This is a genomic window from Roseateles sp. P1_C6 (assembly GCF_056406315.1).
This window is the reverse complement of sequence record NZ_JBFUAK010000006.1, coordinates 331,208-387,741: the sequence shown is the minus strand read 5'-3', so window position 1 is coordinate 387,741 and position 56,534 is coordinate 331,208. Positions and strand designations below refer to the sequence as shown.

Genomic DNA, 56,534 nt, shown 5'->3' with positions numbered 1-56,534 from the left:
GGCCTGCGCGCTCTCCAGCAGCGCGCGGGCTTCGTCCAGCAGCGACTTCTGCACGTCGGGCCCGATCAGCTCGCGCGGCACGCCGGCCATGCTGAGCAGGCCGAAGGTCTTGCCGAAGCCATAGGAGCCGATCATGGACGTGGCCAGCTCCGACGCGCGCTTGAGGTCGTCGGCCGCACCGGACGAGGCATTGCCGAAGGCGATCAACTCGGCCTCGCGGCCGGCCAGCATCATCGCCAGCCGCGAGCGCAGCTCACGCTCGCCGTACAGCGGCTCCTCGTGCGTGCGCGTCACATAGGTCACGCCCAGCGCGGGGCCCCGCGGCTCGATGCTGACGCGCTCCACGCTGCCGGCATCCAACAGATGCGCCACCAGCGCATGGCCCGACTCATGGAAGGCGATGCGGCGCAGCGTCTCGGGCGTGATGATGTCCTTGGTGTTGGTCACCTCGCCGCCCAGCTGATGGGTCTCCAGCGACTGGTAGACGCGCTCCTGGCTGACCAGTGCTTCACCGGCCTCGGCCGCGTAGGCGGCGGCGCGGTTCACGCAGTTGGCGATGTCGGCCGGCGACATGCCGGACGCCGTGCGCGCGATGGACAGCGTGTCCATGCCCGACGCCGCCTTCACCTGGCCCAGGTACAGACCGAACAGCTGCTCGCGCTCGGGCGCCGTCGGCAGCGCAGTGCGCACGACGAGGTCGAAGCGGCCCGGGCGGCGCATGGCCACGTCGATGTTGTCGACATGGTTGGTGGCGCCGACGACGACGACGTTCTCCAGTGAGGAGAAGCCGTCCATCTCCACCAGCAGGCGGTTGATGATGCGGTTCTGCTCCTGCTCCCCGCTTTGCGCGTCCTTGCCGCTGCTGCGCCGGCCGATGCCGTCGATCTCGTCGATGAAGATGATGCAGGGCGCCGCCTCGCGGGCCCGCTTGAACAGCTCCTTGACCTTGCTGATGCCCGCGCCATAGAACATGGAGCTGAAGTAGGAGCCGTCAACGCTGATGAAGCTGGCGCCGCATTCGCCGGCCAGCGCCTTGGCCAGCAGCGTCTTGCCGGTGCCGGGCGGGCCGTCCAGCAGCACGCCGCGCGGCGGCTTGGCGCCGACGGCGGCATATTGCGCCGGGTCTTTCATGAAGGCGGACACGCGGCGCAGCGCCCGCTTGGCCTCGTCGGCGCCGATGACGTCGTCGAAGCGGGTCTTGGGCTTCTCCGCCAGCCGCGTGCGCGGGCTCAGCAGGCCGCGCATCTGCAGGAACATCAGCAGCCCGCCAATCAGCAGCAGCGTCAGCAGCGGCGCCAGCACGGTCATCGCCTTGTCCAGGCCCTGCGACACCCGCTGGCCGGTGGTGCGCGCGTCGACGTCGATGTCGGTCAGCGCAAAGCCCTGCGCCACGCTGAGCTCGCCCAGGCGAGAGCCGATCTCGTTCTTGCAGTTGACGCCGCAATCGATGAGGCGGGCGCTCAAATGATGGCCGCCGCGGTCGGTGTACAGCACCAGGTGGCCATCGACGCCGACGGCCGCGACCTCTCGGGCCTGCAGCGCGCGCTCGAACTCCGAGGCTTCGCGCGGGTGCGACAGCCACTGCTCGGGCGAGCGCTCGAAGGCCAGCGCCGTGGCGTTCTTGCGCGACTGCGCCTCGATGGCGGCGCGCTGCTGCAGCGTGGTCAGGCCGTACAGCGCCAGCAGCACCAGGGCGGCGACGGCGGCAATGATGAGTTTCTGGCGGAATCCGGGCGTGGGCCTGTTGCTGGCGCTGTCCATGGTGTCGGGGCGGCTGGGCAGTTACTACGGCGTCAAGACTACCCAGCCTCGGGTCGGGCGGCGCGTGCGTTGTCGAGGCTTGGCGAGGCTGTTACATCACGCCCGCCGGTGCGCCGCCGAAACGCGAAAAATTGCCGGGAATTTGGAGCCCCACCGCGCTGGCGGCACGCCGTCCCGCTCCGATATGCTTCCCACCAGTTGTACATACAAGTGAGCTTCCATGACCTCCTATGACATCGTCATCGCCGGCGGCGGCGTTTCGGGCCTGTATTGCGCGCTACGCCTGGCCGACGCCGGCCACCGCATCCTTGTGCTGGAAGCCGCGGCCGACCGCTGGGGCGGGCGCATCGAGACCGAGGACATGGACGGCTTCATCGCCGAGTACGGGCCCATGCGCTTCGAGCCGACGCTGCAGCCGCGCTTCGCGGCGCTGTGCGCCGAGCTGGGCGTGGGCCTGGTGGACTTCTCCGGCCCGTCGGCCGACCAGCTCGCCACCGACGACGCCGACCTGCCGGAGGCCGAGCGCGGGCTGAACTCGCTGCAGCTGCTCAAGCGCGGCATCCTGCTCATCATGGGCCGCCCCGGCCCGGAGGCCGACGACCAGGCCTGGATAGACGCGCTGACCGAGGCCGACTACATGCGGCTGCGGAAGCACGCCCAGCTGCACGGCCAGCCGCTGTGGGACATGGGCTTCTGGAACGCGCTGTCGGCGCAAGGGGTGCTGAGCCACCGGGCGCTGGTGAAGCTGCGCGACACCGGCACCTTCTATCACATGATCCCGGAGAACCTGAACGCGGCCGAGTGGATCATCTGGTGGCTGCGCGCGCTCAAGACCGTGGGCCAGCAGCTGGCCAGCATCGAGGGCGGCTCCGCCAGGCTGACCGAGGGGCTGCTGGCGCGGCTGCGCGGCCATGCCAACGTGACGCTGGCCGGCGGCCACAAGCTGATGGGCGTGCGGCCGGTGGAGCTGGGCAAGCCGACGCTGGCACTGGACGTGGCGACGCAGAACGGCGCCGTCACGCTGCGCGCCGAGCGCCTGGTGCTGGCCCTGCCGCGTCTGCCGCTGCTCAAGCTCACGCGTCACCTGCCCGAGCACATCGCCACGCAGCTGGACAGCGTCAACGGCTTCCCGATGCTGAAGGTCTTCTTCGTCTGCAACACGCCGTGGTGGAGCTACGGCCAGGCGCCGCAACAGTACGCCAACTGCATGCCCACGCGCGAGATCCACTACTTCCGCCGCCCGCCCGAGGCCGATGCCGACGGCCACGGCATGGTGCTGCTGTACATGGACCGCCCGTCCACCGAGTTCTGGCGCCACTACGTCATCGACGGCGACCGTCACGACCGCGCCGAGGTGGACCAGAACGCGCGCATCGTCGACGCCTTCGCGCTGTTCGTCGCCCGCGACGTGAAGCGCTCGGCCGAGTCCGGCGCGGGCACGGCGCTGAAGCTGACCGACAACGCGCGGCGCATCTTCGGCGGGCTGAGCCTGGCCGAGACGGCGGGCTACATCCGCAACGCCATCATCACCTACGGCATCCGCGACTGGGCGCGCGCGCCCTATGGTGCCGCCAACCACGGCTGGCAGCCGGGTGTGCGCTCGTGGAAGGTCATGGACGCGTTCAAGGCCTTCGACTTCGGCAGCGGCGCGCGCAACCTGCACATCGTCGGCGAGGCCTACTCGGACTACCAGGGCTTCATCGAAGGCGCGCTGAACAGTGCCGAGCTGGCGCTGGCGACCATACCAGCGCGACCCGAGGACGAGGCCGCACAGGAGCCCAGCCTGGGCCTGTCCTGATACCAGTTCGCAATGGCTATCCTGCCCGCTCCCGACCGGAGCAAAGATGGGCAAGAAGTGGATGGCATGGGTGGTACTGGCGCTGCCATTGAGCGGTGTGCAGGCGGCTGACGAAGGCTCGGCGCCATGGGTGCGCGCGCAGATGAAACCGATGGCCGCAGGCCAGCCCGCCGACCTGACCGACGCCCAGTTGCAGGCCTTTGGTGACGCGGTCGGCAGCGCCCGCGTCGTGGCCCTGGGCGAGCAGACGCACGGCGGCCGCCAGGAGTTCGAGCTGAAGACTCGGCTGCTGCGCTATCTGCATGAGCGCAAGGGCTTCGACGTGCTGCTGCTGGAGAGCGGCGTGTTCGACATCGCGCTGCTGCAGCAGGCCATGCAGCGCGGCGAGAAGCTGGACGCGCTGGCGCCCGGCAATGTCTTCTACATGTATGCCAAGAGCGACGCCGGCCGCACGCTGCTGCGCTACCTGGACGAGCAGCAGGCCGGACCGAAGCCGTTGCTGCTGTCGGGCATAGACAGCCAGCTCAGCGGCGCACTGAGCCGCAGCGAGCTGCTGCCGCGGCTGCGCGCACGGCTGCCGGGCGACGCCCCCGGCTGGCCGGTGTTCGAGCGCCTGGCCGACACCTTGATGCAGATGAACCGCACACGGCCATCAAGCGACGACGAGAAGACCTTCGACGCGGTCGTGGCCCGCCTGCAGCCGGCGCTCTGCGCGGCCGGCGGCGACGAGCTGCTGTGCCGCAGCCTGGCCGGCCTGCAGGCCCAGGCGGCCGGCTTCTGGCACGACGACTATCAGCGCGACCACGCGATGGCCGACAACGTCATGTGGCAGCTGCAGCGCCTGTACCCGGGCCGCAAGGCCGTCATCTGGGCCCACATCGGTCACCTGGCGCGCGGCTTGAAGCTCGATGCGAACCACCGCTATGCCGGCGACATCCTGGGCGAGCGGCTGGGTCGCGACTACTACGTGCTGAACCTGAGCGCGCTGCAGGGCCGCTTCATGGAGTTCGCATCGGGCCAGGTGCAGGCCGTCCCGCCGGCCCGGCCAGGCAGCCTCGAATCCGTCTTCGCCAGCCTGAACACCGACTTCGCCTTCCTGAACGCGCCGCCGCGGCCCGCGGGCGACGCTGGAGCGCAGTGGGACGGCGTGTTCTACATCCGCGACATGGCACCGGTGACGATGGAGCGCTAGACCGCCCCCATCCACAACCGCTGGAACAGCGGCGAGCGGCAGGACAGCCGGCCGTTGACATGGGCCATGCCGAAGCGCTCGGCCAGCGTCGCCTCGCGCACGCCGGTCAGCAGCGACACCCCCAGGCCCAGCCGGTGTGGCTGCGGCGCCCAGCGCAGGCCCATGGCCTCGGCCAGCGTGGGCAGGATGTCGACATGCGTGAACTCGCGCCGCTGGTCGTCCGCAGGCAACGCGCGGCCCTGCACGTCGTAGCGGGCCAGCGCGTGGAAGACGGCACGGCCGTGCGTGTCGGGCACCAGGTCGCCGTTCAGCAGCGGCTCGGGGTTGAGGTGGTCGCCCATGATCCAGACCACCTTGGGCCGGCCGTCGCGCTGCGCGACGAAGCGCTCGACGAGGCGGGCCACGACGCGGTCGGTGCAGCGCAGCGCGCCGCGCATGACTTCAGCGGGTTCGTCGTCATCATCCTCGTCGGCCAGCGTCTCGTCCGCGCGGCAGCCATGGTCCCGCGCGCCCGAGGGGCCGTGGGTGTCGACCGTCAGCAGCAGGCTCATGCGCGGCTCGTCGGCGCGGCGCGGGCGCTGCATGTCGGCCCAGGCCTGCTCGACGAGGTCGCTGTCCGGCAGGCCCCAGCCGGCGGCCGGCACGGGGATGCCGCGCTGCTGCCACTGCTCGGCGCCAAAGCGGCGCGCGACGCCATGGTCCTCCAGGAAGCGGCCCTTGCCGGCGAACTTCAGCGACGCGCCGCCGTAGAAGCTGATGTCCCAGCCCTGCGCCGCGAGCAGGTCGGTCAGGCAGCGGCCGCCCTCGAAGAAGCGCCGGCTGTACTCCAGCGAGTTGTGGCTCATCAGCCCCACGGGCTGCAGCGGCACGCCGCACAGCGCGCTGAACATGCCGCCCACGGTCCAGCTCGCGCCGCTGAGGTTGCGCAGCTCACCCAGCGTCTGGAAGTCGTCCTGCAGCCGCGTGAGCCGAGGCAGCAGCGCCGCGCCCGGCGTGCGCGGGTGGGTGTAGTCCTCGTCCAGCGACTCGACGAAGACGACCAGCGCATCGGGCCGTTCGGCCGGCGCCTGCAGCGTCACGCGGCCGGGGTCCACGTAATGGCGGGCCAGGTAGTCGCCGCCGTCGGGCTCGGGCTGGCAGGGGTCGGACACCGTGGCGTTCACCGACACGACGGCCCCGGTGCCCAGCAGCGCCAGCAGCGGCAGCCGGTGCCAGCGCTTCATGCGGCGCAGCAGGAAGAGGCTGAGCACCGTCAGGCCGACGACGGCCATCAGGCAGCGGCAGGCCCGCCACAGCATGCGCGGGTCGGCGTAGTCCAGGCCGCCGTTCTGCAGGTGAAAGAGCACCTGGTCGGGCGTCACCAGCCCCAGGTAGGTGCGCAGGAACCAGGTCGCGCCGACGACGGCCCAGAGCAGGAAGACAAACGCCGCCAGGATGGCGGCGCGGGGGGTGGGAAGCGGAGCTCGGAAGCGGTCGGCAGACATCGCTGTCGAGTCTGCCGATGCCGCATTGCCGGGCCGCTAGCGGAAGTTTTCTGAGTGTTGGGGCCAGGCAAAGGACTGTTAGGCCGCCGACTTCGCAGCCGTGCAGGCCTTGGCCGCTGCCAGCCCGCGCAGAAAGCCGCGCCGCACGCCACCGGCCGTGATGGCCGCGCTGACCTGGCGGGCATAGCGCTCCGCGCCGCTGAGCTTGCGCACCCAGCCGCGGAAGGGGATGACGCCTTCCGCCGTGCGCTGCAGCGCACCGGTGGCGGCGTCCTCGCCGCGGTCCAGCAGACCGGGGTTGCCTGACGTGTGCGGCGCGTCCAGGTCGGGGCCCAGGACTTCGTCCAGCGCGCGTATGCCGGCCGCCAGGCCCGGGCAGCTCGCGTCGGCGGGCGTCGCATAGGGCGCCGCCGCGGCGGCCTTCAGCACGTCGGGGATGTCGGCGCGGACGACGTTGAGGTCGCTCAGCGGCGTCGTGGCTGCGCTGGTGACCTTGTCCTGGCTGGAGCTGGCGCAGGCGGACAGCAAGGCGGCAAGGGACAACAGGGCGAGAGTTCTGTGCATGGTGGGGGTTCTGTGGCTCAACGGACGACGGGGATGAAGACGGGAATGTTGATCTGCGTGGCGGCGCCGCCGCCGAAGTTGTCGATGCGCGCGGCGGGGTTGAGCGTCTGCGTGATCGGCACCTCGGCCAGCGCGGGAAAGCTGCTGCGCACGACCGGCAGATCGCGTTCGGTCTGATCCGACATCGTGACCTTGGCGCCGGTGATGAGCCGCACGACGCGCGAAGTCTCGACGAAATGGTAGTTGCCCAGGTAGATGGCCTGGCCGGCCTCGACCTGGAACACCACGCCGGTCGGCGCGGTCGACCTGATGTTGGCGGCGCCGCACGAGACCTGCCAGGCCCTGATTTCGTAGCTGCCGACGGGAAGCGCCACCGCGAAAGGTGAGCCCAGCCGCTTGAGCCCCGGATGAACCGGCTCACCCTTGAAGGCGAGCATGGGGTTCAGGGTCTGGCCGGCACCATGCTCGACGCGAAAGACTTCGCCGGTGGCCTGGGAGACCAGCTCCAGCCGGTAGCCGCCATAAGGCCCCGAGTAGGTGATGGAGCCGGACACGACACCGGTCTTCGTCGCCCCGCGCACATCGTGCTTGTCGTCGATGTTGGGAGCGGCGCAGCCGGCAAGGCCCAAGGCGACGGCACAGGCAAGGGCGGTCAGCAGGCCGCGGCGGCGCAGCCGCTGAGTGGGGACCATGGCGAGGCGAGAAGGCGTCCGGCGGACAAACGGGCGTGAGTCTAGAGCCCACGCCGCCGTGTTGGCGCCGCGCCGCTAACGCAAGCCTGCGTTGATTTTCACCAGCGCCGCGGCACCAGGGCAGAGATCGGCTTCACCGAGGCCGTTCAACGGCTCGGCCGCAGTGCGTTGCGCCGCATGCCAGTCCTTGGCCGCGGGGTCCACGTAAAGCAGCCCGGTCGCGATCTCGCCCGCTGCCGCGCGCAGCTGCATCGCGTTCATCGCCGCGAGGCGGTCGGTGGGGTCGTAGTCGGACGCCATCTTCCTGAGCCGCAGCGTGCTGCCGTCGGACTGGGGCACATCGACGACCTCGGGCGAGTCCTCGACGATCTGTTCGGCGGCGAGGTCGATGAAGTCGATGCGGTTCAGCGCCTCGTTGTGGTCACGCACATGGTCGTAGCTGCGCGTGGAGCCGGCGTGGTTGTTGAACGCCACGCAGGGGCTGATGACGTCGATGAAGGCCGCGCCGCCGTGGCGGATGGCGCCTTCGATCAGCGGCACGAGCTGGGTCTTGTCGCCGGAGAAGCTGCGCGCGACGAAGGTGGCGCCCAGCTGCAGCGCCAGCGCGGCGAGGTCGATGGCCGTGTCGCTGTTGGTCGCGCCCTTCTTGGCGACCGAGCCCTTGTCGGCGGTGGCGCTGAACTGGCCCTTGGTGAGGCCGTAGACACCGTTGTTCTCGACGATGTAGACCATGCGCACGCCACGTCGCATCGCATGGGCGAACTGGCCCAGGCCGATGGAGGCGGAGTCGCCGTCGCCCGACACCCCCAGGTACAGCAGCTCGCGGTTGGCCAGGTAGGCGCCCGTCAGCACGCTGGGCATGCGGCCGTGTACGGTGTTGAAGCCGTGGCTGGCGCCGAGGAAGTAGTCCGGCGTCTTGCTGGAGCAGCCGATGCCGCTGAGCTTGGCGACGCGGTGGGGGGCGATGTCGAGCTGCCAGCAGGCCTGCACGATGGCGCCGGAGATGGAGTCGTGGCCGCAGCCGGCACACAGCGTGGAGACCTTGCCTTCGTAGTCGCGCCGCGTGTAGCCGACGGCGTTCTTCGTGAGACTCGGGTGATGCAGCTTGGGCTTGGCGAGATAGGTCACTTGGAAACCTCCGTGCTGCGCACTGCGGCGCGAGCGCCTTCGGGCGACCGGGCGGCGCTCATGCCGCGCTCCTCGGCGCCGTGGCCAGCGCATGCACGTGGCGCGTGATCACGTCGGTGATGAAGCGGGCCGTGATGGGCGTGCCGTCGAAGTGCAGCACCTTGATCAGCCGGCTGGGCGCCACCTCCAGCTCGTTGACCAGCATGCGGCGCATCTGCGCGTCGCGGTTCTGCTCGACGACGAAGACGGCATCGTGCGCGGCGATGAACTCGGCCACCGACGGCGCAAAGGGGTAGGCGCGCAGGCGCAGCGCGTCGATGTGGATGCCGGCCTCGGCCAACGCGGCCAGCGCTTCGTCCATGGCCGGCGCGGTGGAGCCGAAGTAGAGAACGCCCAGGCTCGTCTTCTGCGCCGCGGCGCGCACCAGCGGCTGCGGTGCCAGCAGCGCGGCGGTCGCGAACTTGGCGCGCAGGCGCTCGACGTTGCGGACGTAGTCGTCACCGCGCTCGGAGTAGATGGCCTTCTCGTTGCGCGTCGTGCCGCGCGTGAAATAGGCGCCCTTGCTCGCATGCGTGCCCGGCAGCGTGCGCCAGGGGATGCCGTCGCCATCGACGTCCTTGTAGCGGGCGAATTCCTTGCCGGCGTCCAGTTGCTCGGCCGTCATGACCTTGCCGCGGTCATAGCGGCGGGCGTCGTCCCACGCCAGCGGTTCGCACAGGCGCTGGTTCATGCCGATGTCCAGGTCGCTCATCAGGAAGACCGGCGTCTGCAGGCGCTCGGCCAGGTCCAGCGCGGTGGCACCAAACTCGAAGCATTCGCGCGGGTCCTCGGGCAGCAGCAGCACATGCTGGGTGTCGCCATGCGAGGCGTAGGCGCTGGAGAGCAGGTCGGCCTGCTGCGTGCGCGTGGGCATGCCGGTGCTGGGGCCACCGCGCTGCACGTCGATGACAACGAACGGGATCTCGGCGAAATAGGCCAGGCCCAGGAACTCGGTCATCAGCGACACGCCCGGCCCCGATGTGCAGGTGAAGGCGCGCGCGCCGTTCCAGCCGGCGCCGGTGATGATGCCGATGGACGCGATCTCGTCCTCGGCCTGCACGATGGCGTAGCGCTTCTCGCCCGTCGCCGCGTCGACGCGGAACTTGCCCGCGTATTTTTCGAAGGCCTCGGCGACCGACGACGACGGCGTGATCGGGTACCAGGCGCAGGCGGTCGCGCCGCCGTAGACGCAGCCCAGCGCCGTCGCCGCATTGCCTTCGATGAAGATCTTGTCGCCCACCGCGTCGGCGCGCTTCACGGCCAGGCCGAAGGGCTGCACGGACAGGTGGTCGCGCGCGAACTCGCGGCCCGCGTGCAGCGCGCGCACGTTGGAGTCCAGCAGCCGCTCCTTGCCCTTGTACTGCTCGGCAAACAGCTTCTCGATGACGCCCGCCTCGATGCCCATCAGCTCGCTGAGCGCCCCCAGCACGAGGATGTTCTTGAACAGCGTGCGCTCGCGCGGCACGTCGTAGGTGGCGTTGCAGATGGCCGTGGCCGGCATGCCGATGACGTGGATGTCGGGGCGGAACGCGTTGGCCGGCAGGGGCTTGGTGCTGTCGTAGAACAGGTAGCCACCGGGCTGGATCTCGGCCAGGTCCTGGTCCCAGGTCTGCGGGTTCATCGCCACCATCAGGTCCACGCCGCCGCGCCGGCCCAGCCAGCCGGCCTCGCAGACGCGCACCTCGTACCAGGTCGGCAGGCCCTGGATGTTGCTCGGGAAGATGTTGCGCGGGCTGACCGGCACGCCCATGCGCAGGATGGCGCGCGCGAACAGCTCGTTGGCGGACGCCGAGCCCGAGCCGTTGACGTTGGCGAACTTGACGACGAAGTCGTTGACGGCTTCGATGCGGCTCATGCGGCCTCCTTGCGCGTGGCATGGTCACGGCAGGCCGCGCCGGCCTTGGCCGTGACGAGCAGGAACTTCTGCATGTCCCACGCCCCCGTCGGACAGCGCTCGGCGCACAGCCCGCAGTGCAGGCAGACATCCTCGTCCTTGGCCATGATGCGGCCGGTCTTCAGGCCGCCCTCGACGTAGACGTCCTGCATCAGGTTCAGCGCCGGCGCCTTCAGCCGCTCGCGCAGGTCGGGGCCGTCCTCGGTGAACGTGATGCAGTCCATCGGGCAGATGTCCACGCAGGCGTCGCACTCGATGCACAGCTTGGGCGCGAACACGGTCTGCACGTCGCAGTTCAGGCAGCGCTGCGCCTCCTTGAATGCCGTGGCGGCGTCGAAGCCCAGTTCGACCTCGACCTTGATGCTGGCCAGCGCGATGTTGGCGGCCGTCCAGGGCACCTTGCTGCGCAAGTCGTTGGTGATCGCGTTGTCGTAGCTCCACTCATGGATGCCCATCTTCTGGGACACGAGGTTGACGTGCGGCGGTGGGCGCTGCGTGACAGGTTCGCCGTGCAGCAGGCGGTCGATGCTGACGGCGGCCTCGTGGCCGTGGGCAACGGCCGTGATGATGTTCTTCGGCCCGAAGGCCGCATCACCGCCGAAGAAGACCTGCGGCAGCGACGACTGGAAGCTCTTCGCATCCAGCACGGGCAGGCCATGCTCGTCGAAGGCGATGCCCGAATCGCGCTCAATCCACGGGAAGCTGTTCTCTTGGCCGACCGCGATCAGCACTTCGTCGCAGGGGATGACGATCTCTTCCCCCGTCTGCGCCTTCTTGAAGCGCATGCCGGTCAGCTTGCCGTCCACATGCTCGAAGGCCAGCGGCACATGGAAGTCCAGGATGGGGATGCCCTCGTGCTCGGCGTCCTCCTTCTCCCAGGGCGAGGCCTTCATCTGCGCATAGCCGCTGCGCACGGTGACCGTGACGGACGAGGCGCCCAGGCGCCGCGCCGAGCGGCAGCAGTCCATCGCCGTGTTGCCGCCACCCAGCACGATGACGCGCGGCGCCACGCTGGTGACGTGGCCGAAGCTGACGCTGGCCAGCCAGTCGATGCCGATGTGGATCTGCCCGGCGGCCTCCTGCCGGCCCGGCAGCGGCAGGTCGCGCCCGCGCGGCGCGCCGCAGCCGACGAAGACGGCGTCCCAGCCCTCGGCCAGCAGCGCCTTCATCGAATCGATGCGCTGGCCGGCGCGCCACTCGACGCCCAGGCCCAGGATGTAGCCGCACTCCTCATCGATGACCCGCTCGGGCAGCCGGAAGCGCGGGATCTGCGTGCGGATGAAGCCGCCGGGCTTGGCCTCGCCGTCGAACACGGTGACCGCATAGCCTTCCAGGGCCAGGTCACGTGCCACGGCCAACGACGCCGGTCCGGCGCCGACGCAGGCCACGCGCTTGTTCTTGCGCGCGGCGGGCTTGGGGATCATGGCGCGGAACTCGTCGGTCTTGTTGTCCGCCGCCACGCGCTTCAAGCGGCAGATGGCCACGGGCTCGGGCTTGGCCGCCTGCTTCTCTTCCACCCGCCCGCGCCGGCAGGCCGGCTCGCAGGGCCGGTCGCAGGTCCGCCCCAGCACGCCGGGGAAGACATTGCTGACCCAGTTGACCCAATACGCCTCGTCATGCCGCCCTTGCGCGATGAGGCGGATGTACTCGGGCACCGGCGTGTGCGCCGGGCAGGCCCATTGGCAATCGACGACCTTGTGGAAATAGGCCGGGTCCGAGATGTCGGTCCGCTGCACGGTGTCTCCTCCGTGGGTGCGTTTTGTGCGGGCAGTCTAGGACGCTCGCCCCCCTGCCGTCTCTGTGGAAACCCTTTGGGGATGTCCGGCAACCTTGGGGATGGCGTGGGCCGCAGGCGCTGACCAGCATCGCAGCGCCCATCCCGGGCGTATGGAGTTCCACATGACTTCTCGATTCACGCGCGCCTGCCGTGGCGCCTTCATCATCCTGAGCCTGGCCAGCGCCGGCCTCGCCCAGGCCGCCAACGACTACTTCCTGAAGATCGACGGCATCGTCGGTGGCTCGACCGACAAGAGCCACAAGGACTGGATAGACATCGACAGCTTTGCCTGGGGTCTGACGCTGACCACCAGCAGCAGCGGCGGCGGCTCGGGCACCGGCAAGGCCTCGTTCTCGGACTTCGCCTGGAGCCAGCCCGTGGACATCTCGACGCCCAAGTGGTTCCTGCAGGTCGCCAACGGCAAGCACGTTCCCACGGCGACGCTGGACGTGGTGAAAGTGGGCGGCAAGGCGACCGACTCCTTCTTCCAGATGATCTTCACCGAGACCCTGGGCACAAGGATGAACATCAACGGCGGTGGTGACACGCTGTACGAGACCGCCGCGATGACCTCGGGCGCCACCGTCAAGCTTCGCTACCGCCCCCAGGACGACAAGGGCGGTTTCGGCAGTTGGGTGGAGGGCAGCTTCAACATCAAGGAGAACTCGACTACCGCGCTGTTCAGCGGTGACGAGAGGGTCTTGATGGGCTTGTTCAGCGCCGGCGGCGCCATCGCCTTCGACGCCGGTGCCGTCACGACCGTGCCCGAGCCGGGCAGCGCCGTGCTGCTGCTGGGCGGCGTCGCCCTGCTGGTGCTCAGGCGGCAGCGAGCCGGCTGACGCGCCAGCGACCGGCCTGGGCGGCGGCCACGGTCACCGCCCAGCAGATCCAGCCCGTCCACATCGTGTGGCTGGGGTAGTGGGCACCGCGCAGCATCTGGCCGACGCCATAGACGACGCCCAGCGCGACGACAGCCGTCACCCAGGCCCGCGCGGCGCGGGGGTAGGCGCGGGCCAGCATCCAGCCGCCGGACAGGAAGGCGAAGGCGGCGCTGGCGTGGCCGGACGGGAAGCAGTGCCCGCCGCCGCCGTCGCGCAGGCCGAAGGCCCAGTGCGACACGTAATGCGCCGTACCGCCGAATTCAGCCAGATCCCAGGGGCAGCTCGTCAGGCTGACGCGCTTGACCATCGACACGACAGCCAGGCACAGCAGCGTGATCAGCAGCCAGCCCAGTCGCTCGCGCCGGTTCAACCGCGGCAGCACCCAGGCCGGCCGCAGGTTGGCGAGCAGGATGAAGCCGACGACGCCCCAGGACAGCAGCCGGCCGCCTTGGTGAATCACCTGCGTGGTAAACCAGGACTCCCGAAACGCAAAGCCGGCGGCGTTGCCGACATGGCGCATCACCCACAGGTCCAGGCCGCTGGCGTCCCACGCCAACAGCGCGGCCAGGCCGAGGCCCAACGCCAACAGGCCGGCCGGCAGGCTGGCGACGCGCGCGGGATGGGTGGACAGGCTGGTCTGCATGACCGCGCATTGTCGAGAGCCACAAGCCCGTCAGGCTTGCATTTGGCTGGCTGTTTACCCCCGTGCTGACCCTAGTGCGGCAGAAGTCACGGTCAGCCCGCCGCGCAGGGCCTTGTCTACACTGGCCGCATGAGTTTTCCTGTCTTTGACGCCGAGCGAGCCATCCGCATGGGCCGCGACGCGCTGGCCGTCGAGGCCCGGGCGCTGACCGAACTGGCCCCCCGCCTGGGCGAGGCCTTCGCCCGCGCCGTGCAGACCGTGCTGGCCTGCCAAGGCCGCGTGGCCGTCATGGGCATGGGCAAGAGCGGCCATGTGGGCCGCAAGATCGCCGCGACGCTGGCGTCCACCGGCACGCCGGCGCTGTTCGTCCACCCCGCCGAAGCCGCCCATGGCGACCTGGGCATGGTCACGACGGGCGACATCGTGCTGGCCCTGTCCAATTCCGGCGAGAGTGACGAGCTGAACGCCATCCTGCCGGTGCTCAAGCGCCTGGGCATCCCGGTCATCGCGATGACCGGCCGGCCCGAATCCAGCCTGGCCGCGCATGCCGACGTCGTGCTGGACAGCGCCGTGTCCGAGGAAGCCTGCCCGCTGCAACTGGCGCCCACCGCCAGCACGACGGCGCAGATGGCGCTGGGCGATGCGCTGGCCGTGGCGCTGCTGGACGCGCGCGGCTTCAAGGCCGAAGACTTCGCCCGCTCCCACCCGGGCGGCGCGCTGGGCCGCAAGCTGCTGACCCATGTGCGTGACCTGATGCGCAGCGGCGACGCGCTGCCCCGCGTGGCGGCGGCGACGCCGTTCACGGAAATGATGCGCGAGATGTCCGCCAAGGCGCTGGGCATCGCCGTCGTCGTCGACGCCGACGACCGCGTGCAGGGCGTCTTCACCGACGGCGATCTGCGCCGCCTGATCGAGCAAGGCCGCGACCTGCGGGCGCTGACCGCCGCCGAAGTGGCCCATCTCAATCCGCGCACCGTCGGCGCCGAAGCGCTGGCCGTGGACGCCGCCGACCTGATGGAGGCGGCGCGCATCACCGTCGTGCTGGTCACCGACACCGAGCGTCGGCTGCTGGGCGCCGTCAGCATCAACGACCTGATGCGGGCCAAGGTGATCTGATGGCCGCACTGAGTTTTCCGCCCGAACTGCTCGTCAAGGCCCAGGGCACGGGCCTGGCCATCAAGCTCGCCATCTTCGACGTCGACGGTGTGCTGACCGACGGCCGCATCTACATCGGCGAGCGCGGCGAAGAGTTCAAGGCCTTCAACACGCTGGACGGCCACGGCCTGAAATCGCTGCAGCAGGTCGGCATCACGCCGGTCATCATCACCGGCCGCGACAGCCCCGCCGTGCGCCGCCGCGTCGCCGACCTGGACCTGCCGCACGCCGTCTACGGCGTCAAGGACAAGCTCGCCGCCGCCGAGCCGCTGCTGCGGCAGCTGGGCGCCAGCTGGGGCGAGGTCGCCGCGATGGGTGACGACTGGCCCGACCTGCCGCTGATGACACGCGCCGGCTTTGCCTGCGCCCCGCCCGGCGCGCACGCCGAGGTGCTGGCCATCGCCCACCATGTCACGCGCGCCGCCGGCGGCCATGGCGCCGCGCGCGAGTACTGCGACATCCTGCTGATGGCCGCCGGCCACTACGAGCGGCTGCTGAACGCGCATCACGACACGCTCGATGGGGGCAAGACCTCGTGAGCCCGGCCACGCTGCCCGTCCCGACGCCGCGCGCACAGAAAGCCAGGCCGCTGCTGTGGCGCGCGCAGAGCCTGCTGTCCAACTACCTGCCGCTGCTGCTGATGGCCGTGCTGGCCAGCGGCACCTGGTGGCTGGTGAAGAACACGCCGCTGCTGGGCGAGCCGGGTGAGCAGGCCGCGCCGCGCCACGAGCCGGACTACCGCATGGCCAACTTCGAGATCCAGCGCATCGGCGCCGATGGCCGGCTCAACGTGCAGATCGCCGGCGCCGAGCTGCGCCACTACCCCGACACCGACACCATCGAGATCGACCAGGCCCGCGTGCGCGCCGTGGCGCCGGACGGCAGCCTCGCCATCGCCGAGGCCAGGCTGGCGATCAGCAACGGCGACGGCAGCGACCTGCAGCTCAAGGGCGGCGTGCACCTGCGCCGCCTGCCGCCCGGCGCGGGCGAGAACGCGACGGCCCAGCTCGACGTGCGCGGCGAGTTCCTGCAGGCCCTGTCCAACGCCGAGATCCTGCGCTCCCACCTGCCGGTCACCATCCGCCAGGGCAGCTCGACGCTGAACGCGCAGAACTTCGAGTACCGGCACCTGACCGGGCAGGTCACCTTCACCGGCAAGGCGCAGGGGCAGATCACGTCCCGCATCCCGCGATGACGGAGCTGGTCTTCATCACCGGCGCATCCAGCGGCATCGGCCAGGCGCTGGCGCTGCGCTACTACCGCGACGGCGCGCGCCTCGCGTTGGTGGCACGCCGCACCGGCGAGGTGGAGCGCTGGGCGGCGGAGCAAAAGCTCGATGCCGCGCGCTTCAAGGTCTACGGCGCCGATGTGTCCGACGAGGGCGCCATGGCCCGCATCGGCCGCGAATGCATCGCGGCCCAGGGCTTGCCCGATGTCGTCATCGCCAACGCCGGCATCAGCATCGGCATGGACACGGCGCACTTCGACGACCTGGACGTGATGCGCCGCACCTTCGCGACCAACAACGTGGGCCTGGCCGCCACCTTCCACCCCTTCGTCACGGCGATGAACGAGCGCGGCTCGGGCACGCTGGTGGGCGTCGCCAGCGTCGCGGCCATCCGCGGCCTGCCAGGGCATGGCGCCTACAGCGCCAGCAAGGCGGCGGTGGTCGCCTACTGCGAAAGCCTCAGAGGCGAATGCCGACCCTTCGGCGTCAAGGTCGTCACGCTGCTGCCGGGCTACATCGACACGCCGCTGACGCGCGGCAACCGCTACTCCATGCCCTTCCTGATGCAGGTAGAGGACTTCGCCGACCAGGCGGTGCGCGCCATCCGCGCCCAGGTCAGCTACCGCGTCATTCCGTGGCAGATGGGCGTGATGGCCAAGCTGCTGCGGCTGCTGCCCAACGGGCTGTACGACCGCGCGCTGGCCAGCCGGCCGCGCAAGAAGCGCGCGAGCGAGTAGCCAGGCCCGCCTGGGCGTCGCTAAACTGCGCGCTCTTCGGACCGAGAGCCGGCCCTGCCAGGGCGGCGAAGGAGGACATCATGGCCAAGGTGCTTCACCCCTGCTAGTGCCCGCGCGCTGAACGCTGCTTCAGCGCCGCCCGCCGGCTGTCGCCCACGTCTACCGCTGACGGCGCCAGCCCACCTGATCCCCGCGGCCGCCGCACGCTCGGTGGCCGACCCCGGACCACGTCATGACATGTCGCCTCCTTGGCCTGGGCCTGCTCGCCCTGGCCCTGCCCGCATGGCCGCACAACGGCCCCATCCATCCCACCGCGCTGCGCCTGACCACCGGCGACACGGCGCCTCGCATCGACGGCCGCCTCGACGATGACGCCTGGCAGCGTGCGCCGGTCTACGAGCGTTTTGCGCAATTCCTGCCCGCCGACAAGCAGCCCGCCAGCTGGCGCACCACCGTGCAGGTGCTGGTCACCGACGACGCGCTGGTCTTCGGCATCCGCGCCTGGGACCCCGAGCCCGGCCGCATCCGCGCGCCGCTGGCCCGGCGCGACCAGGTCAAGTCCGACCAGGACTTCGTCTCCATCTTCATCGACCCCGTCGGCCACCGCCGCACGGCGCAGTACGTGCGTGTCAGCGCGGCCGGCGCCGTCGACGACGGTCTGTTCGCCGCCGAGGAGGACTCGGAAGACCCGGCACCCGACTTCGATGTCGAGGCCGCGGCGACGCTGCTGCCCGATGGCTACAGCCTGGAACTGCGCTGGCCGCTGGCCGCGCTGCGCTTCCCGCACGCGGACGGCGCACCCTGGCGCGTCATGGTCGCGCGCAACATCCCGCGCGAGGACCGCACGCTCAATGTCAGCGCACCGGCGCTGACCAAGGACGCGCTGAGCTTCATCGCCGAGCTGCAGCCGCTAGATGGCCTGGGCGACTTGGCGCTGCAGGTGCGCGAGCGCAGCTTCATCGCCTTCCGCCCGGAGCTGACGCTGCGCTCGACGCAGGACCGCGACGCCGACGGCCTGCGGCGCTCGCAGCGCAAGGCCTCGCTGGGTGCCGAGATCAAATGGCGGCCGCGCGCCGACTGGGTCATCGACGCGACGCTGAACCCCGATTTCTCGCAGGTGGAGCTGGACGCACCGCAGCTGGCCGGCAACACGCGCTTCGCGCTCAGCGTGCCGGAGAAGCGGCCCTTCTTCCTGGAGAGTGCCGACGTCGTCGGCCCGACGCAGCCCGACGAATCGGGCGAGAACCGCAGCCTGGCGGCCTTCTACACACGCGCCATCACCGACCCCGACTGGGGCTTGCGTGCGACCTGGCGTGGCGCCGGCGCCGAGGCCACGGCGCTGAGCCTGCGCGATGCCGGCGGGGGCCAGGTGTTGCGCGCGGGCGCGTTCGCGACGCGCAGCGGTGAGCAGCCGCGCGGCTCGCAGGCCAGCTTCGCGCGCGGCCGCATGCAGTTCGGCAGCCTGGGGCTGGCCGGCCTGGTGTCGCGGCGCGACTTCGGCGAGGGCTTGTCGACGCAAGTCATCGGCAGCGACGGCGTCTGGCGGGCCGGCGACAGCGACCAGTGGCGCGGCCACCTGCTGTTGTCGGCCACGACGCTGGGGCTGGACGCCGACGGCCAGGTGCTGAAGACCGCCCGCGAGCGCGGCCATCGCGCCTGGCTGGGCTGGCGCCACCGCGATGCGGACTGGGTCGCCAACGTCAACGTCGAGGAGATCGGCGCCCGCTTCGCCAACGACAACGGCTTCGTCAGCCAGAGCGGCATCCGTCGCGCATCGGCCTTCGGCTATCTGCGCCTGGGCCCGCACCAGCTGGCCGGTGTGGACATGCACGACAGCGAGGCGCAGCTGAAGGTGCAGGAGACGCGCACGCTGGCCGACCCGCTGCTGGGCGTCGCCGCGGGCCAGGTCGTGGACCGACTGTTCCAGCCCGGCTTCTGGTTCGCCGCGGCGCGCAACACCGGTGTCTGGGGCCACGTGGGGCTGGACAGCCACCGCGCCAGGAGCGGCGGCCGCCTGCACGCGACGCGCACGCTGCTGCTGGGCTTCGAATCCAACCCCGGCGAGCTGTTGAGCTTCGTGAATGGCGAGATCGAATGGGGCCGGCGCCTGGACGTCGACGCTGACCGCGTCGGCCTGGGTGTGCAGGCGCAGGCCGAGGCCAAACTGCGGGCCCCCTTGCCGGGCGGCCTTTGGCTGGAGTTCGAGCAGCGCCTGGGCGTCAGCTGGGTGGACGCGCCCGACGGGCGCCGTGCCTTCACGGACCGCAGCGCGCAAACGCTGGTCGTGCTGCACCTGAGCGCGCGCGACTCGCTGCGCCTGATCGGCCAGCAGACCCATTTCACGCGCCGCGAGGACACCGCCGCGAGCCTGGGCGCGCAGGACGGCCGCGAACGCCAGCTGGCGCTGATGTTCCAGCACCGCGTGGGCCTGTCGCGCATCATCAGCGTGGGCCTGAACCGCGCCAGCGAGCGCCCCGGTCAGGCCCGTCACCGCGAACTGTTCGCCAAGCTGGCATTGGCCTACTGAGGCCCGAAAACAAAAAGGCGCCCGAAGGCGCCTTTTTTTGCTTGGGGAAGCAGGGGATCAGTAGCCGCTGGAGCGACCACCGCCGCCGTAGCCGCCGCCACCGCCGGAACGGCCACCGCCGCCACCGCCGTAGCCGCCACCACCGCCGCCGTAGCCGCCGCCACCGCCGGAGCGGCCACCGCCGCCACCGCCGTAGCCGCCGCCACCGCCGCCGTAGCCACCGCCGCCACCGGAACGGCCACCGCCGCCACCGTAGCCGCCGCCACCACCAAAGCCGCCGCCGCCGGAACGGCCACCGCCGCCGCCGCCGAAGCCGCCCGGGCGCTCTTCACGAGGACGAGCCTCGTTGACGACGATGGCGCGGCCTTCGAGGGCCTGGCCATTCATGCCGTTGATCGCGGCTTGCGCCTCGGCATCGGAGCCCATTTCGACAAAGCCGAAACCTTTGGAGCGACCGGTTTCACGATCCATCATGACCTTTGCAGAGGTCACCGTACCGAACTGACCGAATGCTTCTTGGAGCGATTCGTCACGCACGCTGTAGGCGAGATTGCCCACGTAAAGCTTGTTTCCCATGGGGAAGCCCTTCTCTTCTCAAAACCAAAAAACCATGTGGAGCTTCAACCCATCGTGAACCATTCAAGCGAAGGTGCGGCGTCCAGACACAGGCAATTGATTATGGTGGCCGGGTCAAGCAATGCGAGACGGCCCTCCGGTAAGTGTTGTTTTTACGAGCTAGCACAAACCCTGGCGCCCTAGGGGCATCACGGTGCCGTCATCGATACCATCGCCACCCCTGACCTCGCCGCCCATGACGCCGCCCCTGCTTCCCGCCCTCGCCCGCGTGCTCGCCAGCATCGATGCACCCCGCAATCTGCGCGCCCTGTACGCCCTCTTGGCCGCCTTTTGCATGGCCGGCCTGCTGCTGGCCATGGCGCGCTCGGCGCTTGGGCGTGACCAGAACCTGCTGAGCGCGCTGTGGCTGGGCCTGGGGCTGGCTGTCGCCTTTTTCGGCGTCAATGCCACCGGCCTGATGCTGATGGACCAGGCCCGCGGCCTGCCGGTGCGCGACCCGCAGGATGCGCTGCACGACGCGCTGCGCAGCGCCCACCGCGTGCTGCTGGCGCTGCTGGCCTGCCTGGCCGTGGTCGGCGCGGCCGTGCTGGCCCTGGCCGGGCTGCTGTGGGCCACCCACCTGCCCATGGTCGGCGCGCCGCTGCTGGCCGTCGTGCTGCCGGCCGGCGTGCTGATGCTGGGCGGCATCAGCTTCGTGCTGGTCATCCTCGTCGGGCCGCTGGCCGGACCGGCCGTCTGGGCCGGGCGGCGCAGTGCCGGCGTGCTGGGCTTCCTGCGCGGGCGGCTGCGCCACGGGCTGCCGGAGACGGCGTTGCTGATGGCCACCGTCTACCTGATGGTGGCACTGGCGACGGCGGCGGTGAGCTTCGTCGTCGTCAGCGGCAGCCAGTTGCTGGCCGGGCTGGCCATCCTGGGCGCGGGGGTCGAACTGCCGGCACGCCAGCTGCTTGCCGGCGTCATGGGCCTGGGGCCGCGCGCCTTGAGCGCCAGCGGCGTGCCGCTGGAGGGCGGCTCGCTGGGCCTGGCGGCGCTGATCGGCGGCGGCGTCGTGTTCGCGCTGGCGCTGGTGCTGCCCACGCTGGTCTACCTGCGCGGCTGCTGCGCGGTCTACCTGGCGCTGACCGAGCCGGAATGACCCCCCGCATCGCGTCATTGGTCCCCAGCGCGACGGAAACGCTGGTGGCGCTGGGCCTGGCGCCCTGCCTCGTCGCTCGCACGGGCTTCTGCATCCATCCGGCCGAGGCCGTGCGCGACGTGCCCAAGGTGGGAGGCACCAAGGATGTGAACCTGGCCAAGCTGAAGAAGCTCGCGCCGACGCATGTCGTCGTCAACGTGGACGAGAACCGGCGCGAGACGGCAGACGCGCTGCGCGAGTTCGTGCCCGAAGTCATCGTGACCCACCCCAGCCGGCCCGAGGACAACCTGGCGCTGTTCGAACAGCTGCGCGCCGCGTTCGCCGGCCAGCCGGGCGTCAACGAGCGCGCGGTGGCGCTGTCGGCCGAGTTCTCGGCCGCGCTGGCGCGCTGCCGCGCCCAGGCGTGGCCCGGCGAGAACGTGCTGTACCTGATCTGGCGCGCGCCCTGGATGACGGTGGCGCGCGACACCTACATCTCGACGCTGCTGGCCGAGGCCCGCTGGCGCACCTGGCCGGAGGTACTGGGTGGCGAGCACGGCGCCGGCCGCTACCCGGCCTTGTCGGGAGACGAAGCCTGGCTGGGCCGCATCGACCGCGTGCTGCTCAGCTCCGAGCCCTATCGCTTCGGGCCCGAGCACCTGGCCGAGGCGCAGGCGCTGTGCCCGCAGGCGCGGGTGCAACTGGTCGACGGTGAGCTGCTGAGCTGGTGGGGCTCACGCGGCGCGGCGGGCCTGGACTACCTGCACTCGCTCAGCGCCCCCAGTCGATCCGATCCAGCAGCGCCTTGAGTTTTTGTGCCTTGGCGGCATTGAGCTGTGCCGCCCAGGCGACGCGCCCCTGCAGATGCGCCCGCCAGTCGGCATGGCCGTCGCGGTTCTGGCGGGCCGGGCCGTCGACGACGCAGCGGTGCAGCGTGGCCTTGAGCCGGTCAAACTCAGCGCGCGGCAGGTTGGGATGTGCATTGACGACGATGCCGCAGACCGCCTGGCGCTGCGCCGCGCCGAGATTCCTGGTCTTGCGCGGGTTGACGACAAAACCCTCGTCGGCCGCGATGGCGGCCACCCAGGCCGAGATCGCCCGCGCCGGCAAGTCGGCCGGGCCGGAGATGACGAGGTCGTCGGCATAACGGCTGTAGCGCGCGCCAAAGCGCTCGGCCAGGCCGGTGAGGCGCGCGTCCAGCGCGAAGGCGCAGAGGTTGGCCAGCGCCGGCGACGTCGGCGCGCCCTGCGGCAGATGGGCGTCGCGCAGGCGCTGGCATTGCTGCCAGTCGAGCCGGCCTTGCGCGCGCAGCCAGGCCTCGGGCGTGGCGGTCGTGCACAGCGCCGTCAGCGCGCGGGCCACGGCCGTCGAGTAGCCCAGCGTGCTGAAGAGGGCATGGATGCGCGAGGCGCGCACGGTCGAGAAGAAGTCGCTCAGGTCGAAGCGCAGCACCCGCGCCTGGCCCGCGTGCCGCGCCGCATGCTGCACGACCGAACGGCCGCGCGCGTAGCCGAAGGCGGCGGCGTGGGGCGGCAGCTCGTTCAGCAGCTGGCCCAGCAGGCGGCGCTGCACGGCGCGCAGATGGGGCGCGGGCACCTCCAGCAGCCGCCAGCCCGCGCTGCGCTTGGGGATGAGCTGCTGGCGGTAATGCTGCTGGGCCAACGGGCGGCGGCGCTGCCAGTCGGGCGGCAGCGTCAACCGCCACAGGCCAGCCGGCGTCAGCCCCAAGCCCCGGGCCAGCGCGCCGACGGTGGGCCAGTGCGGGCGCTCCAGGCCCGCAGGCGCCGGGGCCAACGCGTCTGGCGAACGCAGCAGCCAGTGGCGGGCTTGCGGGCGCTGCTCACCGGACCAGGCTTCGGCAAAGCCCGGATGCGCGGCGATGCGTTCGCCCAGCGTCTGCACGTCCAGCCGCCGCCAGACCTCGCCCGGCACACGCGCCATCGCCTGCGCCAGCGCGGCCAGCCAGGGCGGGCGCTCGTCCAGGCAGACGGCCATGCGTGCCGCCAGCCCCTCCTCCCGGTGGGCGCCGGCAAGCATCGCGCGGGCCAGCGCCCGGGCCGTCATCGTGCGGGCTGGATCCACCCGTTGTGCTCCCTGCGAGAAAGGTGCGGCACGCTGCCCGAGCGACGGGTGATGCGTGAGGTGCAGGGCGCAAAGCGCCCCCGGCCTCATGCCCTGCTGGACGAGAGATTCAGAACCCCCGGGGTTGCCCCGGAGTGCTGGCCCGTGAAGGCTGGCAAAGACCTCGGGCAGCGGCCGCGGCGGCATGGTAGCCGCCACAATCGTCGCCCATGGACATCTACAAGCCCCTCGTCGCGCTGCTGGCCATCGTGAATCCGGTCGGCGTGGTGCCTTTCTTCATCCACTTCACGTCGGCCTTCTCGCGCCAGCAGCGGCGCCGCACCATCCTGGTCAGCGCGTGCACGGCCGGCATCGTCATCGCACTGTCCGCGCTGTTCGGGCTGAAGATCATCGAGTTCTTCGGCATCTCGCTGGCCAGCTTCCAGGTCGGCGGCGGCTGCCTGCTGTTGATCAGCTCGTTGCAGATGCTGAACGCGCAGCCGGCCGAAGCGCGCAAGGAGGAGGTCAGCGAAGGCAACACCAAGGCCGACGCCGGCGCCAGCATCGCCGTCGTGCCGCTGGCCATCCCGCTGCTGACCGGCCCGGCCACCATCTCGACCATGGTCATCTACGCGGACAAGACGCGCGTCTGGTGGGAGTTGGCCATCCTGTGCGGCTATGGCGTCGTCGTGGCTCTGGTGACCTTCATCGTGTTCTCGGCGTCCAGCAAGATCGCCAAGGTGCTGGGCCAGACCGGCATCAACATCATGACCCGGCTCATGGGCCTCATCCTCGCCGCGCTGGCGGTGGAACTGCTGGCCGACGGCCTGATCAAACTCTTCCCCGTGCTGACAGCGCGGACTGTGGGGTGACGCGATGAACACGCTGTTTGACCTGCCGCCGATCTGGATGGCCCCGATGGCCGGCGAGGCGTCCAGCGCCGCGCTGGTGGCTGCCGTCAGCGCCGGCGGTGGCCTTGGCCAGCTGGGCGCGGCCTACCTGACGCCGGCGCGCATCGGCGAGATCGCGGCCGACATCCGCGCGCGCACCGACCAGCCCTTCGGCATCAACCTGTTCTGCCCGCAGCGCTGGACGCCGGATGCCGACGGCATGCAAGCCTACCTCGCGCGCCTGGCCGTCTGGCATGCCGAGCAGGGCCTGCCGCCGCCGGTCCAGCCGACGCACTTCGAGGAAGACTTCGAGGCCCAGCTCGCGGCCACCGTGGCCGCGCGGCCGGCCGTCATCAGCTTCGTCATGGGCGACCCGGGCGCGGCACGCGTCGCGGCACTGAAGGCGCAGGGGTTCAAGGTGCTGGCCACGGCGACGCAGATGTCCGAGGGCCTGGCGCTGCAGGCCAGTGGCGTCGACGCCGTCATCGCGCAGGGCTACGAAGGCGGCGGCCATCGCGGCGGCTTCCTCGGCGCCCGCCACGAAGGCGCGCAGATCGGCACGATGGCCCTGGTGCCGCAGATGGTCGACGCGCTGGACATTCCCGTCATCGCCGCTGGCGGCATCGCCGATGCACGCGGCGTGGCGGCGGCGCAGGCGCTGGGCGCCGGCGCGGTGACCGTGGGCACGGCCTTCCTGCTCGTCGACGAATGCCCGCTGTCGCCCGCCTACCGCGCCGCACTGCTGGCCGCGGGCGACGGCGATTCAACGCTGACCCGCGCCTTCTCCGGGCGTCTGGCGCGCGGCGTTGCCAACCGCGTCACGCGCGAGCTGGACGGCATGGCCGTGCCCGCCTTCCCGCAGCCCAACGCCGCCAGCCGGCCGATGCGCCAGGCCGCGGCCAAGGCCGGCAACGCCGACTTCATCAGCCTGTGGGCCGGGCAGGCCTTGCCGCTGAACCGCGCGCCGGGCAGCGCCGCGCAACTCGTCGCGGCGCTGGCGAAGGGCTGGCGCGCTTGAGCATCCTGCTGCTGGAAGACGACCCCGCGATTGCCGACACGGTCGCGTTCGCGTTGCGGCGCGAGGGCTTCGCGGTCGAGCACCTGGCCTGGCTGGCCGAAGCGCGCGAGCGGCTGCGCCGGGCGCCGGCACCCGAGCTGCTGATCCTGGACATCGGCCTGCCCGACGGCCACGGGCTGGACCTGTGCCGCGAAATGCGCGCCGGGCCGCTCGCCCATCTCGCCCACCTGCCCGTCATCGTGCTCAGCGCACGCAGCGAGGAGATGGACCGCGTGCTGGGCCTGGAGCTGGGCGCCGACGACTACCTGGCCAAGCCCTTCAGCCCGCGTGAGCTGGTGGCCCGCGTGCGCGCGCTGCTGCGCCGTGCCCAGGCCGCGCCGGTGCCGGCAAGCGGCTTCGCCGTTGACGGCACGCGGGTGTGCCTGGACGGCGTGCTGCTCCACCTCACCAAGCTGGAGCTGGGCCTGCTGACGCACCTGCTGCGCGCGCCGCAACGCATCCACTCGCGCGACACGCTGCTGGACGCCGTCTGGGGCAGCAGCGCCGAAAGCACCGACCGCACGGTGGACACGCACATCAAGACGCTGCGCGCCAAGCTGCGCGAGGCGGCGCCGGCGCGCGACCCGATCAAGACGCACCGCGGCCTCGGCTACTCACTCGAACCCTGAACATGCGCTTGGGCCTGCGCGTCTTCTTCGGCTTCTTCCTGATCGCGGGCCTCAGTGCCGTGCTGCTGCTGAAGGTCTTTCTGGCCGAGGTGAAGCCCAGCGTGCGCGAGGTCATGGAAGACCTGATGGTGGACACCGCCCACCTGCTGGCCGAGCAGGCGGCCGACGAGTTGGACGCCGGCGGCCTGAGGGCGGACGGCCGCCTCGCCGCCCAGCTGCAGCGCTATGCCCGCCGCGACGTGGACGTGCCGATCTGGGGGCTGCACAAGCGGAGCCTGGACCTGCGCATCTACGTGACCGACGCGGGCGGCCGCGTCGTGCTGGACTCCGGCCAGCCCTCGGCCGTGGGGCAGGACTATTCGCGATGGCGCGACGTGGCCTTGACGCTGCGCGGCGACTACGGCGCGCGCTCGACGCGACTGGAGCGCGGCGACGACCGCAGCACCGTGCTGGTTGTCGCGGCGCCGGTCGTCAAGGATGGCCGCAAGCTCGGCGTCGTCAGCGTCGCCAAGCCGGTGGCCAGCGTGCAGCGCTTCATCGACCGTGCCGAGAAGCGCGTCTTCCTGGCCGGCGCCGCGCTGCTGGCGGCCAGCCTCATCGTCGGCGTGGCGGTCACGCTGTGGCTGGTGGCCTCGGTGCGGCGGCTGCGCCGCTATGCCCAGCAGGCCCAGGCCGGCCAGGCCATCGCGCCGCCGGCCATGCCCGGCGAGCTGGGCGACCTGGCCAACGCGATGGACGACATGCGCCGCCGGCTGGAGGGCCGCGAGCAGCTGGAGCACGACATGCGCGCGCTGACGCACGAGCTCAAGAGCCCGCTGGCCGCGCTGCGCGCCAGCGGCGAGCTGTTGCAGGACGAGTTGCCCGCCGCCGACCGCCAGCGCTTTGCCGCCCAGGTGCTGGACCAGACCGCGCGGCTGCAGGCGCTGGTGGAGCGCGTGCTGGCGCTGTCGCAGCTGGAGGCGCAGGTGGGCCTGGGTGAACGCCAGCGGATCGCGCTGGCCGACTGGGCCGAGGCGCAGATCGAACTGCAGGCATCGCGGCTGGCGCAGCAAGGGCTGAGCATCGCCTGGACTGCACACGAGGGCGCGGTGGTGGATGTCGACGCCGCGCTGCTGGAGCTGGCCTTCGGCAACCTGCTCGTCAACGCCATCGCCTTCACGCCCGCCGGCTCGACGCTGGAACTGGCTGTCAGCACGACGCCCACGACGGCGCGCCTGACGCTGCGCGACCACGGCCCCGGCGTGCCGCCGGCGGCCTTCGCGCAACTGGGCAGACGGTTTTTCTCCAGCGCCCGGCCAGGCAGCCTGGTCAAGGGCTCGGGGCTGGGCCTGGCGATTGCGCGTCGCGTCGCGGAGCTGCATGGCGGGCGGCTGGCGTTCGAGGCGGCGGCGCCGGGGCTGAAGGTCAGCTTGATCCTGCCCCGCTGACTTCACGCCCGCTTCACAGACTTCGTTCTGCCCTCACCGCCGGTCGCGATGCTGGGCGGCATGAACAAAGCCCTCCTCCTCAAGCTGGCCATCCTGGCCGTCATCACCGTCCTGCTGTGCATCGTGCTCGCCCAGATTGGCGGCCTCGCGCATGAACGCCAATGGCGCCAGCGCGAGGCCGCGCAGAGCGTCGAGCAATCGCTGGCAGGGCCACAGGTCCTGGCCGGGCCGCTGCTCGTGCGCGACTGCAAGGAAAGCTGGATTGCGCGCGGCCTCGACAAGAAGGAGACCCTGGAGACCCGCGACTTCCGGCTGATGGCATCGCCGGGCACGCTGAAGATCAACGGCGACGTAAGCCCCGAGGTGCGCTACCGAGGCCTGTTCAAGGTGAACACCTACGTCGGCCAGTTGAACGTCGAAGCGAGCTGGCCACATCTGACCGCGCTGGTGCCACGCGCCGAGCACGCGAATGGCCAGCTCAGCTGCGGCGACACCACCGTGATCGTCGCGTTGAGCGACGCACGCGGTATCCGCACCGCCGAGCTGAAACGCGACGGCCATGCGCTGAACGTGCTGCCCGGTGCCGCGCTCCTCGCCTTCCGCGGCGGCCTGCACGCGGTGCTGCCCGAGCTGCGCATCGGGGAACCGCTCGCGCTGTCGCTGAAGCTCAACCTCGTCGGCAGCCAGCGCCTGGGCGTGGTGCCGGCGGCCGACGATACCCAGGTGTCGCTGCAATCCAGCTGGCCGCACCCCAGCTTCACCGGCCAGTTCCTGCCCATCAAGCACGAGATCGGTGTCAGCGGCTTTGCTGCGCACTGGCAGGTGTCGTCGCTGGCCAGCACCGCGGTGGCCGACCTGCAGGCCGGCAAGCCGCTGCCCGACCTCTCTGGCAACACGGCGATCGAGGCGTCCTACGCGGACGGCGCCGCGCGGCAGGCCAAGGGCGGCCTGGACACCCTGGCCGTCGAACTGATCGACCCCGTGAACCCTTATGTCATGAGCGACCGCGCCATCAAGTACGGCCTGATGTTCATCGCGCTGACCTTCGTCACCGTGGGCCTGACCGAGCTGCTGACCGGCCGGCGCGTGCACCCGGTGCAATACCTGCTCGTGGGCCTGGCGCTGAGCCTGTTTTTCCTGCTGCTGCTCAGCCTGTCCGAGCACCTGCCCTTCCTGGTGGCCTATCTGATCGCGGCGGGCGCGGCAGCCCTGGTGCTGACGCAGTACGCCGCGGCCATGCTGGGCGGCTGGCTGCGCGGCATGGCCTTTGGCGGTGGCATCGCGCTGCTGTACGGCGCGCTCTACGTGCTGCTGAGCCGGGAGCAGACGGCGCTCGTCATCGGCGCGGTGCTGCTGTTCGCGGTACTGGCCACCGTCATGACGCTGACGCGCAAGCTGGACTGGTACGGGATGGGCGCTGAAAGGAACGGCGAAGGGAGTGATTTACGCTAGGGTCCAGCCGTGCGCCGCGCGGCACCCTGCAGCTCTCCATGTCCCAACAAGGTTTCGACTACATCATCGTGGGCGCCGGCACCGCCGGCTGTCTGCTCGCGAACCGCCTCAGCGCCAACCCGGGCAAGCGCGTGCTGCTCATTGAGGCCGGCGGCAAGGACGACTACCACTGGATCCACATCCCCGTCGGCTACCTGTATTGCATCGGCAACCCGCGCACCGACTGGTGCTACAGCACCGAGGCGGAAGCGGGCCTCAACGGCCGCGCGCTGCGCTACCCGCGCGGCAAGGTGCTGGGCGGCAGCTCCAGCATCAACGGCATGATCTACATGCGCGGCCAGAGCCGCGACTACGAGCACTGGGCCGAGCTGACCGGCGACGAGACCTGGCGCTGGGAGCGCGTGCTGCGCGCCTTCCGCCGCCACGAGAACCACTGGCGGCTGGACAACCCCAAGACCGCGCCCGAGGGCTTCGCCGCCGTGCACGGCCACCGCGGCGAATGGCGCGTGGAGCAGCAGCGCCTGCGCTGGCCCATCCTCGACGCCTTCTCGCAGGCCGCCCAGCAGGCCGGCATCCCGGCCACGAGCGACTTCAACGCCGGCACCAACGAGGGCGTGGGCTATTTCGAGGTCAACCAGAAGAAGGGCCTGCGCTGGAACACTGCCAAGGCCTTCCTGCGGCCCACCACCTTCGGCCGACCCAACTTCGAGCTGTGGACCGGCGCCCAGGTGCGCAAGCTGCGACTGATGCACGACGACGCGGGCCTACGCTGCGGCGGCGTCGAGGTGCAGACCCCCAACGGCATTGAACAACCCTGGCTGAACGCGGGCGGCGAGGTCATCCTGACGGCTGGCGCCATCGGCTCGCCGCAGATCCTGCAGCTGTCGGGCCTGGGCCCGGCCGCTCTGCTGCAAGGCCTGGGCGTGAAGGTCGAGCAGGACCTGCCCGGCGTCGGCGCCAACCTGCAAGACCACCTGCAGATCCGCGCCGTCTACAAGGTGCAAGGCGCGCAGACGCTGAACATGCGCGCCGCGTCACTGCTGGGCAAGGCCATGATCGGCCTGGAATACGCCCTGCGCCGCAGCGGCCCCATGAGCATGGCGCCGTCGCAACTGGGCGCCTTCACGCGCAGCAGCCCCGACAAGGCCTGGCCCGACCTGGAATACCACGTGCAGCCGCTGTCGCTGGACGCCTTCGGCGAGCCGCTGCACGGCTTCAACGCGTTCACCGCCAGCGTCTGCAACCTGAACCCGACCAGCCGCGGCACCATCAACATCACGTCGCCGGACGCGGCGGTGGCGCCGGCCATCCGGCCGAACTATTTGTCCACCGACGAGGACCGCCACGTCGCGGCCGAGAGCCTGAAGCTGACGCGGCGCATCGTGGCGCAGCCGGCGCTGGCGGGCTTCAAGCCCGAGGAATACAAGCCGGGGCCGCAGTACCAGACGGATGAGGAATTGACCAAGCTGGCGGGCGACATCGCGACCACCATCTTTCACCCGGTGGGCACCTGCAAGATGGGGCGCAAGGACGATGCGAGCGCCGTCGTCGACTCGCGGCTGCGTGTGCGCGGTGTCAGCGGCCTGCGCGTGGCGGATGCGAGCGTGATGCCGACCATCACGAGCGGCAACACGAATTCGCCGACGTTGATGATTGCGGAGAAGTTGGCGGGGTGGCTGGCGGGGTAATGCATCGGACCATCAACAAGCGCAGGAGAACCGCCCTCGGGCTCGCCCTGTTGTCGACGTCAGCAATGGTGACGGGTTGCCTTTTCACTTGCGAGAACGAACCGGTCACCAGCGTCGCGTCGCCAAGCGGCAAGCTGCTTGCCGTTGTGTTTTCGCGCAACTGCGGCGCGACGACTGGCTTCAACACACAGCTATCCATTCTTCCTCTGGACGACCCTGCACCGGATGCCGGTGGGAACGCATTCATCGCTGATGGCACCGTTCCGCTCAAGCTTCAGTGGATCTCCGACGCAGAACTCGTGGTTTCCGGCTCCCAAGGTTGGAAGGCTTTCAAGCAAGAGAGGCGCTTGAACGGCGTGGACATCACTTACAGATAGCGCGCTCATCTGTGAGGGCCGCGACAATCCAATGATGTCGCTGCTGTCTCCCCGCGTGCTCGCCGTCATCCCGCCGATGACGCAGCTGAACACGCCCTACCCATCCACCGCCTACCTGACCGGTTTTTTGCGCTCGCGCGGTGTGGAGGCTCATCAAGTCGACCTGGCACTGGCCCTGGTGCTGGAGCTGTTTGCGCCTGCCGGCCTGACCCAACTGCATGACGCCGTCCAGGCCCTGCCCGAAGCCCGGCGGACCGTGCAGACGCAGTGGTTCGCCGCCGAGTTCGCCACCATCGCCGCCGTCGCGCCGCGCGTCATCGCCTTCCTGCAGGGCCGTGACCCGACGCTGGCGCACCGCATCAACACCCGCCAGTTCCTGCCCGAAGGCAAGCGCTTTGACACGCTGGAGGCCTATGTCGACGAGGACGGCGGCGACCCTCTCGCCTGGGCGTTTGGCGCCCTGGGCCTGCAGGACCGCGCGCGGCACCTGGCAACGCTGTTCCTGAACGACCTGGCCGACGTGCTGCGCGACGCGGTCGACGCGCGCTTCGAGTTCGTCCGCTACGCCGAGAGCCTGGCCGCCGCACAGCCGCACTTCGACCCGCTGGCCGACGCGCTGGCGGCGACGCCCAACCTTGTCGACAAGGTGCTGCAGCGCCTCACGCTGACCGCGCTTGAACAGCACCAGCCCGACGTCGTGCTGCTGTCCGTGCCCTTCCCCGGTTCCGTCTATGCGGCGCTGCGCATCGCCCAGGCGATCAAGGCCGCCCGGCCCGAAGTGGTCTGCGTGCTGGGCGGCGGCTATGTGAACACCGAGCTGCGCGAGCTGGCCGAACCGCGCCTCTTCGACTTCGTCGACTACGTGACGCTGGACGCCGGCGAGCGGCCATTGCTGGCGCTGCTGGAGCACGTCGCCGGCAAACGCTCCAAGACCCGCCTGGTGCGCACGTTCTGGCGCGATGAGGGCCAGGTCAAGTACACCAATTTCGTCGAACCCGACGTGCCCTTCGACGACGTCGGCACGCCGACCTGGGACGGCCTGCCGCTGGACCGTTACCTGTCGCTGCTGGACATGCTCAACCCCATGAACCGGCTGTGGAGCGACGGCCGCTGGAACAAGCTGACCGTGGCGCACGGCTGCTACTGGAAGAAGTGCAGCTTCTGCGACGTCAGCCTGGACTACATCTCGCGCTACGAGGCCGCGTCGGCCGAGGTGCTGGTGGATCGCATCGAGGCCATCGTCAAGGAGACCGGGCAGACGGGCTTCCATTTCGTCGACGAGGCCGCGCCGCCCAAGGCGCTGAAGGCGCTGGCCGAGGAGCTGATCCGCCGCGGCGTGGCCATCAGCTGGTGGGGCAACATCCGCTTCGAGAAGACCTTCACGCCCGAGCTGTGCCAGCTGCTGGCCGACAGCGGCTGCATCGCCATCTCCGGCGGGTTGGAGGTCGCGTCCGACCGGCTGCTGCAGCTGATGAAGAAGGGCGTCTCCATCGAACAGGTGGCGCGCGTCACCAAGGGCTTTGCCGATGCCGGCGTGCTGGTGCATGCCTACCTGATGTACGGCTTCCCGACACAGACGACGCAGGACACCGTGGACGCGCTGGAGTACGTGCGCCAGCTGTTCGAGCACGGCTGCATCCACAGCGGCTTCTTCCACCGTTTTGCCTGCACGGTGCATTCGCCCGTGGGGCTGAACCCGGCGGACTATGGCGTCACGCTGCAGCCGCTCCCCGAAGGGCGCTTCGCGAAGAACGACATCGGCTTCATCGACCCCACGCCCACCGACCACGACGGCCTGGGCCAGGGGCTGAAGAAGGGGCTCTACAACTTCATGCACGGCATCGGCGTGGAGCAGGACATCCGCAGCTGGTTCCCGGTGCGCGTGCCCAAGACGACGGTGCCCAAACGCTTCGTCGAGCGCGCCCTGACAATGCCGCGCTGATGTACACCTCCACCTTCACCTTCGCCAAGGGCGAGTACGACGACGAGTTCCTGGCGCTCGACGACACCATCGCCCAGATCGCCCGTGCCATCCCCGGCTACCGCGGCGAGGAGACCTGGGAGAACGCCGCCACGGGGCTGATCTCCAACGTCTACTACTGGGACTCCATGGAGGCGCTGCAGCAGCTGATGAGCCACCCGTCGCACCGCGAGGCCAAGCAGGCCCAGGCGCGCTGGCTGCGCGGCTACCAGGTCGTCATAGCGCAAGTCGTGCGCAGCTACGGCGACGGCGGCATCGCGCATCCGCTGGGCACGCGGGCCGAAACCCACTGACTTTTGTGCAGTGCACAATCGCCGCATCCAACGGGAGGTGCTGGCGATGCGGCGAGTCGTGTTCAACCAGAAGGGTGGCGTGGGCAAGTCCACGATCACGAGCAACCTGGCGGCGATTGCCGCGGCCAGCGGGCAGCGCGTGCTGGTCATCGACCTGGACTGCCAGGGCAACACGACGCGCTATCTGCTGGGTGACGCCGCCGACGAGGCACACGCCGGCTCGGCCGCCTTCTTCGCCGAGACGCTGAAGTTCAGCGTGCGCGAGGTGGACACGGCGCCCTTCGTTGTCGAGAGCCCGTGGGAGAACCTGCATGTGATGCCGGCCTCGCCCGAGCTGGACGAGCTGCACGGCAAGCTGGAGAGCCGCTACAAGATCTACAAGCTGCGCAATGCGCTGCAGCTGCTGGATGACCAATACGACGAGATCTGGATCGACACGCCGCCGGCGCTGAACTTCTACACGCGCTCGGCGCTGATCGCGGCACAAGGCTGCCTGATCCCGTTCGACTGCGACGACTTCTCGCGCCGCGCGCTGTACGGGCTGCTGGAAGCGGTGGAAGAGATCCGCGCCGACCATGCGCCCGAGCTGTCGGTCGAGGGCATCGTCGTCAACCAGTTCCAGGCCCGCGCGTCACTGCCGCAGCGCACGGTGCAGGAGCTGGTCGACGAGGGGCTGCCGGTGCTTGAGCCCTACCTGTCCAGCAGCGTCAAGGTCAAGGAATCGCACGAGCTGAGTCGGCCCATGATCCACCTCGACGCGCGCCACAAGCTCACGCAGGAGTTCGTGGCGTTGTACGAGTCGCTGGGGAGCTGATCAGGGCTTGGGCTGGCCGTCCGCGTCGCGGACCTCCACCTTGCGGCCGATGGCCTCCAGCTGCGGCTGCACCTTGGCCTTGTCGCCCACGGCCACGACGATGAGCTGGGCCGGGTCCAGATGCTGCTGCGCGGCCTTCAGCGCGGTGGCCGAAGTGACGGCGCCGTACTTCTTCGGCAGGTCGGTGATCGCGGACAGCGGCTGGCCCGAGGCCCAGTTGCCCGCATAGCCGGTGACGACCGCGAGGTTGGTGTCGAACAGGCCGGGCAGCGACAGCAGCTGTGCGTTGCGCACGCGGCCGAGTTCCGCCGCGCCCATGGGCTTGGCGCGCATGCCGGTGATCTCGGTCCACATGTCGGTCAGCGCCGGACCGGTCACGTCGGTGCGCACGCTGCCGCGGATGCCGAACTGGCCGCGCTCGCGGCCCATGGTGTAGCCGGAGTAGATGCCGTAGGTGTAGCCCTTGACCTCGCGCAGCTGGTTGTTGATGCGTGACGTGAACAGGCCGCCCAACGCGGCGTTCATGACCTTGATGGACGCGGCATCGGGCGCCGCGGCGAACGGGCCGGGCGCGACGACGGCCAGTGCCGTCTGCGGCGCGCCGGGCTTGTCGACCAGCACGGTGCGCGCGGCGATGGGCTTGGCCGCGGGCAGCGGCGCGGCGGGCGCGGCGTCGCCGGCGGGCTTCCAGGCGCCGAACAGCGGCTCGATCAGCGTGCGCAGCTCGGCCTCGCTCAAATCGCCCGCCACGACCAGCGCCGCGCGCTCCGGGCGATAGTGGCCTTGCCAGAAGGCGCGCAGCGCCGCGGCATCGACGGCCTTGATGCTGGCCTCGGTGCCCAGCGCATTGGCGGCCAGCGGGTGGCCCTCGCCGTAGGTGACGCGGTTGGCGACGGCGTTGGCCAGCAGCGGCGCCTGCTCGCGCGCCTGGGCCAGCGCGGCCAGGCGCTGGGCCTTCTGGCGCTCGATCTCGGGTGCGGCGAAGGCCGGGTTCAAGGCCACGTCGGCCAGCAGCGCGAGGCCGTCCTTGGCGCTGGCCTTCAGGCCGGAGAAGTCGATGCGCGCCTCCTCGCTACCGGCCTGCGCGTTCAGCGTGGCGCCCAACGCGGCGGCGGCTTCGGCAATCTGCTGCGCGCTGCGGGTCGTCGTGCCCTCGGGCAGCATGGCCGCGGTGAAGCCGGCCAGGCCGGGCTTGTCGGCCGGGTTGGCGCCCTGGCCGGCGCGCAGCACCAGGCTGGCGCTGACCAGCGGCAAGCCGGCCTTCTGCGAGTGGATGACGGTCAGGCCGTTGGCCAGCTGGAAGCTCTGCGCGGCCGGCAGCGTCAGCGCCTTGGCCTGGGCGGCGCCGGGGGGTTTGGCGCGCCACGGCTCGGCCGCGTTCAGCGCCTCGCGCTCGCCCTTGCCGGCCTTGGTGGGCGCCGGCGGCGTGGCCACCTCGGGCGCCAGCACCTGCGTGCCCGGCTCGGCCAGCACGACGACGCGGCGGTCCTTCTTCAGCCATTGCGCCACGGTCGCGCTGACGGCTGCCGGCGCCAGGCTGCGGTAGCGCGCCAGGTCCTTGCCGACAAAGCCGGGGTCGCCGGCCATCTGGTTGTAGTGGTTGACGAGGTCGGCCAGCGACGTGACCTTCTCCATGCGCTGCAGCAGCTGCGTCTCGATGACGGCGCGCGCCTGGGCCAGTTCGGCGTCGGCCGGCGGCGTGGTCGCCAGCTTGGCAATCTCGGCATCGACCAGCTTCTCGATTTCATCGAGTGACGCACCGGGGCGGGCGACGACCTCGATGTCGAACACGGAGCTGAGCGACTGCGAGGACTGCCCGACCTCCACGCTCTGCGCCAGCTGCTTGTCGCGCACCAGCAGGCCATACAGCCGGCTGGCCTTGCCGCCGCCCAGCACGTGGGCGGCCACGTCCAGCTCGGCGTCACCGGCCGCGAACATGGCCGGCGTGTGCCAGGCCAGGTTCAGCCGGCTCAGCTCGATGCGGTCGGTGACGACCAGGCGGCGCTCCTTCGTGATCTCGGGCATGGCCACCTTGACCTCGGGCACCTTGGCGCCGGCCTTCAGCGAGCCGAAGTACTTGGTCACCAGCGCCTTGGCCTGCTTGGGGTCGAAGTCGCCGGCCAGCACCAGCGTCGCGTTGTTGGGCCGGTAGTAGGTGCGCGCGAAGTCCTTCACGTCCTTGAGCTTGATGCTCTGGATGTCGGCATGCGAGCCGATGACGGCCGCGCGGTAGGGGTGGCCTTGCGGGTACAGCGCCTGGTACATCGCTTCCTCGACGATGCCGTAGGGCCGGTTCTCGAAGCTCTGGCGGCGCTCGTTGCGCACCACGTCCTGCTGGTTGGCCAGCGACACGGAGTCGACCTCGTCGATCATCCAGCCCAGCATGTCCGCCTTCAGCCACAGGCCCAGCGCCAGCTGGTTGGATGGCAACGTGAAGAAGTAATTGGTGCGGTCAAAGTTGGTCGAGCCGTTGGCGTCCGTCCCGCCGGCGGCGTCGACGAACTTGTCGAACTCGCCGCGCGGGATGTGCTTGCTGCCGGCAAACATCAGGTGCTCGAACAGGTGGGCGAAGCCGGTCTGGCCGTTGGCCTCGTTGCGCGGCCCGGCATGCACCCACAGGTTGAAGGCCACCAGCGGCAGGCGGTGGTCTTCCACCAAGATGACCTCGAAGCCGTTGGGCAACGAGAACTTCTCGTGCTTGACGGCGAGCTGGCCGGCCTCGGTGCTGACCGCGCCTTGCGGTGCAGCGCCGACGGGGAAGGTGGCCGAGAGCGCGCCGGCCAGGGCCAGCAGCGCAACGAGACGGCGGGGAGCGGGAGCGTTCATTCGGTTCATTCCTGGAAAAACAATGCAGTGATTGGGCAGCGCGGCACGGCGCGCGCAGAAGTGCCGGGAGTCAGGGCACGGTCCATGGCGACACCCAGGCCAGCAGCGCCAGCCACAGCGGTGCGGTGGCGACGTAGAGCCCGGTGGAGACGACGGTGGCAGCCGTCACCTCGGCCTCCAGCGCGCGGTAGCGCTGCGCAAAGATCAGCGCGTTGGAGCCGGTCGGCAACGCCGCCAGCATGACGATGACGGCCAGCGGCATGCCGTTCAGCCCCAGCCCCCAATGCCCGACGACGAACACGACCGCCGGCATCAGCAGCAGCTTGGTGGCGACCAACCCGGCCAGGCCGCGCCAGGTGCTCGGCCAGCCGTAGTAGGCCAGCGACATGCCGATCAGCGTCAGGCACAGCGGCACGACGGCCGTGCCCAGGCTCTGCAGCGCCTCGTCGGCCACGGCCGGCAGCCCCAGGCCGGTAGCGTTCCAGGCCAGGCCGGCCAGCACCGGCAGCACGACCGGGTGGATGACGGTGTTGCGCACCGTCTGCAACAGCGTGGCGCCCAGGTGGCCGGCACTGCGCTCGCGCGCCAGGTCCAGTTCGACCAGCGTGGTCAGCAGCGTCAGGATGCACAGCGCATGCAGGCTGACCACGGCGATGTGCAGCGCCAGACCCTGCTCGCCGAACACGCCGGCCGCCACCGGCAGGCCGACCTGCAGCGTGTTGCCGAAGCCCGCGGTGATGGCCTTGACGCTGGGCACGACGACAGCGTCCTGCGGCTGGCGGCGCCAGCGCTGCACCACGTACAGCAGCGCGATCAACACCAGCACCGGCACGAAGAACGCGCCCAGGAAGGCCCAGGGCAGCGCCGCGGTGTCCAGCCGCGCCGTGGTGCGGAACAGCAGCGCCGGCACGAAGATGTAGAAGGCCGCGTTGGCCAGCACGCGAGCCGGGTCACTGTCGCTGCCGGCCTCGCCGCCGCCCAGCCAGCGCATGCGGCCGACAGCCCAGCCGATGGCGACGGCCACGAGGATGGCCAGCAACTTCGCGGCGATGGCCCAGGTCATGAGGCCCCTCGCCCAGCCCCGCCGCGCTGAACGCGGGCTGGCTTGGGAGCGGCCCGGCGCTCGGCCCGCAAGGATGTTGTCACGCCACAGCCACCCGCAACTCGAAAACAAAGCTGCTGCCCTGCCCGGCGGTGCTCTGCACCAGGATCTGGCTGCCCATCAGCCGCACCAGCTGCTGGCTGATGGACAGGCCCAGGCCCGTGCCGCCCAGGTGGCGCGATGCGTCGGAGACCTGCTCGAAGGCCTGGAAGAGGCGCGCCTGCTGCGCCGGCGTCATGCCGATGCCGCTGTCGGTCACCTCGAAGCGCAACCGCACCTGGCCGTTCAGCGGCGGCTCGATGACGCTGGCCGCGAGGCTGACCGTGCCGCTGTCGGTGAACTTGACCGCGTTGGACAGCAGGTTCAGCAGCACCTGGCGCAGGCGCTGGCCGTCGACGAGCACCTGCACCGGCAGGCGCGGGTCGACGTCGATGGCAAAGCTCAGGTTCTTCTGCTCGGCGCGCAGTCGCACGCTGTCGCAAGCCATGTCCAGCAGCGCGCGCAGGTCGGCCGGCGCGGGCTTCAGCACGACCTTGCCGGCCTCGATGCTGGCCATGTCCAGCACGTCGTTGATCAGCTCCAGCAGGTGCAGGCCCGAGTCGCGCATCAGCTGCAGCCGGGTCTGCTGCGGCGGGGGCACGGCAGCGTCCATCTGCATCAGCTGCGTGAAGCCGAGGATGGCGTTCAGCGGCGTGCGGAACTCATGACTCATGGTCGCCAGGAACCGCCCCTTGGCATGGTTGGCCGCCTCGGCCCGGGCCGTGGCCTCGCGCAGCTCGGTCGTGCGCTCGGCGACCAGCTCTTCGAGGTGGTCGCGGTGTCGGGTCAGCTCGGCCTCGGCCTGGCGGCGCAGCGAGATGTCGCTGACCATGCCCTCGATGCGGCGCTGGCCGGCCTCGGCGTCCACCCAATGCGCGCTCAGCTCCACCCACAGCGGCCGTCCGCCCGCACCGCGCAGCTGCAGCTGGGCCTGCTGCACCTTGCCCTGCTCGTTCATGATGGTCGCGACGCGCAGCATCTCCTCGCGGGCGATGCCGGTGACCTCGCGCAGCCGCCGGCCCACCGGGCTTTGCGAGCCCAGGCCCAGCATCTGCGTGAAGGCGCGGTTCATGCTCAGCACGCGGCCGTCGGCGTCGGCCTGGAAGATGCCCTCCGTCGCGTTCTCGAACAGGCTGCGGTAGCGCGCCTCGCTGGCACGCAGGCCCTGCGAGCTGAGCTGCACCTGGTCGGCCGCGCTGCGCAGCTTCAGGCTCATGGCGTTGAAACGCGTCGTCAGCTCGCCGATCTCGTCGGCGCGTTCGACCTTCTCCTGCGCACCGAGGTCGCCCTTGGCGACGCGCTGTGCCAGCGACCCTAACCGCGCCACCGGCCGGCGCACCAGCCAGTGCACCAGCAGAGAGCTGGCGATGACGATGCCCACGACGACGACGGCCAGCAGCTCGACGACAAACAGGCGGGTGCGCCGGATCTGCTCGTCGACGAGGTCGCGCGTGAAGGTCAGCACGGCCGATGCGACCTGGGTGCCGGGCGCGTCCGCCGCCGGCTGGTAGGTGATGGCGAACCCGCGCTGCAGCGGGCCGCTGGCCGGTTCGGCGCGTTCCCGCTTGGCCTGGCCGCCGCGCAGGCCCAGTCCTTGCAGCTCGATGGCGTGCACCTCGGGGTCGGCCATGACGGCGTCGAGCAGGTTCTCGATGGCGACGTGGTCCAGGTTCCAGATCGGGCCGGCGAAGCCGCGCTCGATGAGGCCGGCCATGCGCGTCTCGCGCTGGCGCAGGCCCTGCATCAACTCGTCCTCCTCGTGCGAGGTCCAGTACCAGCCGACCGCCAGCACGAGCAGGCTGGCGACCAGCGCGATGCCGGCCGTCAGGCGTGTCTGTATGCCCATGCTCATTGGCGCCAATGACATCGGCTGCCCTCCCGCTCCGGCCTGCGTCGGTCCGTCATGCGGTGAGCATAAGTCCAGTCAACGGGCCGCCGCGGCTTCGTAGCGACGCGCGACGTCGACGCGCAGCGCTTGCAGCGCGGCCGCATCGCGCCACTGGCCGCCCACCATGACGCCCAGCGGGCGGCGCAACGTGGCCAAGCCGTCGAGCGGATTGGCCTCGGTCAGCAGCAGGTCCGCGCGCGCACCGGGCACGACGCGGCCGAAGGGCGTGCCGCCCAGGCGATCGTGCATGAAATCGCCGGGCTGGCGCGTCGCTGTCGACAAGGCCTGGTAGCGGCTCAGGCCGGCCTGCTCCAGCCGGTCGAGGTCGTCCAGCAGCGCGCGGCCGGGGAACACGCCCGGGATGGTCGGCGCGTCGGTGCCGGCCAGCAGCGGCACGCCGGCATCGGCCAGCGCCTTGGCAAAGCGGCCCAGGAAGGCCAGCCGGGCCTGCAGCCTGGCGCTCTTGTTGACATAGCCGCTCTGGCGCCACGCCAGGCGGTCGGCCGGCGCCAGCGTCGCGACGTCGGGGTCAGCCAGGTGGGCGGCGACGACCTCGGGGTGGCCGATCTGGCCGGCGATGGCGGCATAGGTGCCGAGGTCGGCCACGACGGCCGCACCGGGGTGGCGGCGCATCAGATCGACCGCCGCCGCGATGGCGGAGTCGGGCGGCGGCGCATCGGTCTGCTCGGTGCCGCGCGGCCAGAAGAACGCGTAGAAGAACTCTTCCAGGTGGGCAATGGCGGCCTGGCCCGCGCCCAGCTGGCCCACCAGGCCGACCCGGGTGACGGCATGACCCACCAGCGGTACGCCCAGGCGCCGGCCCTCTTCGGCCAGCGCCAGGAAGACCTCGGGCATGAGGTTGTTGTAGGCCTTGATGAAGCGGTAGCCGTTGGCGCGTGCCAGCCCCACGACGGCCCGTGCGTCATCCGGCGTGCGGACCTGGAAATGGCCGTAGTCGGGGGCACCGTCGACGACGAAGGCCGCAAACACCTGCGGCGCGGCAATGGCGCCGCGGTTGGCCGCGGGCAGCGTGCGCTGCATGAAGCGGCTGCGCGCGCCGCCCAGGTTGAGCACGGTCGTCACGCCATGGCTGAGGTAGACGGCGAGGTCTTCGGCAACGTCCGAATGCATGTGCATGTCGGCCAGGCCCGGCGACAGCCAGGCGCGACCCTCGCCGTCGATGCGGCGTGTGCCGTCGGGGAGGGCCAGCTCGGCGCCACCAATGGCCTCGATGCGGCCGTCGCGCACGATCACCGTGCGGTCCAGCAGCGGCTGCTCGGCCACCATCGTCAACACGTTGACGTGCACGAAGGCGACCGGCGCGGGTTGCGCCGCGGCCAGGCCGGCGGCGCCGCAGGCAAGGCCGGCCAGCAGCCGGCGCACCCAGCGCAGGCTCACGTTCACCCCTTGGCGGCCGCCTTCTTGGCCGGAGCCTTCTTGGCGGGCGCGGCCTTGGCACCCGGCTTGGCGGCGCGCGGCTCGAACTCGAAGATGACCTTGCCTTCCTTCTTGTCGTAGGCCAGGAAGGCCTTGAACTTGCGGCGCGTCTTGTTGGAGACGAAGTTCTCCAGCAGGTCGGTCTTGCCCGTGCTCAGCAGCTTCTCGACCTGCGCCGGCTCGATCGGCTGGGTCAGGATGACCTTGCCGGTCTTGAAGTCACAGGTCACGTTGGCGCCCACCGAGTGCTCGCAGACGTAGTTGGCGCCGTGCTCGTAGACGTGGCCCGCGCATTTGGGGCAGGGCCCGAGAGAGGTCTGGCCGGAGAAATCCACCGGCTCGCCATCGCCCTCAGCCTTCTTGGCGTCCTCGCCGAAGTCGAACTCCAGCTTCCAGTTGGCGATCTCTTCGTCGTAGACCAGCGCCAGCTCGGCCGTGAACGGCCAACCCGCCTTGGAGCGGAAGCCTTCCAAGGGGCCGATCTTCTTGTTCGCCAGGAAGGTCTCCACCTCGGCCAGCTCGAAGCTGCGCCCGCCCGGGATCTTGCCGATGGAGAAGCCGCAGGCGTCCGAGCCGTCACCGCTCTTGCCGGTGCAGGTGAAGCGGCGGTAGTTCTCCTTCACGACACCGCCGCACTTGGGGCAGGGCGTCTTCAGCGTCGCGTAGTCGCCGGGGATGGTGTCGCGGTCATAGCCCTTGGCCTTGGCGACCATCTTCTCGGTCATGGCCGCGATCTCGGCCATGAAGACGTCGCGCGGCAGCTTGCCCTTTTCCATCTGGGCCAGCTTGCTTTCCCAGTCGCCGGTCAGCTCGGGCTTGGTCAGGTCTTCCACCTCCAGGCCGCGCAGCAGCGTCATCAGCTGGAAGGCCTTGGCCGTCGGGATCAGCTCGCGGCCTTCACGCAGCATGTACTTCTCGGTGATCAGGCCTTCGATGGTGGCCGCGCGCGTGGCCGGCGTGCCCAGGCCCTTCTCGGCCATGGCCTCGCGCAGCTCGTCGTCGTCGATGAGCTTGCCGGCACCTTCCATCGCGCTCAGCAGCGTCGCTTCCGTGTAGCGCGCGGGCGGCTTGGTCTGCAGCGCCTTGACATCGACGCTCTCGGTGCGCACGACCTCGCCCGGCTGCACGGGCACCAGGTTGGCGTCCTCGTCGTCCACGTCCTTGCCGTAGACGGCCAGCCAGCCCGGCTTGACCAGCACCTTGCCGTTGGTCTGGAAATGGTGCTTGTCGTCGACCTTGCTGATGCGGGTCGTGACCAGGAACTCGGCCGGCGGGAAGAACACGCCCAGGAAGCGCTTGACGACCATGTCGTACAGCTTGGCCTCGATCTCGGTCAGCGCCTTGGGCGCCTGCAGCGTCGGGATGATCGCGAAGTGGTCCGACACCTTGGCGTTGTCGAAGACCTTCTTGGTGGGCTTGATGTAGCCCTCCTTCAGCGCCTTGGCCGCGTGCTGGGACAGCGCACCCAGCGGGCCGGGCAGGTCTTCCGTCGCCAGCATCTTGGCCGTGTCCTGGGCCACGGCCAGGTAGTCTTCGGGCAGGAAGCGCGAGTCCGTCCGCGGGTAGGTCAGCACCTTGTGCTTCTCGTACAGCGCCTGGGCGATGGACAGCGTCGTCTTGGCCGAGAAGCCGAAGCGCGAGTTGGCCTCGCGCTGCAGCGTCGTCAGGTCGTACAGCGCGCCACAGCTGGTGGTGCTGGGCTTGCTCTCTTCCGTCACCTTGGCCGGCTTGCCGAGCACCGCCTTGGCGATCTCGTCGGCTTCGGCTTGCGTCCACAGGCGGTCGGCGCGGCGCTCCAGGTCGTCGTTCTTCTTCCACGCGGGGTCGAACCACTTGCCTTCGTACTGGCCGGCCTGGGCGTCGAAGTTGGCGCGCAGCTCCCAGTAGTCGCGGGACACATGCTTGCGGATCTTCTCTTCCCGCTCGACGACGATGGACAGCGTGGGCGTCTGCACACGACCCACGGTGGTCAGGAAGAAGCCGCCGTCGCGCGAGTTGAAGGCCGTCATGGCCCGCGTGCCGTTGATGCCCACCAGCCAGTCGGCCTCGGAGCGGCAGCGCGCGGCATCGGCCAGCGGCAGCATCTGCTCGTCGCTGCGCAGCTTCTCGAAGCCGTCGCGGATGGCGGCCGGCGTCATGGACTGCAGCCACAGGCGGCGCACCGGCTTGTCGACCTTGCCCTTGGCGGCCTTGGGCTCGGCGTATTGCTGGATGAGCCGGAAGATCAGCTCGCCCTCGCGGCCCGCGTCGCAGGCGTTGATCAGCGCCGTCACGTCCTTGCGGCGGATCAGCTTGGTCAGCGCGTTCAGCCGGCCCTTGTTCTTGTCGATGGGGTTGAGGTCGAAATGCGGCGGGATGACGGGCAAGTTGTTGAAGCTCCACTTGCCGCGCTTGACGTCGAATTCCTCCGGCGCCGCGATCTCGACCAGGTGGCCGACGGCGGAGCTGACGACGTACTGCTCGTTCTCGAAGTGGTCGTCGTGCTTGTCGAACTTGCCCGCCACAGGGGTCAGCGCCCGGACGATGTCCTGGGCGACGCTGGGCTTCTCGGCAATGATCAGAGTCTTGCTCATCGGTCTTTCTCAAGGTCTTGCGTCGGGGCAGGGAACTCAAAATCCCCTGCCTACAATCCGGGCCTCGCGCGCACGCCTACGCACACGCGCACCCATGAAATCACCGTACCACAGCGCCGATGACGCCAAAAACCCCACGCCGCAAGATCGAAGTCCGTGATTCCGGCGTGCATGGCCGCGGTGTCTACGCCGCGGCGCCCATCGCCGCCGGCGCGCGCATCATCGAGTACACCGGCGAGCGCATCACCTGGGAAGAGGCCGTGGACCGCCACCCGCACGACCCGGCCCAGCCCAACCACACCTTCTACTTCCACCTGGACGGCGGCCTGGTCATCGACGCGCTGTACGGCGGCAACGACGCGCGCTGGATCAACCATGCCTGCGAGCCCAACTGCGAGGCCGACGAGGTCGACGGCCGCGTCTTCATCCAGGCGCTGCGCGACCTGGAGCCGGGCGAGGAGCTGTTCTACGACTACGGCCTGGTGCTGGACGAGCGCCACACGGCCAAGGTCAAGAAGCAGTTCGCCTGCTGGTGCGGCGCGCTGACCTGCCGCGGCACGATGCTGGCGCCCAAGCGTCGCTGACCCGATGGAGCGGCGCCATCTCGCCGAATGCGGCTCGACCAACACCGAGGCGCTCAACCACCTGCGTGATGGCGGCGGGCCCTTGCTGGTCTCGGCCGACCGCCAGACCGCCGGCCGCGGCCGCCTCGGGCGCGCGTGGCAGTCGGATGACGCGGCGCTGACCTTCTCCGTCGCGCTGACGCTGCCGGCCGAGCTGGATCTGGCCGGCCTGTCGCTGGCCGTCGGCTGCACGGTGGCGGACGCGCTGGACGCAGGCGCTGAGCGCATCCGCCTGAAATGGCCCAACGACTTGTTCCTGGACGGCGCCAAGCTGGGCGGCATCCTCATCGAGACGGTGCCGCTGCCCGATCAACGGCGCGGCGTCGTCATCGGCATCGGCATCAACCTGCGCCCGCTGCCGCCCGGCGTTGACCGCAGCGCCTTCGCCAGCGGCCATGCGGCGCTGCAGGCGCTGGACCCGGCCGCGACGGCCGGCGCCACGCTGGACCGCCTGGCCCCCGCGCTGCGTGCGATGCTGGCCGACTTCCAGACGCTGGGCTTCGCGCCCTGGCAGGCCGCGTTCGCGCGTCGCGACCTGGCCGCGGGCCAGCGCGTGCGTGTGGGCGAGCAGCCGGGCATCGCGCGCGGCGTCAGCCCGCGTGGTGAACTGCTGCTGGAAACCGCCGCCGGCGTCCAGACGATGAGCGGCGGCGAACTGAGCCTGAGACTGGAGAAAAGCCTGTGATGCGCGTGGTCGTGCTGGTGCTGCTGGTGGTGAACGCCCTCTTCTTCACGTGGTCGCGCGGCTGGCTGGACGCCGTCACGGGCCTGCCCGCCGAGGGCGGCCGCGAGCCGCAGCGCGTCACGGGCCAGCAGAACCCGGAGCGCATCCAGCCGCTGGCGGCCAGTGCCGTCGCGGCGCTGGCGCAGCGCAGCTGCCTGGAGCTGGGCCCGCTGGAAGGCGATGCGGCGCTGACCGCCGCCCAGGCCGCGCTGAAGGCCGCGGGCGCCGACGCCCAGGTGCGCAGCAGCGAGCAGGCCGGCCTGTGGGTGGTCGCGACGATCAAGCTCGCCGACCCCGAGTTCCGCGCCCGCAAGGAAGCCACCTACAAGCAGCTGCGCCTCAATTTCGAGCCGCTGGAGGGCCTGCCCGCCGAGCAGCCGGCTTTCGTGCTGAGCAAGCACCCGACCCAGGCCGAGGCCAATGCGGAAGCCGCCGCGATGGACAAGCGCGGCCTCAAGGGCTTGCGAGTGCTGGCGCTGAAGGCGGCGCAGTCGCGCCACACGCTGGTCATTGCGCAGGCGGACGGCCTGGTCGCCGGCAAGCTCAAGGCCAGCAAGGACCCGGCGCTGGCCGCCGGCTTCAGGGCTTGCAGCGCTGCCGCGCCAGCCGCTTCCGCGGCGTCAAGCTGAGCGCTGCCAGCAGCAGCGCCGCCAGCCAGGCGACGCTGACGGCACCCCCACCCCCGCCGCCCGACGTGGCCGGCGGCGTCACGACCGGCGCCGCGGCAACGCTGACCGTGGCCGTCTGGCTGTAGACCAGGCCGAGGTTGTCGGTCACGTCGGCGCGCACGATGAAGGTGCCGGCCGCCGTCGGTGTGATGGTGGCCGTCGCCGTGCTGGCGCCGGACGCAAAGGCGGTGACGATGCCGCCGCCGTCGACGATGGCCCAGGCGGTCGACGCCACCGTGCGCCCGCTGGTCAGGCCGCTGGCCGCGGCGGTCAGCGTCAGCGTCTGGCCGGCCGTCAGGCCGCTGACGGGCGACTGCGTGACGGTGACCGTCGCGCTGCCCAGCGCCTTGGCCGCCGTCACCGCAGCGAAGGCATCCACCATGCCGGCGCCGCAGGTGCTGGTCGTGCAATAACACTCGTCCTGCGCGGCGGCACCGGGGGCTGCGCAGGCCGGCACGCCGGCGCTGCCGCCGCTGGTCGGGAAGGCGCGCGCCGTGAGCTTGAGGATCTGCGTCGCCTCGGTCGACGTCAGGCCCGGCCGCACGGAGGCCATGAGGCCGACGATGCCGCTGACGATGGGCGCCGAGAAGCTGGTGCCCACCGAGGCATTGCTGCCGGTGTAGGCGGCATCGGCCGCGATCGGCGTCGTCGTGCCGCGGTTGGTCGTGCTGACCATCGGGTAGAGGCAGGGCTGGCCGGCGGCGATGTTGATGCAGTTGCCGCCGGGGGCCGCAATCGTCACCTCGGGGCCGATGCTGGAGAAGCCGACCTTGGTGCCGACGTGGCGCAGTGCCGCCACCGCGATGACGCCGGGGCAGTTGCCCGGCAGGCCCACGGCCTGGCCTTCGGAGTTGCCGGCCGCGACGACGACGGTGGCACCGGCCGCGTTGACCTTGGCGATGGTGTCGCGGTACAGACCGCCGGTGCCGGTCGTGCCGCAGCCGCCGCTACCGCCCAGGCTGAGGTTGAGCACCTTGGCCTTGTTGGCGTTGTCGGGCAGGCCTGGCACGGCGATGCCGGCGGCCCAGCGCATGCCGGCCATGATGTCGCTGTCGTAGCCGCCACACTTGCCGAGCACGCGCACGGGCTGGATCTTCAGGTTCCAGCCGACGCCGGCCATGCCCACGCCGTTGTTGCTGAGCGCGCCGATCAGGCCCGACACGCGCGTGCCGTGCCACGAGCTGTTGCTGATGTCGCTGCTGTCGCAGCCGCTGCCCAAGGCGCCGCCGGACACATCGGCCGAGCTGACCCAGTCGCCGGGGTCGGAGGGGTCGGCGTCATGGCCGTCGCCGTCATTGGCGATGGCCGTGGACTGGTTGCCGGGGCTGCCGTAGCCGATCATGTCGTAGCCGGCAACGAACTGACCCGTCAGGTCGGGGTGATCCATGCGCACGCCGGTGTCCAGCACGGCGACGACGACCGTGGCGACACCGGTCGTCAGGTCCCAGGCCGCTGGCGCATTGATGCTGGAGACGACCTGGCCCGGCGTGCTGCTGGGCGCCTTCAGGTACCACTGATCGATGACGCGCGCGGGGATGCCGCCGGACACCGTCTCGGGGTTCACGGCCGCGCCACCGAACAGCGGGTCATTGGGCAGCATCAGATGCTTGCGGCGCTGGTCCACGACGGCCAGTTCGACTTCCGGGTCTGCCGCCAGCCGCTGGGCGAGCTGCGCGCCCGTCATGCCGCGCGCCATGACGACATGGGTGCGCTCGTCCAGGCTCAGCCCGGCGCGCAGCGCGTGGCCGGTGCGCAGGCCCAGGCCGGTCGCGCGGGTCTGCGCGATCTCGCGTGTCTCGCCGCGCGTCGCCCGCACGTTCAGCGCCTTGGCGCGCACGCTGTCGGCCTGGGGTTTGAAGCGCACGATGACCCGGGCCTCGGGCTCAGCCTGGGACTGGGCCCATACCAGCGGTACCGGCGCGGCCAGCGCGGCGGCAACGAGAGCGGTCAGCGTCAGGCGCAAAGACTTCATGGCAAGCAGCTCATGCGGTGCAGGGCCAGCCAGTTTAGGCGTCGCCACCTGTCGCCGACAGCAACAAATGTCTCAGCCGCAGGACTTGTCAGGGGGCCAGCGGCGGCAGTGCGGCCAGGCGGCCCAGTTCGTCACGCGCCCGGTCGCGCGCCTGCGCGATGCGGGCCGTCAGCCAGCCGACGGCAAACCAGGCCGCCGGGTCGCTGGCCACGCGCGCCTGGTAGCCGTCGCGGGCGACGACGAGGTCGTTGAACTCGCCCAGGTTCTGCTGCGCTGCGGCCAGCGCCTGCAGATGGCGGGCGTAGGCCTTGCGCGGCAGCAGCGGCACGAAGAATTCGAGCGCATAGCGCTGGCGCTTCACGCGCTTGCGCAGCGCATGCACGCCGGGTTCGTCGAGTTCGTCGACCGCCTGGCCGGCGGCCGCCAGGCGCTTGTGCCAGCGGCGCAAGCGCTGGCGGGCCAGCCGCTTGAGCGTGTCCGCGGGCGGCGGCTCCGGCGGCGCCAGCGCGGCACGCCAGGCGATCCAGGCCAGCAGCAGGCGCTGCGTGTCGCCGGCACGCGCCAGCGCCGCGGGGTCGGCAGCGCTGGCGTCGGCCGGCTGAACCAGCGGCGGCGCGCCGGCCCGTGCGAGCTCGGCCGCCACACCGCTGCTCAGCACATCGCTGTCGCGCATGGTGCCCAGCGCCGCGAACAGCGCGCGCAGGCCATCGACCAGCTCTGCCGGCGGCTCGACCACCCAGCCCTGGAAAGCGCGCAGCGCGCTGCGCAGCCGCCGGATGCCGACGCGGCACTGGTGCACATGGCCGGCACGCCGCGCCGGGTCGCCTTCGGCCAGCGCGACGGTGTTGCGGGTGACCTGCGCCAGGCATTCATCCAGCACGGCGCCGAAGGCCTGGGTTGGCTCGGCGTCCTTGGCATAGCGCGGCGCCTTGGCCTTGCGCAGCGGCGCATCGGGTCGGCCGCTGGCCAGCGCATGGCCGCGCTCGGCCTTGCTGCGCGGGTCCAGGATGAGGCCGAAGCGCTGGCGCCAGCGCTCGACGAGGGCCAGCATGGCCAAGACCGAACCGGACACCAGCTCGAACTCGACCTCGCGCAGGCGCAGCACCGCGTCGCCGGCCAGCACGCGGCCTTCGTCCAGCGCGACCTCGACGACCGCGCCGCGCGTGCGCACGCGCCGCGCCAGCCGCCGCACCTGGGTCTGGAAGCGCACGCCGGCTTCGACACCGTCCTCGTGCGCCTCGGCCAGCAGCCGGCTCAGCTCGCGGCCCTGCTCGGTCTCGGCGTGGGCGGCGGGGTCGGGCGTCGCGTCGGGCCGCAGAACCTCGTGTTCAAAGCGGTCCAGCGCGCCGGGGCCGGCGGCCTTCAACGCCTGCACCCAGCGCCCGCCCTCGCGGCGCAGCCGCCAGGCCAGGCCCGCGCGGGCCAGGCGCTGGTCGGGCGTGTCGAGATAGGCGGCCGTCAGGCCCGCACGCCGCACCGTGCCGCGCCCGGCCAGCTCCGCCGCCAGCGCCGCACGCGATGCCGCCGGCACCAGGAACTTCAGCTCGATCTCGGCGTGGGCGGCTATGCCAGTCATCCCTGCACGGTACTCGCGAATGACGATCCGCGGGCCGAGCGCCGGGCCGCTCCCAAGCCGGCTCGCCTTGGGCGATGTGCTTGCGGCTCGATGCCTCAAGCATCGCCGTCCCCTCGGGGGCTGAGGCCGGACACAGTGCGCCCAGTGGGCGCGCTGTGCCTGCCGAAGGGCTGCGGCGCGAGCCGCAGCGCGGTCTGCAAGACCGATCAGACGCGCCCGCGTTCAGCAGGGCGAGACTGGGCGAGGGGCCCCATTTCAGGCGCGGTTGGCAGCCAGCGAGCGTTCCTGGTCGGCCTTGCGGTCCGCCGCCACCTTCTGCGCATGCGGGCGCTCGCCGATCAGCTTGGCATAGGACTTCCAGTCCACGCCGCCAGCGGCCAGCAGGTCCTCGCCGTAGATGATCTTGGTCGCCATGCCCACCAGCGGCAGGCTGACCCAGCCGGCGCAGTCGGCCATCGTGAACGTGTCGCCGGCCAGGTAGGGGCCGAACTTGGCCAGGCGCTTGAAGGCGGCGATGTTCTCGGGCAGCACGCGGGCGACGCGCTTCTTGGTGCCGTCGCTGACCTGGCCGCCGAAGAAGGCCTCGGCATACAGCTCGCGCACGACCAGCTCCAGGTGCAGGTCCACGTAGGTGATCAGTTCGCGCACCTTGGCGGCCTGGAAGGGGTCGGCCGGGATCAGGCGCGGCGTGTCGGGGTAGGCAGCCTCCAGGTAGTCGACGATGACCTGGCTCTCGCACAGCGAACCCTGGGGCGTCTTCAGGAAGGGCACCTTGCCCAGCGGCGAGCAGCTCAGCACCTCCTCGGCATGGGAATGCGTCTTCACGTATTCCTCGGTGAACGGGATGCCCTTTTCCAGCAGGGTCAGCTTGGTCTTGTTGTAGTAGTTCGAGAGCGGAATGCCGCAGAGCGTGATCATGGGTGTCTCCTGATTGAAGCGCGCAGTCTATGCAGGCCGCCTGACAGGCCCTGGCGCGCCGGCGACATCAGCGGTTCACCAGCACGATGCCCGCTGCGAGCGCGGCCAGTGCCGCGACCAGCCGCGGGCTGATGCCCTCGCCCAGCAGCAGCGCGCCGGCCAGCAGGCCGAACAGCGGCGTGCTGAGCGTGAACACGGCCAGCTTGGTGGCCGCGTAGTGGCGCATGAGCCAGAACCAGGCCAGGTAGCTGGCGAAGGACACGATGATGGCCTGGAAGCCGAACAAACCCAGCAGCCGCGGCGACCAGTGCAGCGGCAGCGCCTCGCCGGCAGCCACGGCGGCGGCGCACAGCGCCAGGGCCGACACGCCCAGCTGGTAGAGCAGCGTCTTCTCGGCCACGGCGGAACTGAGCTTGGTGCCACGGATGGCCAGCGTCGTGCCGCCCCACAGCACGGCGGCGGCCACGCCCAGCGCGTCGCCCCACCATTGGGTCGGGCTGTGCGGCGACGTGAAGCCTTCCGCGAACGCAAACGCCACGGCGCCAAACGCCAGCACCAGCCCGGCCCACTGCTTGCCCGACAGCTTCTCGCCATGGGCGATCCACGGCATGCCCAGCGCGACGACGAACGGCGACAGGTAGATGAACACGACCATGCGCGACGCGCTGGTGTACTGCAGGCCCACGAAGATGCAGGCGAACTCGGCCGCGAACAGCACGCCGGCCAGCACGCCGCCCCCCAGGCTGCCGTCGCGCTCGAACAGACGGATGCCGCGCGACAGCGACCACAGCCACACCAGCAGCCCGGCCACCGCCGAGCGCAGCCCCGCCTGCCACAGCGGCCCGATCTCGGTCAGCGCCGCCTTGGCGGCCACCTGGTTGATGCCCCACAACAGGCAGCACAGCAGCAGCAGCGAGACGGCGCGGGGGTCAAGGTGGGACTGGCGGGCGGGAGGCGTCATGGCCTCTATGCTGCCAGCATGTCTGAAGTGACCGTCATCGGCGGCGGCGTGATGGGCGCCGCGACCGCCTGCTTCCTGGCCCGCGACCATGGCGCGACGGTGACCGTCATCGAGCGCGACCCGTCCTATGCACGGGCGTCCAGCTCGCTGTCGCTGAGCTCCATCCGCCAGCAGTTCTCGCAGCCGGTCAACATGGCCTTGTCGCGCTGGAGCATGGCCTTCCTGCGCCGCGTCGAAGAAGAACTGGCCGTGGCCGACGACCGGCCGGCCATCGGACTCGTCGAGCCGGGCTATCTCTACCTCGCGACGCCGGCCGGCGCGGCCACGTTGCGCGCCGCGCACGCCACGCAGCGGCGCGAGGGCATGGACGTGGCGCTGCTGAGCCCGGCCGAGCTGACGCAGCGCTTCCCCTGGCTCGCGGTGGGCGATCTGGCGCTGGGCTCGCTGGGCCTGAGCGGTGAGGGCTGGTTCGACGGCCCGGCGCTGCACCGCGCCTTCCGGCGCAAGGCCATGGCCTGCGGTGTTCGCTTCGTCGCGGCCGAGGCGCTGGGCCTGGCGACCGCCGGCGACCGCGTGACCGCCGTGCACTGCACCGATGGCTCACGCCTCGGCGGCGACGCCTTTGTCATCGCGGCCGGCGCCTGGAGCGCGCCGCTCGGCCGGGCGCTGGGCATCGCGCTGCCGGTCAGCGCGAAGAAGCGCGACGTCTTCGTGCTGGAGACGCCGGCCGCCCTGCCCGGCTGCCCGCTGGTCATCGACCCCAGCGGCTTCTGGTTCCGCACCGAAGGTTCATTGATCCTGGCCGGCGGTCCGCCGCGCGACGACGACCCCGACGACGTGCCGCTGGACCGGATCGACCACGGCCTGTTCGACGAGTTGCTGTGGCCCACGCTCGCCGCCCGCGTGCCGGCGCTGGAGGCGCTGCGCGTGCGCTCGGCCTGGGCCGGCTACTACGAGATGAATGCCTTCGACCACAACGGCCTCGCGGGCCGCCTGCCGGGCTGGGCCAACGCCTTCACGGCCTGCGGCTTCTCGGGCCACGGCATGCAGCAGTCGCCGGCCGTGGGCCATGCGATGGCGCGGCTGATCGCGGGGCTGGACGCGCCGCTGATCGCCGCGCTGACGCCGCAGCGGCTGCTGGACGGCCGGCCTCTGATCGAGGCCAACGTCATCTAGCGACTCAGCGGTTGCGCACGCGCTTCTTGGCCGGCGGCTGGGTCAGCACATAGCGCGTCGCCGTCAACCGGTCCGACACGGCACTGGTCTTGTTGTCCACATAGCCCCAGTTGCGCATGGCCAGGCGCACCTCGGCATCCGACGGGCTGGCCTCCGGGCCCTTGGGGTGCACGACCCAGACCGTCTTACAGATCATGTCGGCATGGAACTCGGCCATGCGCGGCAGCTCGGACGGGTTGCTCAGCACGGCCACCAGCATGCGCGCCTCGCGCACATTGGTCGTGATGCCGCCGGCCAGCGCCTCGGCCAGCGCCGGGTCCAGCGGGCCGACCGTGGGGCCGATCAGCAGCGCCGGGTTCTCGGCGCTGACGCCCAGCTTGGCGGCCAGAGTGGGCGGCGGCGTCTGCAGCTTCTTCAACCACTTGGCAGCTTCCTTCTCGCCCAGCACCAGCGCGACGGCCTCGTCGCCGATCTCGAAGCGCAGGTCCTCGCCGTCCACGCGCAGGTTCTGCAGCGCGGCGATCTCCCACTTGCGCTTGATCTCGCCACGCAGCACGACGGTGGTCGATTCGAGCAGGGCCGTGACCTCCGCGGTCTCGGTGCCCACGCGGGCGGTGCAAATGGCTTCACGTCCCATACGGGCCTCTAGGTGTTCTTGGATAGACGCATTGTCAGGCCCCAGGCCAGGGCGCCGGCCAGTGCGCCGCACAGATGGGCCAGGGGGGCGACGGGGAAGTCGAAGCCGGGTGTGGCGCGCAGCACGGGGCCTAGCGGTTGCTCAAGCGCGAGCTTGATGACGAGGCCGATGGCGACGGCCGCACCGATGGCACGCTGCCGGCCGCCGCGCACGCACAGCGTCAGCGCCGCGACCGCGACAAGCGCGTGCAGCACGCCGGACAGGCCCGCATAGCGCAGCAGCTCGGGGCGCAGCAGCAGGCCCAGCTGCGTCAGCGGCAGCGCGATCAGGCCGGCCAGGGCTTCGCGCCGGCCCAGCGCCGCACGCCAGCCCAGCAGCGCGATGACGGCGCAGCCGGCCAGGTTGGCGGCCAGGTGCAGGGGCGTCCAGTGGACAAAGGCGGCGGTGACGGCGCGCCAGGGCTGCGACGCGACCAGCCCGGGCTGCCAGTCCAGCGTCTCACGCGGCAGCGGCCAGGCCAGCAGGGACAGCACCGCGAACGCGGCGCACAGGCTCAGCCAAACACGGCTTGCCATAGCGCGCGCACGGCGTCTCGGTGCGCGGCCAGCGGCGCGGCGGCCTCGGCGTCCAGCGCGGTGGACTGCTCGTCCAGCCTCGCCTTGTGCTGCACGCGGCGCAGCTCGCGGTAGGCGTTGGCGGCATGCACGCCCACGCCGGCGGGCAACAGGCCGGCGGCCTCGGCCCGCTGCAGCAGCGCGATGTTGCCGGCGTTGTCCAGCAGCTCCGGGTGCACCGCGCCCTGCGCCAGCACCAGCGTCTGCAGCGCGAACTCCGCGTCCATCATGCCGCCCTCGCTGTGCTTGACGTCGAACAGGCCGTCACGCACCGGCCGCGACGCGCGCACCTTCTCGCGCATGGCCTGCACTTCGGTCTTCAGCGCCTGGGCGTCGCGCGGCGCCGTCAGCACCTGGCGGCGCACGCCTTCGCAGCGTTCGGCGAGGTCGGCATTGCCGGCGCAGAAGCGCGCCCGCGTGATGGCCTGGTGCTCCCAGGTCCACGCGGTGTTGCTGCCGCGACCGGTCTGGTAGGCCTCGAAGTGGCTCAGCGACGTGACCAGCAACCCGGAGTTGCCGTTGGGCCGCAGCGCCGTGTCGATGTCGAACAGCTCGCCGGCCGCGGTGCGCAGCGTCAGCCAGGTGATGAGGCGGCGCACGAAGGCGCCGTAGATCTCGCTGGCGTTCTCGTCGTCGTCGTCGAAGACGAACACCACGTCCAGGTCGCCGCCGTAGCCCAGCTCCTTGCCGCCCAGCTTGCCGTAGGCGATGACGGCCAGGCGCGGCTGCTCGCGGTGGCGCGGCTTGTAGCGATCCCAGGCCCATTGGATGGCGATCTGCAGCACCGCGTCGGCCAGCAGCGACAAGTCGTCGGCCACCTGCTCGACGGTGATGCGGCCTTCGACGTCGCGCACCAGCGTGCGGAACACCTCGGCATGGTGGGCGCGGCGCAGCGTGTCCAGCAGCGCCTCTTCATCGGCCTCGCCGCTGCGCGCCCAGCCCTGTTCACGGTCCAGCAGGTCGGCGATGAAGGCCTCGCGGTCGAAGCGCGCGGTCAGCAGCAGCGGGTCGGCCAGCTCGTCGATGACGCCCGGGTGCTGCATCAGGTAGCGCATGGGCCAGCGCGCCAGGCCCAGCAGGCGCAGCAGCCGCTGCTGCACGGCCGGGCGTTCGACCAGCAGCGCCAGGTAGCTCTCGCGGCGCAGCAGCGGGCCGACCCAGTCGACGAAACGCAGCGCAGCGTCCAGCGAGCATTCGTCGGCCGCCACGGCCTGGGCCGCGCGCTGGAACAGCTTGGCCAGGCGCTGCCGCGATTCCTCGCGCAGGCCTTGCACGCGCGGGCTGTCGGCCAGCGCGCGCACGGCGGTGGCCAGCGGCGCGGGCAGGCCGTTGAGGAAGTCTTCGCCGTCCACGGCCGGCTTGGGGCCGCCGCACTGGCCGCCCTTGCAGCCACCGGGCGACCTGCCGCCTTCGTGCAGCAAGGCATCGAACTCGGTCGCGACCAGCTCGCGCACCTCGCCGAGCTGTTCGAACAGCTCGCACGCCTCGCGGCTGCAGGTCAGCCCCAGGGACGCGGCGATCCAGGCCAGGTCGGCATCGCCCTGCGGCAGGCAATGCGTCTGCTGGTCGTCCAGGAACTGGATGCGGTGCTCCACGCGGCGCAGGAAGACGTAGGCGTCGCTGAGCTTCGCCGCCGTCTCAGCCTTCATCAGCCCGCCGGCGGCCAGCTGCGCCAGCGCCTTGACGGTGGAGCGGGTGCGGATCTCCGGGAACTGGCCGCCGCGCACCACCTGCAGCAGCTGCACGATGAACTCGATCTCGCGGATGCCGCCGCGCGACAGCTTGACGTCGTTGGCGCGCTCGGGGCGGCCGGCGGCGCGCGCCTTGGCCTCGCTGCGGATCTTGCCGTGCAGCTGGCGCAGACCTTCGAAGACGCCGTAGTCCAGGTAGCGGCGATAGACGAAGGGCGTGACCAGGTTGCGCAGTGCCAGCGTGCGCGCGTCACCCGGCGCGCCCATGCCGGACAGCGGCGCGACGACGCGGCTCTTCAGCCAGGCAAAACGCTCCCACTCGCGGCCTTGCACGAGGAAATACTCCTCCAGCATCGCCAGGCTGACGACCGGCGGGCCGCTCTTGCCGTTGGGGCGCAGCGCCAAATCGACGCGGAAGACCTGGCCGTCGTCGGTGACGTCACCGATCAGCGCGTACAGCCGCTTGGCCACCGACGAGAAATACTCGTGCGCGCTGACCGGCTTGGCACCGTGCGTGGCGCCGTCGTCCTCGTAGACATAGATCAGATCGATGTCCGACGACACGTTCAGCTCGCGCGCGCCCAGCTTGCCCATGCCCAGCACCCAGAAGGCGATGTCCTGGCCGTCGGCGTTGACGGGTTCACCGTGGATGGCGTCCAGCTCCGTGCGGGCGGCGGTCAGCGCCAGGTCCAGCGTGACCTCGGCCAGGTGCGTCATCGCCAGCGTGACATCTGCCACGGTGGCGCCCTGTTCGATGTCCAGCACGGCCAGGCGTTCCAGCACCAGGTGGCGGGCCACGCGCAACGCGCTGGCCAGCGGCCGGTCCGTGGACAAAGTCGCGATCAGCGCCGCGATGACGGCCCGGTCGGGCAGGCCCGGTTGAAGCAGCGGCAACTCGGCCGCATAACGGCGGCGCACCCGCTGTACATAGCGGCTGTGTTCAGCAACGACGGGAAACAGTTGGCTCATGACCCTGTGCTAGATTGCCTGCCGGCCGGTTCTTCTCCACGTGCCCCAAGACAACGTGTCTGACTTCTTCTCGGCCGCCCTCCACCACTGCTCGCGCGTTGCCGGCTGGCCTATGCGCCTGTGCTGGACCGCTTTGCGCTGGGCGCTGCTGGTCCTGGCCCTGCTGTGGGCTCTGGGGGTGGCGGCTTGGGCGGTATTGCACTGGGCCATTCTCCCGCACGCCAATGACTGGCGCCCCTGGCTGGAAAAGGAAGCCTCAAAGGCTTTGGGGGTAGAACTGC

At 70.7% G+C, this 56,534-nt stretch carries 47 protein-coding genes (2 of these 47 running past the window's edge); 25 read left to right on the top strand and 22 right to left on the bottom strand.

Annotated features, from left to right (window positions below; all coding sequences use genetic code 11):
* On the bottom strand, positions 1-1,761 hold the 5' portion of the coding sequence (locus AC1D29_RS15865) for an AAA family ATPase (RefSeq protein WP_477899029.1). The gene continues 123 nt to the left of window position 1, outside the view; the window shows 1,761 of its 1,884 coding nt (coding positions 1-1,761); its start codon is at positions 1,759-1,761; its stop codon lies beyond the left edge, outside the window.
* 220 nt (positions 1,762-1,981) lie between these two features.
* On the opposite strand from AC1D29_RS15865, the gene AC1D29_RS15860 reads away from it, so the two are divergent.
* Together AC1D29_RS15860 and AC1D29_RS15855 are read left to right on the top strand one after the other, a co-directional pair.
* Entirely contained in the window at positions 1,982-3,559 is a 1,578-nt protein-coding gene (locus AC1D29_RS15860) for a flavin monoamine oxidase family protein (RefSeq protein ID WP_477899027.1), read from the top strand.
* 46 nt (positions 3,560-3,605) lie between these two features.
* Positions 3,606-4,751: an erythromycin esterase family protein gene (locus AC1D29_RS15855; protein ID WP_477899025.1), complete on the top strand. Its 1,146-nt coding sequence runs from the start codon at positions 3,606-3,608 to the stop codon at positions 4,749-4,751.
* Here AC1D29_RS15855 and AC1D29_RS15850 read toward each other — a convergent pair.
* The 6 genes from AC1D29_RS15850 to AC1D29_RS15825 all read right to left on the bottom strand — a co-directional run bounded on the left by AC1D29_RS15850 (position 4,748) and on the right by AC1D29_RS15825 (position 12,288).
* The gene (locus tag AC1D29_RS15850) at positions 4,748-6,235 is read right to left on the bottom strand and encodes a sulfatase-like hydrolase/transferase (protein WP_477899023.1); all 1,488 of its coding nucleotides are present in this window, start codon (positions 6,233-6,235) and stop codon (positions 4,748-4,750) included. The genes AC1D29_RS15855 and AC1D29_RS15850 overlap by 4 nt on opposite strands.
* A 78-nt stretch (positions 6,236-6,313) precedes the next feature.
* Positions 6,314-6,799: a hypothetical protein gene (locus AC1D29_RS15845; RefSeq protein WP_477899021.1), complete on the bottom strand. Its 486-nt coding sequence runs from the start codon at positions 6,797-6,799 to the stop codon at positions 6,314-6,316.
* A gap of 17 nt (positions 6,800-6,816) precedes the next feature.
* Positions 6,817-7,491 carry a hypothetical protein gene (locus tag AC1D29_RS15840; protein WP_477899019.1) on the bottom strand — a complete coding sequence of 225 codons (675 nt, stop codon included), beginning with the start codon at positions 7,489-7,491 and terminating at the stop codon, positions 6,817-6,819.
* Between the two features lie 75 nt (positions 7,492-7,566).
* Positions 7,567-8,619, bottom strand: coding sequence for a 2-oxoacid:ferredoxin oxidoreductase subunit beta (locus tag AC1D29_RS15835; RefSeq protein WP_477899017.1), 1,053 nt, complete (start codon positions 8,617-8,619; stop codon positions 7,567-7,569).
* A gap of 58 nt (positions 8,620-8,677) precedes the next feature.
* Entirely contained in the window at positions 8,678-10,513 is a 1,836-nt protein-coding gene (locus AC1D29_RS15830) for a 2-oxoacid:acceptor oxidoreductase subunit alpha (RefSeq protein ID WP_477899015.1), read from the bottom strand.
* The gene (locus AC1D29_RS15825) at positions 10,510-12,288 is read right to left on the bottom strand and encodes an FAD-dependent oxidoreductase (protein WP_477899013.1); all 1,779 of its coding nucleotides are present in this window, start codon (positions 12,286-12,288) and stop codon (positions 10,510-10,512) included. Before AC1D29_RS15825 ends, AC1D29_RS15830 begins: the two co-directional genes overlap by 4 nt.
* A 163-nt stretch (positions 12,289-12,451) precedes the next feature.
* Between AC1D29_RS15825 and AC1D29_RS15820 the strand changes: the two genes are divergently transcribed.
* Positions 12,452-13,168 (top strand): Hcp family type VI secretion system effector, encoded by a 717-nt coding sequence (locus AC1D29_RS15820; RefSeq protein ID WP_477899011.1) that lies wholly within the window; start codon positions 12,452-12,454, stop codon positions 13,166-13,168.
* Here AC1D29_RS15820 and AC1D29_RS15815 read toward each other — a convergent pair.
* Positions 13,146-13,853, bottom strand: coding sequence for a phosphatase PAP2 family protein (locus tag AC1D29_RS15815; RefSeq protein WP_477899009.1), 708 nt, complete (start codon positions 13,851-13,853; stop codon positions 13,146-13,148). The genes AC1D29_RS15820 and AC1D29_RS15815 overlap by 23 nt on opposite strands.
* A gap of 129 nt (positions 13,854-13,982) precedes the next feature.
* Between AC1D29_RS15815 and AC1D29_RS15810 the strand changes: the two genes are divergently transcribed.
* The 5 genes from AC1D29_RS15810 to AC1D29_RS15790 all read left to right on the top strand — a co-directional run bounded on the left by AC1D29_RS15810 (position 13,983) and on the right by AC1D29_RS15790 (position 19,500).
* The gene (locus AC1D29_RS15810) at positions 13,983-14,969 is read left to right on the top strand and encodes a KpsF/GutQ family sugar-phosphate isomerase (RefSeq protein ID WP_477899007.1); all 987 of its coding nucleotides are present in this window, start codon (positions 13,983-13,985) and stop codon (positions 14,967-14,969) included.
* Positions 14,969-15,547 (top strand): KdsC family phosphatase, encoded by a 579-nt coding sequence (locus tag AC1D29_RS15805; protein WP_477899005.1) that lies wholly within the window; start codon positions 14,969-14,971, stop codon positions 15,545-15,547. The genes AC1D29_RS15810 and AC1D29_RS15805 overlap by 1 nt, the downstream gene beginning before the upstream one ends.
* On the top strand, positions 15,544-16,203 hold the full coding sequence (gene lptC / locus AC1D29_RS15800; protein ID WP_477899003.1) for an LPS export ABC transporter periplasmic protein LptC: 660 nt from the start codon (positions 15,544-15,546) through the stop codon (positions 16,201-16,203). The genes AC1D29_RS15805 and lptC overlap by 4 nt, the downstream gene beginning before the upstream one ends.
* Complete coding sequence (locus AC1D29_RS15795) at positions 16,200-16,973, top strand: SDR family oxidoreductase (protein WP_477899001.1); 774 nt, start codon at positions 16,200-16,202, stop codon at positions 16,971-16,973. The genes lptC and AC1D29_RS15795 overlap by 4 nt, the downstream gene beginning before the upstream one ends.
* 232 nt (positions 16,974-17,205) lie before the next feature.
* A complete protein-coding gene (locus AC1D29_RS15790) occupies positions 17,206-19,500 on the top strand; it encodes a carbohydrate binding family 9 domain-containing protein (RefSeq protein ID WP_477898999.1) in 2,295 nt (764 codons plus the stop codon).
* A gap of 57 nt (positions 19,501-19,557) precedes the next feature.
* On the opposite strand, the gene AC1D29_RS15785 is transcribed toward AC1D29_RS15790, so the two are convergent.
* The gene (locus AC1D29_RS15785; RefSeq protein ID WP_477898997.1) at positions 19,558-20,076 is read right to left on the bottom strand and encodes an RNA recognition motif domain-containing protein; all 519 of its coding nucleotides are present in this window, start codon (positions 20,074-20,076) and stop codon (positions 19,558-19,560) included.
* Positions 20,077-20,311: 235 nt separating this feature from the next.
* Here AC1D29_RS15785 and AC1D29_RS15780 point away from each other — a divergent pair, with 235 nt between their 5' ends.
* On the top strand, positions 20,312-21,211 hold the full coding sequence (locus tag AC1D29_RS15780; protein WP_477898995.1) for a hypothetical protein: 900 nt from the start codon (positions 20,312-20,314) through the stop codon (positions 21,209-21,211).
* Positions 21,208-21,999 (top strand): helical backbone metal receptor, encoded by a 792-nt coding sequence (locus tag AC1D29_RS15775; protein WP_477898993.1) that lies wholly within the window; start codon positions 21,208-21,210, stop codon positions 21,997-21,999. Before AC1D29_RS15780 ends, AC1D29_RS15775 begins: the two co-directional genes overlap by 4 nt.
* Here the strand turns inward: AC1D29_RS15775 and AC1D29_RS15770 are convergent.
* Positions 21,962-23,272: a reverse transcriptase family protein gene (locus AC1D29_RS15770; RefSeq protein ID WP_477898991.1), complete on the bottom strand. Its 1,311-nt coding sequence runs from the start codon at positions 23,270-23,272 to the stop codon at positions 21,962-21,964. The two genes, AC1D29_RS15775 and AC1D29_RS15770, sit on opposite strands and share 38 nt — an antisense overlap.
* Before the next feature lie 209 nt (positions 23,273-23,481).
* Here AC1D29_RS15770 and AC1D29_RS15765 point away from each other — a divergent pair, with 209 nt between their 5' ends.
* From AC1D29_RS15765 to AC1D29_RS15720, 10 genes are read left to right on the top strand one after another with little or no spacing between them, the layout of a single operon-like run.
* Positions 23,482-24,123 (top strand): MarC family protein, encoded by a 642-nt coding sequence (locus AC1D29_RS15765; protein WP_477898989.1) that lies wholly within the window; start codon positions 23,482-23,484, stop codon positions 24,121-24,123.
* Between the two features lie 4 nt (positions 24,124-24,127).
* The gene (locus tag AC1D29_RS15760) at positions 24,128-25,159 is read left to right on the top strand and encodes an NAD(P)H-dependent flavin oxidoreductase (protein WP_477898987.1); all 1,032 of its coding nucleotides are present in this window, start codon (positions 24,128-24,130) and stop codon (positions 25,157-25,159) included.
* On the top strand, positions 25,147-25,827 hold the full coding sequence (creB, locus tag AC1D29_RS15755; protein WP_477899119.1) for a two-component system response regulator CreB: 681 nt from the start codon (positions 25,147-25,149) through the stop codon (positions 25,825-25,827). Before AC1D29_RS15760 ends, creB begins: the two co-directional genes overlap by 13 nt.
* Before the next feature lie 2 nt (positions 25,828-25,829).
* Positions 25,830-27,254 carry a two-component system sensor histidine kinase CreC gene (gene creC, locus AC1D29_RS15750; RefSeq protein ID WP_477898985.1) on the top strand — a complete coding sequence of 475 codons (1,425 nt, stop codon included), beginning with the start codon at positions 25,830-25,832 and terminating at the stop codon, positions 27,252-27,254.
* A gap of 60 nt (positions 27,255-27,314) precedes the next feature.
* Positions 27,315-28,706 carry a cell envelope integrity protein CreD gene (gene creD / locus AC1D29_RS15745; protein WP_477898983.1) on the top strand — a complete coding sequence of 464 codons (1,392 nt, stop codon included), beginning with the start codon at positions 27,315-27,317 and terminating at the stop codon, positions 28,704-28,706.
* Positions 28,707-28,744: 38 nt separating this feature from the next.
* Positions 28,745-30,394, top strand: coding sequence for a GMC family oxidoreductase (locus tag AC1D29_RS15740; RefSeq protein ID WP_477898981.1), 1,650 nt, complete (start codon positions 28,745-28,747; stop codon positions 30,392-30,394).
* The gene (locus tag AC1D29_RS15735) at positions 30,394-30,771 is read left to right on the top strand and encodes a hypothetical protein (protein ID WP_477898979.1); all 378 of its coding nucleotides are present in this window, start codon (positions 30,394-30,396) and stop codon (positions 30,769-30,771) included. The genes AC1D29_RS15740 and AC1D29_RS15735 overlap by 1 nt, the downstream gene beginning before the upstream one ends.
* 34 nt (positions 30,772-30,805) lie before the next feature.
* The gene (locus tag AC1D29_RS15730; RefSeq protein WP_477898977.1) at positions 30,806-32,713 is read left to right on the top strand and encodes a B12-binding domain-containing radical SAM protein; all 1,908 of its coding nucleotides are present in this window, start codon (positions 30,806-30,808) and stop codon (positions 32,711-32,713) included.
* Positions 32,713-33,045 carry an antibiotic biosynthesis monooxygenase family protein gene (locus AC1D29_RS15725; RefSeq protein ID WP_477898975.1) on the top strand — a complete coding sequence of 111 codons (333 nt, stop codon included), beginning with the start codon at positions 32,713-32,715 and terminating at the stop codon, positions 33,043-33,045. The genes AC1D29_RS15730 and AC1D29_RS15725 overlap by 1 nt, the downstream gene beginning before the upstream one ends.
* Before the next feature lie 46 nt (positions 33,046-33,091).
* A complete protein-coding gene (locus AC1D29_RS15720; protein ID WP_477898973.1) occupies positions 33,092-33,859 on the top strand; it encodes a ParA family protein in 768 nt (255 codons plus the stop codon).
* Here AC1D29_RS15720 and AC1D29_RS15715 read toward each other — a convergent pair whose 3' ends face one another.
* From AC1D29_RS15715 to AC1D29_RS15695, 5 genes are all read right to left on the bottom strand, one after another.
* Positions 33,860-36,685: a M16 family metallopeptidase gene (locus AC1D29_RS15715; protein ID WP_477898971.1), complete on the bottom strand. Its 2,826-nt coding sequence runs from the start codon at positions 36,683-36,685 to the stop codon at positions 33,860-33,862.
* Positions 36,686-36,755: 70 nt separating this feature from the next.
* The gene (locus AC1D29_RS15710) at positions 36,756-37,748 is read right to left on the bottom strand and encodes an AEC family transporter (protein WP_477898969.1); all 993 of its coding nucleotides are present in this window, start codon (positions 37,746-37,748) and stop codon (positions 36,756-36,758) included.
* Positions 37,749-37,827: 79 nt separating this feature from the next.
* On the bottom strand, positions 37,828-39,693 hold the full coding sequence (locus tag AC1D29_RS15705) for an ATP-binding protein (RefSeq protein ID WP_477898967.1): 1,866 nt from the start codon (positions 39,691-39,693) through the stop codon (positions 37,828-37,830).
* A gap of 57 nt (positions 39,694-39,750) precedes the next feature.
* Complete coding sequence (locus tag AC1D29_RS15700) at positions 39,751-41,112, bottom strand: amidohydrolase family protein (RefSeq protein WP_477898965.1); 1,362 nt, start codon at positions 41,110-41,112, stop codon at positions 39,751-39,753.
* A gap of 2 nt (positions 41,113-41,114) precedes the next feature.
* Positions 41,115-43,724: a DNA topoisomerase III gene (locus tag AC1D29_RS15695; protein WP_477898963.1), complete on the bottom strand. Its 2,610-nt coding sequence runs from the start codon at positions 43,722-43,724 to the stop codon at positions 41,115-41,117.
* 119 nt (positions 43,725-43,843) lie between these two features.
* Between AC1D29_RS15695 and AC1D29_RS15690 the strand changes: the two genes are divergently transcribed.
* From AC1D29_RS15690 to AC1D29_RS15680, 3 genes are read left to right on the top strand one after another with little or no spacing between them, the layout of a single operon-like run.
* Positions 43,844-44,308 (top strand): SET domain-containing protein, encoded by a 465-nt coding sequence (locus AC1D29_RS15690; protein WP_477898961.1) that lies wholly within the window; start codon positions 43,844-43,846, stop codon positions 44,306-44,308.
* Positions 44,309-44,312: 4 nt separating this feature from the next.
* The gene (locus AC1D29_RS15685) at positions 44,313-45,032 is read left to right on the top strand and encodes a biotin--[acetyl-CoA-carboxylase] ligase (protein WP_477898959.1); all 720 of its coding nucleotides are present in this window, start codon (positions 44,313-44,315) and stop codon (positions 45,030-45,032) included.
* Entirely contained in the window at positions 45,032-45,700 is a 669-nt protein-coding gene (locus AC1D29_RS15680) for a hypothetical protein (RefSeq protein WP_477898957.1), read from the top strand. Before AC1D29_RS15685 ends, AC1D29_RS15680 begins: the two co-directional genes overlap by 1 nt.
* On the opposite strand, the gene AC1D29_RS15675 is transcribed toward AC1D29_RS15680, so the two are convergent.
* The 4 genes from AC1D29_RS15675 to AC1D29_RS15660 form a co-directional block, all read right to left on the bottom strand.
* Positions 45,651-47,711: a S8 family serine peptidase gene (locus AC1D29_RS15675; RefSeq protein ID WP_477898955.1), complete on the bottom strand. Its 2,061-nt coding sequence runs from the start codon at positions 47,709-47,711 to the stop codon at positions 45,651-45,653. The two genes, AC1D29_RS15680 and AC1D29_RS15675, sit on opposite strands and share 50 nt — an antisense overlap.
* 88 nt (positions 47,712-47,799) lie before the next feature.
* Positions 47,800-49,287, bottom strand: a complete 1,488-nt coding sequence (locus AC1D29_RS15670; RefSeq protein WP_477898953.1) for a CYTH and CHAD domain-containing protein — start codon at positions 49,285-49,287, stop codon at positions 47,800-47,802.
* Positions 49,288-49,542: 255 nt separating this feature from the next.
* Positions 49,543-50,205 (bottom strand): glutathione S-transferase family protein, encoded by a 663-nt coding sequence (locus AC1D29_RS15665; protein ID WP_477898951.1) that lies wholly within the window; start codon positions 50,203-50,205, stop codon positions 49,543-49,545.
* A gap of 67 nt (positions 50,206-50,272) precedes the next feature.
* Positions 50,273-51,166, bottom strand: coding sequence for a DMT family transporter (locus tag AC1D29_RS15660; RefSeq protein WP_477898949.1), 894 nt, complete (start codon positions 51,164-51,166; stop codon positions 50,273-50,275).
* Between the two features lie 18 nt (positions 51,167-51,184).
* On the opposite strand from AC1D29_RS15660, the gene AC1D29_RS15655 reads away from it, so the two are divergent.
* Positions 51,185-52,342: an NAD(P)/FAD-dependent oxidoreductase gene (locus AC1D29_RS15655; protein WP_477898947.1), complete on the top strand. Its 1,158-nt coding sequence runs from the start codon at positions 51,185-51,187 to the stop codon at positions 52,340-52,342.
* A 4-nt stretch (positions 52,343-52,346) separates the two neighbouring features.
* Here the strand turns inward: AC1D29_RS15655 and AC1D29_RS15650 are convergent, their stop codons facing one another.
* Genes AC1D29_RS15650 through glnE form a run of 3 tightly spaced genes read right to left on the bottom strand, consistent with a single transcriptional unit; the run spans position 52,347 to position 56,253 of the window.
* Complete coding sequence (locus tag AC1D29_RS15650; protein WP_477898945.1) at positions 52,347-52,979, bottom strand: hypothetical protein; 633 nt, start codon at positions 52,977-52,979, stop codon at positions 52,347-52,349.
* Between the two features lie 8 nt (positions 52,980-52,987).
* Complete coding sequence (gene rrtA / locus AC1D29_RS15645; protein WP_477898943.1) at positions 52,988-53,554, bottom strand: rhombosortase; 567 nt, start codon at positions 53,552-53,554, stop codon at positions 52,988-52,990.
* On the bottom strand, positions 53,533-56,253 hold the full coding sequence (glnE, locus tag AC1D29_RS15640; RefSeq protein WP_477898941.1) for a bifunctional [glutamate--ammonia ligase]-adenylyl-L-tyrosine phosphorylase/[glutamate--ammonia-ligase] adenylyltransferase: 2,721 nt from the start codon (positions 56,251-56,253) through the stop codon (positions 53,533-53,535). Before glnE ends, rrtA begins: the two co-directional genes overlap by 22 nt.
* Positions 56,254-56,308: 55 nt before the next feature.
* Between glnE and AC1D29_RS15635 the strand changes: the two genes are divergently transcribed.
* Positions 56,309-56,534 carry the 5' portion of a YhdP family protein gene (locus AC1D29_RS15635; RefSeq protein ID WP_477898939.1) on the top strand. It continues 3,821 nt past the right edge of the window, so 226 of the gene's 4,047 nt are visible here — the first part of the coding sequence; its start codon is at positions 56,309-56,311; its stop codon lies beyond the right edge, outside the window.

What these genes read in the sequence shown, in the direction of transcription:
- AC1D29_RS15860 (WP_477899027.1), top strand. Translation starts at nt 1,982, where the DNA reads ATGACCTCCTATGACATCGTCATCGCCGGCGGCGGCGTTTCGGGCCTG.
- AC1D29_RS15855 (WP_477899025.1), top strand. Translation starts at nt 3,606, where the DNA reads ATGGGCAAGAAGTGGATGGCATGGGTGGTACTGGCGCTGCCATTGAGC.
- AC1D29_RS15850 (WP_477899023.1), bottom strand. Translation starts at nt 6,235, where the DNA reads ATGTCTGCCGACCGCTTCCGAGCTCCGCTTCCCACCCCCCGCGCCGCC.
- AC1D29_RS15845 (WP_477899021.1), bottom strand. Translation starts at nt 6,799, where the DNA reads ATGCACAGAACTCTCGCCCTGTTGTCCCTTGCCGCCTTGCTGTCCGCC.
- AC1D29_RS15840 (WP_477899019.1), bottom strand. Translation starts at nt 7,491, where the DNA reads ATGGTCCCCACTCAGCGGCTGCGCCGCCGCGGCCTGCTGACCGCCCTT.
- AC1D29_RS15830 (WP_477899015.1), bottom strand. Translation starts at nt 10,513, where the DNA reads ATGAGCCGCATCGAAGCCGTCAACGACTTCGTCGTCAAGTTCGCCAAC.
- AC1D29_RS15820 (WP_477899011.1), top strand. Translation starts at nt 12,452, where the DNA reads ATGACTTCTCGATTCACGCGCGCCTGCCGTGGCGCCTTCATCATCCTG.
- AC1D29_RS15815 (WP_477899009.1), bottom strand. Translation starts at nt 13,853, where the DNA reads ATGCAGACCAGCCTGTCCACCCATCCCGCGCGCGTCGCCAGCCTGCCG.
- AC1D29_RS15810 (WP_477899007.1), top strand. Translation starts at nt 13,983, where the DNA reads ATGAGTTTTCCTGTCTTTGACGCCGAGCGAGCCATCCGCATGGGCCGC.
- AC1D29_RS15805 (WP_477899005.1), top strand. Translation starts at nt 14,969, where the DNA reads ATGGCCGCACTGAGTTTTCCGCCCGAACTGCTCGTCAAGGCCCAGGGC.
- AC1D29_RS15795 (WP_477899001.1), top strand. Translation starts at nt 16,200, where the DNA reads ATGACGGAGCTGGTCTTCATCACCGGCGCATCCAGCGGCATCGGCCAG.
- AC1D29_RS15790 (WP_477898999.1), top strand. Translation starts at nt 17,206, where the DNA reads ATGACATGTCGCCTCCTTGGCCTGGGCCTGCTCGCCCTGGCCCTGCCC.
- AC1D29_RS15785 (WP_477898997.1), bottom strand. Translation starts at nt 20,076, where the DNA reads ATGGGAAACAAGCTTTACGTGGGCAATCTCGCCTACAGCGTGCGTGAC.
- AC1D29_RS15780 (WP_477898995.1), top strand. Translation starts at nt 20,312, where the DNA reads ATGACGCCGCCCCTGCTTCCCGCCCTCGCCCGCGTGCTCGCCAGCATC.
- AC1D29_RS15775 (WP_477898993.1), top strand. Translation starts at nt 21,208, where the DNA reads ATGACCCCCCGCATCGCGTCATTGGTCCCCAGCGCGACGGAAACGCTG.
- AC1D29_RS15765 (WP_477898989.1), top strand. Translation starts at nt 23,482, where the DNA reads ATGGACATCTACAAGCCCCTCGTCGCGCTGCTGGCCATCGTGAATCCG.
- AC1D29_RS15760 (WP_477898987.1), top strand. Translation starts at nt 24,128, where the DNA reads ATGAACACGCTGTTTGACCTGCCGCCGATCTGGATGGCCCCGATGGCC.
- creC (WP_477898985.1), top strand. Translation starts at nt 25,830, where the DNA reads ATGCGCTTGGGCCTGCGCGTCTTCTTCGGCTTCTTCCTGATCGCGGGC.
- creD (WP_477898983.1), top strand. Translation starts at nt 27,315, where the DNA reads ATGAACAAAGCCCTCCTCCTCAAGCTGGCCATCCTGGCCGTCATCACC.
- AC1D29_RS15740 (WP_477898981.1), top strand. Translation starts at nt 28,745, where the DNA reads ATGTCCCAACAAGGTTTCGACTACATCATCGTGGGCGCCGGCACCGCC.
- AC1D29_RS15735 (WP_477898979.1), top strand. Translation starts at nt 30,394, where the DNA reads ATGCATCGGACCATCAACAAGCGCAGGAGAACCGCCCTCGGGCTCGCC.
- AC1D29_RS15730 (WP_477898977.1), top strand. Translation starts at nt 30,806, where the DNA reads ATGTCGCTGCTGTCTCCCCGCGTGCTCGCCGTCATCCCGCCGATGACG.
- AC1D29_RS15725 (WP_477898975.1), top strand. Translation starts at nt 32,713, where the DNA reads ATGTACACCTCCACCTTCACCTTCGCCAAGGGCGAGTACGACGACGAG.
- AC1D29_RS15720 (WP_477898973.1), top strand. Translation starts at nt 33,092, where the DNA reads ATGCGGCGAGTCGTGTTCAACCAGAAGGGTGGCGTGGGCAAGTCCACG.
- AC1D29_RS15715 (WP_477898971.1), bottom strand. Translation starts at nt 36,685, where the DNA reads ATGAACGCTCCCGCTCCCCGCCGTCTCGTTGCGCTGCTGGCCCTGGCC.
- AC1D29_RS15710 (WP_477898969.1), bottom strand. Translation starts at nt 37,748, where the DNA reads ATGACCTGGGCCATCGCCGCGAAGTTGCTGGCCATCCTCGTGGCCGTC.
- AC1D29_RS15705 (WP_477898967.1), bottom strand. Translation starts at nt 39,693, where the DNA reads ATGTCATTGGCGCCAATGAGCATGGGCATACAGACACGCCTGACGGCC.
- AC1D29_RS15695 (WP_477898963.1), bottom strand. Translation starts at nt 43,724, where the DNA reads ATGAGCAAGACTCTGATCATTGCCGAGAAGCCCAGCGTCGCCCAGGAC.
- AC1D29_RS15690 (WP_477898961.1), top strand. Translation starts at nt 43,844, where the DNA reads ATGACGCCAAAAACCCCACGCCGCAAGATCGAAGTCCGTGATTCCGGC.
- AC1D29_RS15685 (WP_477898959.1), top strand. Translation starts at nt 44,313, where the DNA reads ATGGAGCGGCGCCATCTCGCCGAATGCGGCTCGACCAACACCGAGGCG.
- AC1D29_RS15680 (WP_477898957.1), top strand. Translation starts at nt 45,032, where the DNA reads ATGCGCGTGGTCGTGCTGGTGCTGCTGGTGGTGAACGCCCTCTTCTTC.
- AC1D29_RS15675 (WP_477898955.1), bottom strand. Translation starts at nt 47,711, where the DNA reads ATGAAGTCTTTGCGCCTGACGCTGACCGCTCTCGTTGCCGCCGCGCTG.
- AC1D29_RS15670 (WP_477898953.1), bottom strand. Translation starts at nt 49,287, where the DNA reads ATGACTGGCATAGCCGCCCACGCCGAGATCGAGCTGAAGTTCCTGGTG.
- AC1D29_RS15665 (WP_477898951.1), bottom strand. Translation starts at nt 50,205, where the DNA reads ATGATCACGCTCTGCGGCATTCCGCTCTCGAACTACTACAACAAGACC.
- AC1D29_RS15660 (WP_477898949.1), bottom strand. Translation starts at nt 51,166, where the DNA reads ATGACGCCTCCCGCCCGCCAGTCCCACCTTGACCCCCGCGCCGTCTCG.
- AC1D29_RS15655 (WP_477898947.1), top strand. Translation starts at nt 51,185, where the DNA reads ATGTCTGAAGTGACCGTCATCGGCGGCGGCGTGATGGGCGCCGCGACC.
- AC1D29_RS15650 (WP_477898945.1), bottom strand. Translation starts at nt 52,979, where the DNA reads ATGGGACGTGAAGCCATTTGCACCGCCCGCGTGGGCACCGAGACCGCG.
- rrtA (WP_477898943.1), bottom strand. Translation starts at nt 53,554, where the DNA reads ATGGCAAGCCGTGTTTGGCTGAGCCTGTGCGCCGCGTTCGCGGTGCTG.
- glnE (WP_477898941.1), bottom strand. Translation starts at nt 56,253, where the DNA reads ATGAGCCAACTGTTTCCCGTCGTTGCTGAACACAGCCGCTATGTACAG.